The 56,816-nt window shown below is 70.9% G+C and carries 51 protein-coding genes, 3 pseudogenes and 1 riboswitch (2 of these 55 running past the window's edge); of the genes and pseudogenes, 29 read left to right on the plus strand and 25 right to left on the minus strand.

The annotated features are described in order from the left end of the window. Positions 1–138, plus strand: the final stretch of a protein-coding gene (locus LWP59_RS33310) for a metallopeptidase family protein (RefSeq protein WP_373299553.1). 354 nt of this gene lie to the left of the window's left edge; the window shows 138 of its 492 coding nt (coding positions 355–492); its start codon lies beyond the left edge, outside the window; its stop codon occupies positions 136–138. On the opposite strand, the pseudogene LWP59_RS33315 reads toward LWP59_RS33310, so the two are convergent. Continuing rightward, positions 122–2,056 (minus strand): annotated as a pseudogene (locus LWP59_RS33315) (hypothetical protein); the annotation flags it as partial. The gene LWP59_RS33310 and the pseudogene LWP59_RS33315 overlap by 17 nt on opposite strands. A 149-nt stretch (positions 2,057–2,205) precedes the next feature. Further along, positions 2,206–2,460, minus strand: coding sequence for a WhiB family transcriptional regulator (locus tag LWP59_RS33320; protein ID WP_229857696.1), 255 nt, complete (start codon positions 2,458–2,460; stop codon positions 2,206–2,208). Positions 2,461–2,740: 280 nt separating this feature from the next. Between LWP59_RS33320 and LWP59_RS33325 the strand changes: the two genes are divergently transcribed. Beyond that, a complete protein-coding gene (locus LWP59_RS33325; protein ID WP_144644288.1) occupies positions 2,741–3,520 on the plus strand; it encodes a site-2 protease family protein in 780 nt (259 codons plus the stop codon). Here the strand turns inward: LWP59_RS33325 and LWP59_RS33330 are convergent. From LWP59_RS33330 to mshB, 3 genes are read right to left on the minus strand one after another with little or no spacing between them, the layout of a single operon-like run. Further along, positions 3,501–4,196 (minus strand): hypothetical protein, encoded by a 696-nt coding sequence (locus LWP59_RS33330; protein ID WP_144644286.1) that lies wholly within the window; start codon positions 4,194–4,196, stop codon positions 3,501–3,503. The genes LWP59_RS33325 and LWP59_RS33330 overlap by 20 nt on opposite strands. Position 4,197: 1 nt before the next feature. After that, positions 4,198–4,563 carry a hypothetical protein gene (locus LWP59_RS33335; RefSeq protein WP_186383567.1) on the minus strand — a complete coding sequence of 122 codons (366 nt, stop codon included), beginning with the start codon at positions 4,561–4,563 and terminating at the stop codon, positions 4,198–4,200. Further along, on the minus strand, positions 4,560–5,309 hold the full coding sequence (gene mshB, locus LWP59_RS33340) for an N-acetyl-1-D-myo-inositol-2-amino-2-deoxy-alpha-D-glucopyranoside deacetylase (protein WP_144644284.1): 750 nt from the start codon (positions 5,307–5,309) through the stop codon (positions 4,560–4,562). Before mshB ends, LWP59_RS33335 begins: the two co-directional genes overlap by 4 nt. A gap of 165 nt (positions 5,310–5,474) precedes the next feature. Between mshB and LWP59_RS33345 the strand changes: the two genes are divergently transcribed. Next, positions 5,475–7,253, plus strand: a complete 1,779-nt coding sequence (locus tag LWP59_RS33345; protein ID WP_144644282.1) for an ABC transporter ATP-binding protein — start codon at positions 5,475–5,477, stop codon at positions 7,251–7,253. A gap of 561 nt (positions 7,254–7,814) precedes the next feature. Here the strand turns inward: LWP59_RS33345 and LWP59_RS33350 are convergent. The 5 genes from LWP59_RS33350 to typA all read right to left on the minus strand — a co-directional run bounded on the left by LWP59_RS33350 (position 7,815) and on the right by typA (position 15,735). After that, complete coding sequence (locus LWP59_RS33350; RefSeq protein WP_144642388.1) at positions 7,815–8,744, minus strand: ABC transporter permease; 930 nt, start codon at positions 8,742–8,744, stop codon at positions 7,815–7,817. 1 nt (position 8,745) lies between these two features. After that, on the minus strand, positions 8,746–9,762 hold the full coding sequence (locus LWP59_RS33355) for an ABC transporter permease (protein ID WP_144642389.1): 1,017 nt from the start codon (positions 9,760–9,762) through the stop codon (positions 8,746–8,748). A gap of 170 nt (positions 9,763–9,932) precedes the next feature. Beyond that, complete coding sequence (locus LWP59_RS33360) at positions 9,933–11,726, minus strand: ABC transporter family substrate-binding protein (RefSeq protein ID WP_144642390.1); 1,794 nt, start codon at positions 11,724–11,726, stop codon at positions 9,933–9,935. Positions 11,727–11,917: 191 nt separating this feature from the next. After that, positions 11,918–13,642: an ABC transporter family substrate-binding protein gene (locus tag LWP59_RS33365; protein ID WP_186383393.1), complete on the minus strand. Its 1,725-nt coding sequence runs from the start codon at positions 13,640–13,642 to the stop codon at positions 11,918–11,920. 197 nt (positions 13,643–13,839) lie between these two features. Continuing rightward, positions 13,840–15,735 (minus strand): translational GTPase TypA, encoded by a 1,896-nt coding sequence (gene typA, locus LWP59_RS33370; RefSeq protein ID WP_144642391.1) that lies wholly within the window; start codon positions 15,733–15,735, stop codon positions 13,840–13,842. Positions 15,736–15,879: 144 nt separating this feature from the next. On the opposite strand from typA, the gene LWP59_RS33375 reads away from it, so the two are divergent. After that, positions 15,880–16,029 carry a hypothetical protein gene (locus LWP59_RS33375; protein WP_186383394.1) on the plus strand — a complete coding sequence of 50 codons (150 nt, stop codon included), beginning with the start codon at positions 15,880–15,882 and terminating at the stop codon, positions 16,027–16,029. Between the two features lie 230 nt (positions 16,030–16,259). Further along, positions 16,260–17,222 carry a tryptophan--tRNA ligase gene (gene trpS / locus LWP59_RS33380; RefSeq protein WP_144642392.1) on the plus strand — a complete coding sequence of 321 codons (963 nt, stop codon included), beginning with the start codon at positions 16,260–16,262 and terminating at the stop codon, positions 17,220–17,222. Between the two features lies 1 nt (position 17,223). On the opposite strand, the gene LWP59_RS33385 is transcribed toward trpS, so the two are convergent. Genes LWP59_RS33385 through LWP59_RS33395 form a run of 3 tightly spaced genes read right to left on the minus strand, consistent with a single transcriptional unit; the run spans position 17,224 to position 19,633 of the window. Next, positions 17,224–17,619: a (deoxy)nucleoside triphosphate pyrophosphohydrolase gene (locus LWP59_RS33385; protein WP_144642393.1), complete on the minus strand. Its 396-nt coding sequence runs from the start codon at positions 17,617–17,619 to the stop codon at positions 17,224–17,226. Beyond that, positions 17,616–18,914, minus strand: coding sequence for an ATP-binding protein (locus LWP59_RS33390; protein ID WP_144642431.1), 1,299 nt, complete (start codon positions 18,912–18,914; stop codon positions 17,616–17,618). Before LWP59_RS33390 ends, LWP59_RS33385 begins: the two co-directional genes overlap by 4 nt. 14 nt (positions 18,915–18,928) lie before the next feature. After that, on the minus strand, positions 18,929–19,633 hold the full coding sequence (locus LWP59_RS33395) for a response regulator transcription factor (RefSeq protein ID WP_186383395.1): 705 nt from the start codon (positions 19,631–19,633) through the stop codon (positions 18,929–18,931). A gap of 147 nt (positions 19,634–19,780) precedes the next feature. On the opposite strand from LWP59_RS33395, the gene LWP59_RS33400 reads away from it, so the two are divergent. From LWP59_RS33400 to LWP59_RS33410, 3 genes are read left to right on the plus strand one after another with little or no spacing between them, the layout of a single operon-like run. Beyond that, positions 19,781–20,827, plus strand: a complete 1,047-nt coding sequence (locus LWP59_RS33400) for a LolA family protein (protein ID WP_144642394.1) — start codon at positions 19,781–19,783, stop codon at positions 20,825–20,827. Then, positions 20,824–21,834 (plus strand): ABC transporter ATP-binding protein, encoded by a 1,011-nt coding sequence (locus tag LWP59_RS33405; protein WP_144642395.1) that lies wholly within the window; start codon positions 20,824–20,826, stop codon positions 21,832–21,834. Before LWP59_RS33400 ends, LWP59_RS33405 begins: the two co-directional genes overlap by 4 nt. Continuing rightward, complete coding sequence (locus tag LWP59_RS33410) at positions 21,831–22,694, plus strand: ABC transporter permease (protein ID WP_144642396.1); 864 nt, start codon at positions 21,831–21,833, stop codon at positions 22,692–22,694. Before LWP59_RS33405 ends, LWP59_RS33410 begins: the two co-directional genes overlap by 4 nt. Positions 22,695–22,706: 12 nt before the next feature. Here the strand turns inward: LWP59_RS33410 and LWP59_RS33415 are convergent, their stop codons facing one another. From LWP59_RS33415 to LWP59_RS33425, 3 genes are read right to left on the minus strand one after another with little or no spacing between them, the layout of a single operon-like run. Further along, on the minus strand, positions 22,707–23,714 hold the full coding sequence (locus tag LWP59_RS33415; protein ID WP_144642397.1) for an ABC transporter ATP-binding protein: 1,008 nt from the start codon (positions 23,712–23,714) through the stop codon (positions 22,707–22,709). Beyond that, positions 23,714–25,330, minus strand: coding sequence for an ABC transporter permease (locus LWP59_RS33420; protein WP_144642398.1), 1,617 nt, complete (start codon positions 25,328–25,330; stop codon positions 23,714–23,716). The genes LWP59_RS33415 and LWP59_RS33420 overlap by 1 nt, the downstream gene beginning before the upstream one ends. Continuing rightward, positions 25,306–26,355, minus strand: coding sequence for a thiamine ABC transporter substrate-binding protein (locus LWP59_RS33425; protein ID WP_144642399.1), 1,050 nt, complete (start codon positions 26,353–26,355; stop codon positions 25,306–25,308). Before LWP59_RS33425 ends, LWP59_RS33420 begins: the two co-directional genes overlap by 25 nt. Before the next feature lie 23 nt (positions 26,356–26,378). Next, positions 26,379–26,491: riboswitch (TPP riboswitch) on the minus strand. Between the two features lie 24 nt (positions 26,492–26,515). Between LWP59_RS33425 and LWP59_RS33430 the strand changes: the two genes are divergently transcribed. The 3 genes from LWP59_RS33430 to LWP59_RS33440 all read left to right on the plus strand — a co-directional run bounded on the left by LWP59_RS33430 (position 26,516) and on the right by LWP59_RS33440 (position 28,591). Beyond that, positions 26,516–26,806 carry a 4a-hydroxytetrahydrobiopterin dehydratase gene (locus LWP59_RS33430; RefSeq protein ID WP_144642400.1) on the plus strand — a complete coding sequence of 97 codons (291 nt, stop codon included), beginning with the start codon at positions 26,516–26,518 and terminating at the stop codon, positions 26,804–26,806. Between the two features lie 63 nt (positions 26,807–26,869). Further along, positions 26,870–27,178 (plus strand): hypothetical protein, encoded by a 309-nt coding sequence (locus LWP59_RS33435; RefSeq protein ID WP_144642401.1) that lies wholly within the window; start codon positions 26,870–26,872, stop codon positions 27,176–27,178. A gap of 810 nt (positions 27,179–27,988) precedes the next feature. Beyond that, positions 27,989–28,591, plus strand: a complete 603-nt coding sequence (locus tag LWP59_RS33440; protein WP_229857670.1) for a hypothetical protein — start codon at positions 27,989–27,991, stop codon at positions 28,589–28,591. Between the two features lie 142 nt (positions 28,592–28,733). On the opposite strand, the gene LWP59_RS33445 is transcribed toward LWP59_RS33440, so the two are convergent. Further along, positions 28,734–29,195 carry a cupin domain-containing protein gene (locus LWP59_RS33445; RefSeq protein WP_144642403.1) on the minus strand — a complete coding sequence of 154 codons (462 nt, stop codon included), beginning with the start codon at positions 29,193–29,195 and terminating at the stop codon, positions 28,734–28,736. Positions 29,196–29,278: 83 nt separating this feature from the next. Beyond that, a complete protein-coding gene (ychF, locus tag LWP59_RS33450; RefSeq protein ID WP_144642404.1) occupies positions 29,279–30,361 on the minus strand; it encodes a redox-regulated ATPase YchF in 1,083 nt (360 codons plus the stop codon). A 125-nt stretch (positions 30,362–30,486) separates the two neighbouring features. On the opposite strand from ychF, the gene LWP59_RS33455 reads away from it, so the two are divergent. Continuing rightward, positions 30,487–31,959 carry an AlkA N-terminal domain-containing protein gene (locus LWP59_RS33455; RefSeq protein ID WP_144642405.1) on the plus strand — a complete coding sequence of 491 codons (1,473 nt, stop codon included), beginning with the start codon at positions 30,487–30,489 and terminating at the stop codon, positions 31,957–31,959. Between the two features lie 32 nt (positions 31,960–31,991). After that, a complete protein-coding gene (locus tag LWP59_RS33460; protein ID WP_144642406.1) occupies positions 31,992–32,501 on the plus strand; it encodes a methylated-DNA--[protein]-cysteine S-methyltransferase in 510 nt (169 codons plus the stop codon). 2 nt (positions 32,502–32,503) lie between these two features. Here the strand turns inward: LWP59_RS33460 and LWP59_RS33465 are convergent, their stop codons facing one another. Both LWP59_RS33465 and LWP59_RS33470 read right to left on the minus strand, forming a co-directional pair. After that, complete coding sequence (locus tag LWP59_RS33465; protein WP_144642407.1) at positions 32,504–35,464, minus strand: AAA family ATPase; 2,961 nt, start codon at positions 35,462–35,464, stop codon at positions 32,504–32,506. After that, on the minus strand, positions 35,461–36,609 hold the full coding sequence (locus LWP59_RS33470) for an exonuclease SbcCD subunit D (RefSeq protein WP_186383396.1): 1,149 nt from the start codon (positions 36,607–36,609) through the stop codon (positions 35,461–35,463). The genes LWP59_RS33465 and LWP59_RS33470 overlap by 4 nt, the downstream gene beginning before the upstream one ends. 116 nt (positions 36,610–36,725) lie before the next feature. Here LWP59_RS33470 and rmuC point away from each other — a divergent pair, with 116 nt between their 5' ends. Further along, the gene (rmuC, locus tag LWP59_RS33475; protein WP_144642433.1) at positions 36,726–37,682 is read left to right on the plus strand and encodes a DNA recombination protein RmuC; all 957 of its coding nucleotides are present in this window, start codon (positions 36,726–36,728) and stop codon (positions 37,680–37,682) included. A 183-nt stretch (positions 37,683–37,865) separates the two neighbouring features. Further along, on the plus strand, positions 37,866–38,912 hold the full coding sequence (locus tag LWP59_RS33480) for a DUF6542 domain-containing protein (protein WP_144642409.1): 1,047 nt from the start codon (positions 37,866–37,868) through the stop codon (positions 38,910–38,912). 301 nt (positions 38,913–39,213) lie between these two features. Here LWP59_RS33480 and LWP59_RS33485 read toward each other — a convergent pair whose 3' ends face one another. Then, positions 39,214–40,182, minus strand: a complete 969-nt coding sequence (locus tag LWP59_RS33485) for a 4-hydroxy-3-methylbut-2-enyl diphosphate reductase (RefSeq protein WP_144642410.1) — start codon at positions 40,180–40,182, stop codon at positions 39,214–39,216. A gap of 104 nt (positions 40,183–40,286) precedes the next feature. On the opposite strand from LWP59_RS33485, the pseudogene LWP59_RS33490 reads away from it, so the two are divergent. The 7 genes and pseudogenes from LWP59_RS33490 to LWP59_RS33520 form a co-directional block, all read left to right on the plus strand. After that, a pseudogene (locus tag LWP59_RS33490) lies at positions 40,287–40,703 on the plus strand (lipid droplet-associated protein); the annotation flags it as partial. Between the two features lie 510 nt (positions 40,704–41,213). Next, positions 41,214–41,426: pseudogene (locus tag LWP59_RS33495) on the plus strand (lipid droplet-associated protein); the annotation flags it as partial. A gap of 154 nt (positions 41,427–41,580) precedes the next feature. Next, a complete protein-coding gene (gene xseA, locus LWP59_RS33500; protein WP_144642411.1) occupies positions 41,581–42,849 on the plus strand; it encodes an exodeoxyribonuclease VII large subunit in 1,269 nt (422 codons plus the stop codon). A gap of 3 nt (positions 42,850–42,852) precedes the next feature. Then, positions 42,853–43,248 (plus strand): hypothetical protein, encoded by a 396-nt coding sequence (locus LWP59_RS33505; RefSeq protein WP_144642412.1) that lies wholly within the window; start codon positions 42,853–42,855, stop codon positions 43,246–43,248. Further along, complete coding sequence (locus tag LWP59_RS33510; RefSeq protein WP_144642413.1) at positions 43,211–43,441, plus strand: exodeoxyribonuclease VII small subunit; 231 nt, start codon at positions 43,211–43,213, stop codon at positions 43,439–43,441. Before LWP59_RS33505 ends, LWP59_RS33510 begins: the two co-directional genes overlap by 38 nt. An 84-nt stretch (positions 43,442–43,525) precedes the next feature. After that, entirely contained in the window at positions 43,526–44,587 is a 1,062-nt protein-coding gene (gene glpX, locus LWP59_RS33515) for a class II fructose-bisphosphatase (RefSeq protein ID WP_144642414.1), read from the plus strand. Beyond that, complete coding sequence (locus tag LWP59_RS33520; RefSeq protein WP_144642415.1) at positions 44,584–45,396, plus strand: S1 family peptidase; 813 nt, start codon at positions 44,584–44,586, stop codon at positions 45,394–45,396. Before glpX ends, LWP59_RS33520 begins: the two co-directional genes overlap by 4 nt. Positions 45,397–45,400: 4 nt before the next feature. Here LWP59_RS33520 and LWP59_RS33525 read toward each other — a convergent pair whose 3' ends face one another. After that, complete coding sequence (locus LWP59_RS33525) at positions 45,401–46,378, minus strand: NAD(P)/FAD-dependent oxidoreductase (protein WP_373299558.1); 978 nt, start codon at positions 46,376–46,378, stop codon at positions 45,401–45,403. Positions 46,379–46,481: 103 nt separating this feature from the next. Between LWP59_RS33525 and LWP59_RS33530 the strand changes: the two genes are divergently transcribed. Together LWP59_RS33530 and LWP59_RS33535 are read left to right on the plus strand one after the other, a co-directional pair. Then, positions 46,482–47,879 (plus strand): class II fumarate hydratase, encoded by a 1,398-nt coding sequence (locus LWP59_RS33530; RefSeq protein ID WP_144642417.1) that lies wholly within the window; start codon positions 46,482–46,484, stop codon positions 47,877–47,879. Positions 47,880–47,975: 96 nt separating this feature from the next. After that, positions 47,976–48,530 carry a sigma-70 family RNA polymerase sigma factor gene (locus LWP59_RS33535; RefSeq protein ID WP_144642418.1) on the plus strand — a complete coding sequence of 185 codons (555 nt, stop codon included), beginning with the start codon at positions 47,976–47,978 and terminating at the stop codon, positions 48,528–48,530. Between the two features lie 43 nt (positions 48,531–48,573). Here the strand turns inward: LWP59_RS33535 and LWP59_RS33540 are convergent, their stop codons facing one another. Further along, positions 48,574–49,137 (minus strand): TetR/AcrR family transcriptional regulator, encoded by a 564-nt coding sequence (locus tag LWP59_RS33540; protein ID WP_144642419.1) that lies wholly within the window; start codon positions 49,135–49,137, stop codon positions 48,574–48,576. Positions 49,138–49,208: 71 nt separating this feature from the next. On the opposite strand from LWP59_RS33540, the gene LWP59_RS33545 reads away from it, so the two are divergent. Genes LWP59_RS33545 through LWP59_RS33560 form a run of 4 tightly spaced genes read left to right on the plus strand, consistent with a single transcriptional unit; the run spans position 49,209 to position 53,660 of the window. Beyond that, positions 49,209–50,144 (plus strand): DMT family transporter, encoded by a 936-nt coding sequence (locus tag LWP59_RS33545; protein ID WP_144642420.1) that lies wholly within the window; start codon positions 49,209–49,211, stop codon positions 50,142–50,144. After that, positions 50,057–51,574 carry an ATP-dependent DNA ligase gene (locus LWP59_RS33550; RefSeq protein ID WP_144642421.1) on the plus strand — a complete coding sequence of 506 codons (1,518 nt, stop codon included), beginning with the start codon at positions 50,057–50,059 and terminating at the stop codon, positions 51,572–51,574. The genes LWP59_RS33545 and LWP59_RS33550 overlap by 88 nt, the downstream gene beginning before the upstream one ends. Further along, positions 51,571–51,888 (plus strand): hypothetical protein, encoded by a 318-nt coding sequence (locus tag LWP59_RS33555; protein ID WP_144642422.1) that lies wholly within the window; start codon positions 51,571–51,573, stop codon positions 51,886–51,888. The genes LWP59_RS33550 and LWP59_RS33555 overlap by 4 nt, the downstream gene beginning before the upstream one ends. Before the next feature lie 47 nt (positions 51,889–51,935). Then, complete coding sequence (locus tag LWP59_RS33560; protein WP_229857671.1) at positions 51,936–53,660, plus strand: hypothetical protein; 1,725 nt, start codon at positions 51,936–51,938, stop codon at positions 53,658–53,660. Here the strand turns inward: LWP59_RS33560 and LWP59_RS33565 are convergent. Together LWP59_RS33565 and LWP59_RS33570 are read right to left on the minus strand one after the other, a co-directional pair. After that, the gene (locus LWP59_RS33565) at positions 53,636–55,057 is read right to left on the minus strand and encodes a sensor histidine kinase (RefSeq protein WP_229857672.1); all 1,422 of its coding nucleotides are present in this window, start codon (positions 55,055–55,057) and stop codon (positions 53,636–53,638) included. The genes LWP59_RS33560 and LWP59_RS33565 overlap by 25 nt on opposite strands. Continuing rightward, complete coding sequence (locus tag LWP59_RS33570) at positions 55,054–55,731, minus strand: response regulator transcription factor (RefSeq protein WP_144642423.1); 678 nt, start codon at positions 55,729–55,731, stop codon at positions 55,054–55,056. Before LWP59_RS33570 ends, LWP59_RS33565 begins: the two co-directional genes overlap by 4 nt. A 93-nt stretch (positions 55,732–55,824) precedes the next feature. On the opposite strand from LWP59_RS33570, the gene mgrA reads away from it, so the two are divergent. Then, a protein-coding gene (gene mgrA / locus LWP59_RS33575; RefSeq protein ID WP_144642424.1) for an L-glyceraldehyde 3-phosphate reductase crosses the window boundary here: on the plus strand, positions 55,825–56,816 show its 5' portion. Its footprint extends 37 nt past the window's final position; only the first 992 of its 1,029 coding nucleotides appear in the window; the start codon lies at positions 55,825–55,827; its stop codon lies beyond the right edge, outside the window.

Consider the following 56,816-nt stretch of genomic DNA (forward strand, 5'->3'; position numbering starts at 1 on the left):
CGCATCGTGCTGTACCGCCGCCCGCTGGAGGCGCGCGCGAAGGACCCGGGCGAGCTGGCCGAGTTGGTGCACGACGTGCTGGTCGAGCAGGTCGCGGGCTACCTCGGCGTCGAACCGGACGTCATCGAAGGCGAGTAGGCCCGGGGATCGAGGTCATCGCGGCGAACAGCAGCGCGGCGACCTGGACCAGCAGCAGCACGTCCCGCAGCGTCGACGGGTGCTCGATGCTGACCTCGGAGGACGCCGTCGGCACCACCACCGCCACCTGGTGCCCCCACGCGGGCACGATCGGCTGCGCCTTGCCGTCGACGCTCGCCTGCCAGCCCGCCTCCTGCTCGGCCGCGAGCACGAGCAGCCGCCCGGCGATGCCGTCGGAAACCCGCACGTGCACGTCGGGCAGGCCGGCGTCCACCGGGCTCACGCCCGAGAACGTCGACGGCGCCGAGGACTGCACGGCCTGCTTCGCGACGGCCGGCGGGACGAGCATGACCTCACCCGACGGCGCCAGCAGTCGCAGCACCGCCCGGCCGTCGGTGGTCGGCTGGACGGCGACGGCGAGATCCGGCGCCAGCGCGACGATGGGGCCCGCGTCCTGACCGGGAGGCAGCACGACGAACAGCGCACCGGAGGCCGTCGCGCCCGAGAGCGCCGCCCGAGTGGCACCCGACGAAGGCTGCACCAGCGCGCTCTGCCAACCGGTGAGGCGGTCGGGCGTGCTCACGGTCAGCGCCAGCTGGTCGTCCCCGAACAGCGGTAACCGGCCACCGACCTGCCGCGTCGGCGCGTCCCCGGACCCGACGACCAGGACCGACCGGCCCGTGCGCGCGAGCTCGTCCTGCTGGGCCGACGCCAGCTGGCCGCCGCCGCCCGCGTGCAGCGGGCCGCTCCGGCCGGCGAGCACCGCGCCCGTGCCCAGGGCGAGGACCACGAGCACCGCGACGACCGCCGCGAGCTTCGGCAGGACCCCCGTCGAGGTGCCGCGGGCACACGCGTTGAGGACGATCCACAGCAACCCCGCACTGATGACCAGCAGCGGCACGCCCGTGAACCCGACGGACCCCGGGCCGCCCTGCAACGGGCTCACCGGCACGAGCAGCACCACCGCGAGCCCGCACGCGCCGAGCACGAGCACGCCCAGCCCGGCGCTCAGCAGGGCGCGTGGCCGGACGGCGACGGCGAAGATGGCCGCCACGAGCACCCCGACGCCGATCGGCCAGGCCCCGGCCCCGTCCGGGTCGAGACCCACGAGGTCCGCGGCGGCGGGCGCGGCCGCCGGGCCGCTCAGGCCGTGCAGGAACAGGGCGGGCTGGTTCACGAGCACCGTCGGCCACGGCAGGAGCAGCGCCAGCGGCAGCAACACGACGATCGCGACCGACGCGATCCGCTTCAGCAGGCTGTCCCCCGGCGGCAGCACGACGAACCCCGCGACCAGTCCCAGCAGCGCGAGCCCGTGTGCCAGCGGCGAAAACGCCCCGAGGACGGCGACGCCCACCGCGCAGGCCGACGACGCGTGGAGCCAGCCGGTACCCGTGCGGGCGAGCAGCCCGGCGGTGCCGGAGATCACCAGCGGCAACACGATGTGCACCGCGACGACGTCGAGCCGCCCCTGGGCGACCGATGCCGTCGCCGCCGGCAGCAACGCATACGCGGCGGCGATCGCGGCGCGCGTCCAGCGCGACACGGGAAGGCGGCGCGTGGCGGCGTAGGCGGAAAGCCCGGCGAGCGGTGCGTCACCGATCAGCAGCACGGCGACGAGCGCCGGCGGCCCGCCGAGCGGGGCGAAGATCGCACCGAGGGCGCCGAGAACCGCGAGCGAGGTGGGTGCGGCACTCGCCGTGCCGCCGCCGACCTGGTGCCAGCCCGCGAGATAGGTCGACCACAGCTCGCCGAGGGAACCGACGGGCAACAGCCGCCCGCCGGCGAGATCGAGACCGAGCCGGGAGCCGTCGACCACCAGCCCGAGTGCGGTGAGGACCGCGAAAAGGCTTACCGGAGGCGCGAATCGCCGTACGGCGGACTCCCTCGGCGCGGGGTCCTCGATCGAGCCGTCCGCCTCTGCCACCTGATGCACCGCACCAAACTACGCAACGCGACCACCCGTGACGGTCCAGGGGGCTTCCCCCTGGCGGGAGGTTCCGAAGGACACTGAGCAACGAGCACCGGCGAGCGTTTGCCGTGAGCAGACCTCGCCCGGCTCGTTCCCCCTCAGACCGCGCGTTTCTTGAGCTTGCGACGCTCCCGTTCGGACAGTCCGCCCCAGATGCCGAAGCGCTCGTCGTGGGCCAGGGCGTACTCGAGGCACTCGCCCTTCACTTCGCAGCCCTGACAGATCCGCTTGGCCTCGCGGGTCGATCCACCCTTTTCCGGGAAGAACGCCTCCGGGTCGGTCTGCGCGCACAGCGCGCGGTCCTGCCACTCCGGCGGCTCGGCGGGATCGAAGATGTCGGCGAGCTCACCCAGTTCTGCGTCCGGGCCCGCTCCCCAATCCACGACCTGCCCCCATTCCCTTCCATCTGCTTCCAACCGCACTTCCGCCTCCTCTGCTTCCACGCACTCCCCAGGCTGGCGGTGTTGAAGCCGGCACCCGACGTCCCCTTGCCGCGTCGAATGACAGCAATGTGATTACACCCGTGTAATGCGGCCAGGTCAAGCGGAGTAGCGAGTTTGGGGGACCCTGATGCCTGATCGCGCAAGGGGACACGCCGACGGCGAGCCAGGCGGATACGACAGACTGGGGGACGTGCAGCGATCAGCGGTCAGACCAAGCCCTGTCTTCCTCGGCATTCTCGCGCTCACCGTAGTGGGTGGTGTACTCGCCGCATTCGGAGACGCGAACTCGCTCGGTTCCTCGGACGAAGATCCGATGTTGATCGGTGGCATCTTCGTGCTCGTGGTCGCCGGGTGGGCCGCTTCCCTCACCCTGCACGAGTTCGGCCACGCGTTCGTGGCCTTCAAGGGTGGCGACCACTCGGTGGTGGGCAAGGGCTACCTGAACCTGGACGTGCGCCGCTACACCGATCCGGTCCTTTCCCTTGTGCTGCCGTTGATCTTGCTGGCGATCGGCGGCATCCCGCTGCCGGGTGGCGCGGTGTGGATCAACCGGTGGGCGCTGCGCTCACGTGCGATCTCGAGCTGGGTCTCACTGGCGGGACCGCTGAGCAACCTCGTGGTCGGCGTGCTGCTGAGCCTGTCCGTGGCCTACATCCCGATGGCCGAGGGGCTCGCCCTGGGCCTGTCCTACCTGGCGCTGCTGCAGATCCTGGCCTTCGTGCTCAACATCCTGCCCGTGCCCGGGCTCGACGGCTTCGGCGCGATCGAGCCGTATCTCTCGCCGCAGACGCGGGAGTTCGCCGCGAAGGTGCGCCCGTGGGCGCCGCTGGCACTGTTCGCGCTGCTGTTCGCCGTTCCGACGGTCGCGAACGTCTTCTGGGACCTGTCGGGCTTCGTGTTCCGCGCCGTGGGCGGGGACTCCGTCTACGCCAACAACGGCGGCTACGCGTTCATGTTCTGGCGCCACTGAGCCAGACGTCGGCCCGCTTCGCCACGCGCTTGAGACCGGAGCGCTCCGCGAGGTAGTCACCCGCCATACCGACCACCGGCAGCATCCCGATCGCACGCTGGTAGAAGCGGCCCCGCGGCCGCTTCTCCAGCTCGCCGGAAACGGCCAGCAGCGAACGGCCCATCCGCCACAGCGTGGTCGCGACGCCCTTCGGGGTGATCCTGCGTTCGTGCTGCTCGCCGAACTCCCCGGCGAGCTCCGCGGTCTCCGCGTCCTCGGTCTCGCCGTGCTTGCCCGCGGCCAGCGCGGGGTCGATGTCGCGCTGGAACAGCACCCATGCGACGAGCCGCACGCGCTCGCCGACGTCGTCGATGCCGTGCTCGCCCGCGATCGCGCACAGCAGCAGGCCCTGCGCGCTGGCGCCGAGCGCGTCCTGCACGGGCAGCCGGTCGGCGAGCACGCCGCCGATGCCGGGGATCGCGGTCACCAGCGAGGTGAGCCTGCCGACGCGGCTGATCCACCAGTCCACGTGCTGCTGCGCGCTCATCGCGTCCCACGCCGCCGTTCCGGGCAGCTTCACGGTGGCCAGGCCCTCGATCCGGCCGGGCCGGCACATGGCGTGGAGCACCGGGCGCGCCGCGCGCACGAACGGGCGCAGCACCTTCACGAGCTGCCGGTCGGAGATGGCTTCGGCCACGTCATTTCCTTCCCGGAACGGCCAGCGAGCCGCCGAGCGCGAGTGCCGCGGGCAACGCCCCGCCCGCGATCAGCAGCAAAGCCCGCCAGTCCTGGATCAGCACGAGGTCACCGCCCGGACCCGTCAGGCCGAGCACCACCACCGTCAGTACCCACAACGCGAGCGGGGCAAACGCCGCTTTCGGGTGGACCAGCCTGCCTGCCTGCAGGACCAGCAGCGGCGTGGTGAAGATCGCGACGAGGACGGTGAACGGGACCGGCACCGTGCCGTCCACCCGCAGCGGGAGGAAGAACAGTTCGAGCGTGGCCAGCAGGACGGTGTCCACGAGCAACAGCACGAGCAGGCCGCGCCGCAGGACGGGGTTCATGCCAGGCCTCCGAACAGGTCGGTCTCGGCGCCCTCGCGGGGGCCACGCACCAGTGTGAAGTACTCGGCCTCGCCGATCGGCTGGGCCACCCCGTTGGACAACGCGAACTCGGGCGGGTGCACCGCAACCTGCGTCGCGTGGGCGCGCAGCGCGGCGATCTTCGCGTCGAGGCGGGGGCGGATGTCGATGGTCGTGGTGATCTCGTTGACGGGCGCGTCGGGCGGCAGCACGGCACCGCCCCCGGCGGCGATGTGGAACACCCGGGTCGCCGAGTCCGCGACCGCCATCGTGATCTCGTGCGCGCGGACGTGGTCGGGGTGGCCGTAGCCGCCGAAGGAGTTGTACGTGACGAGGACGTCGGGCCGAACTTCGTCGACGAGCACCTGCAGCTGCAGCACCTGGTCCTCGAACGCGCCACCCGCGAAGGCACGCGGATGCTCGGCCGCGGGCGTGCCCGCCATTCCCGAATCGCGCCAACCGCCGATACCGCCCAGATACCGGTGTTCGGTGACACCCAGTTCCCGTAAGGCCGCGGAGAGTTCACCTGAGCGATAGCCGCCCAGCTGGTCCGCCGCCCACGAGCCGAGGCCGGCCAGCTCCGGCGGGATGATCTCGCCTTCCTCGCCCAGCGTGCAGGTCACCAGCACCACCTCGGCGCCCTCGGCGACGTAGCGGGCCATGGTCCCGCCGGTGGTGATGGTCTCGTCGTCGGGATGGGCGTGGACCAGCATTAGTCGGCGGCTCATCGATTGAAGATAAAGTGGCGACGTGAAGCGTTTCGGTTGAGGGTGGCGGTGGGGATACGGGAGGGAATTCACCGTGCCCCCACCATCGTCGGGGGATCCTCGGATATCCTCGCGCGAAGTTGCGCTGAACAGCGTCGAACGTTCTCCCCCACGAAGGGCCACTTGGTGAGCACTGAAGCGACGACGGCGAGGCTGTCCGCCTCGGGTTCCGTCCTGTCCATCGCGGACCTCAAGATCACTTTCCCGACCGAGGACGGCATCGTCGAGGCGGTCAAGGGCATCGGCTTCGACGTCAGCCCCGGTGAGATCGTCGCGGTCGTGGGTGAGTCCGGTTCCGGCAAGTCCGTGACCTCGATGTCGGTGCTCGGCCTGCTGCCCAAGACCACCAAGATCGAGGGCGACCTGCGGCTGGAGGACCACGAGCTGGCGGGCCTCAAGGACAAGGACATGCGGAAGGTCCGCGGCAACGACATCGCGATGATCTTCCAGGAGCCGATGAGCGCGCTGAACCCCGTGTTCACGGTGGGCTGGCAGATCCGGGAGGCGCTGCGCGCGCACCAGGACATCTCCAAGGAGGCCGCCGACAAGCGGGCGATGGAGCTGCTCGACATGGTCGGCATCCCGAACCCCGGCCAGCGGTTCAAGCAGTACCCGCACCAGCTCTCCGGTGGTCTGCGGCAGCGCGTGGTGATCGCGATGGCGATCGCCTGCGATCCGAAGGTGATCATCGCCGACGAGCCGACGACCGCGCTCGACGTGACCGTGCAGGCGGAGATCCTCGGCCTGCTGCGCAAGCTGCGTGACACCCTGAACACCGCGATCGTGCTCATCACGCACGACATGGGCGTGGTCGCCGACCTTGCCGACCGGGTCGTGGTGATGTACCAGGGCGAGATCGTCGAGCAGGCCCCGGTGCACGAGCTGTTCGCCTCCCCGCGCGAGGAGTACACGCGCCGGCTGCTGGCCGCCGTGCCGGTGCTCGGGCAGCGCCCGGCGGGCCGCCGCCTGCTCGACGACGCGCCGCTGGAGATGGACGCCGAGGCGGCGGCGAAGGTCGCGGAGGAGATCCGCATCGCCGACGCCGAGCTGGAGTCCCAGATCAAGACCGACGCGCCGGCGCTGGAGATCAAGGACCTGGTGCTGGAGTACCCGGGCAGGCGCGGCCAGACGAAGAACCGCGCCGTGGACGGGGTTTCGCTGCACATCAACAAGGGCGAGATCCTCGGCCTGGTGGGCGAGTCGGGTTCCGGCAAGTCCACTGTGGGCCGCTGCGCGATCCGGTTGCTGAAGCCCACCGAGGGCGCCGTTTCGGTCGCGGGGCGTGACATCACGAACCTGTCCACGAAGGAGCTGCGGCCGCTGCGCCGGTACTTCTCCATCGTGTTCCAGGACCCGGCGTCCACCCTGGACCCGAAGATGACGATCGGCGAGTCGATCGCCGAGCCGATGGTGCTGCACAAGATGTTCGCGGGCAAGGAGCTCGGCGACCGCGTGGTGTCCCTTTTGGACAAGGTCGAGCTCTCGGGCCACTACCGCAACCGGTACCCGCACGAGCTGTCCGGCGGTCAGCGCCAGCGCGTGTCGATCGCTCGCGCGCTGTCGCTGGACCCGCAGCTGCTGATCGCGGACGAGCCGACCTCGGCGCTGGACGTCTCGGTGCAGGCGCGGGTGCTGGACCTGTTCCTCGGGCTGCAGCAGACCCTCGGGTTCGCATGCCTGTTCATCAGCCACGACCTCGCCGTGGTCGACCTGCTGGCCGACCGCGTCGCGGTGATGCAGCACGGCAAGCTCGTCGAGGTCGGTGAGCGGGACCAGGTGCTGCACAACCCGCAGCAGGACTACACGAGGCGCCTCCTGTCGGCGGCGCCGGTGGCGGACCCGGTGCTGCAGGCGGAGCGCCGCGCGGCCTGGGAAGCCGGGAAGCTCGCGCCCGTCGCGGACTGATCAAGGGCCGGAAATGGGGCTCCTCCGTCAGGAGGGGCTCCATTTTCTTTTGGGACCCCAGGGTTGGGTGGTCATCCCGTCGCCTGAACTCGCGGCATCACTTTGAGGTGGAGCCGCAACCCTTTGCCTGCCGCCGCCCGACGACGCAACCTTGCGGGTCCGGCTCAAAGTGATATGCACAAATCGCAGGCGACGGGATGGCCACCCAGCTCGACCACCTGCATGAGGTGAGATGAGGGGCTTTTCCTGGCTCATCTTTGAGCCTGCCCGTCCGGCGAGGACTCTCTTGATCTTGTCCCGCGCGCAGCGCGGGGAGCACCTCGCGCGGAGCGCGAGGTGGGCCGCCCCACCCCCGATCGCGGATTGTTCAACGGTCGCCACACCGCGTCGACCGCTGAAGGCGCTGGGGATCGGGGTAAGGGGGCGGCCGGGCGCGGCCATTCCTGGCTGCCGTTGCCGGGTTCGCCTTCGCGGGGTGGCGGGGCCCTGTCGGGTGCCCCGAAAGACCGAAGCGCCCTCCCACCGGTGGGTGGAAGGGCGCTTCGCTGGTTCCTCCTGCTTTCAGGCCTTCATCCGGCGCTGCCGGGGGTCGAAGGCGTCCCGCAGGCCGTCGCCGATGAAGTTGATCGACAGCGAGATCAGCACCAGCACGACGAACGGCCCGAAGAACAACCACGGCCGGGTCTGCACCTGGGCGTAGTTCTCCAGGATGATCCGGCCCAGCGAGGTGTCCGGCGGCTGCACACCGAGGCCGATGAAGCTCAGCGCCGCCTCGACGAGCACCGCCTGCGCCACGGCCAGCGTCGCGTTCACCGTGATGCTGCCGACCATGTTGGGCACGAGGTGCCGGAAGATGATCCGGCCCGTCCCGGCGCCCGCGGCCCGCGCCGCCTCGACGAACTCGCGCTGCGAGAGCGCCATCGCCTCGGCACGCGTGATGCGCGCGATCGGCATCCACGCGAACAGGGCCAGCACGATCGCGACCACGAACCAACTACCGTGCCCGAACACCTTCGCCATGATCGCGGCGGCCGCGATCTGCGGGACGATCAGGAACAGGTCCGTCAGCCGGGACAGGGCCGAGTCGGTGAACCCGCGCAGGTACCCGGCGAGCGAGCCGAACACCACGCCGATCACCGTGCCCAGCACCGACACCACGACCGCGATCAGCAGCGAGAACTGGGTGCCGCGCAGGACCTGCGACACCATGTCCTTGCCGACCTGGGTGGTGCCGAGCGGGAAGTCGCCGCTGGGCTTGGCGAACGACGGGAAGCTCGCGTCCTCGTAGGCGTGCGGCCAGAAGATCGGCATGATCACCGCGACCAGCACGACCAGCAGCAGCACCACCGTGGACACCATGGCGAGCTTGTGCCGCAGGAACTTCCGCAGGACCAGCTTGCCCTGGCTCGCCGCCTGGGGAAGCGCCTCAGGGGGCAGGGTGCCTTCGCGTTCGGCGGCCGAGGCCGCCTCGCCGGCAACCAAAGAGTTCATGTCAGCCAACGCGAATCCTCGGGTCCATGATGCCGTACAGCAGGTCGGCGATGAGGTTGGCGAGCACCACCATGACGGCGACGACGACGAGCCAGCCCATCAGCACGCTGGGGTCGTTGTGGTTGACGGCGTCGACGAGCAGGGTGCCCATCCCGTGCCAGTTGAACACGGTCTCGGTGATGATCGCGCCGGTGAGGACCTGGCCGAAGTTCACCGAGAACAGAGTGGCGACCGGGATCAACGCGTTGCGGAACGCGTGCCGGAAGATGACGCGGGAGCCGGAGATGCCCTTGGCCCGCGCCGTGCGCACGTAGTCCTGGTTCAGCGTCTCCAGCATCGAAGCGCGCTGGAACCGGCTGTACGCGGCGAAGCTGATCGCCATGATGGACAGCGTGGGCAGCAGGTAGGCACCCGAGTACCTCGCGAGGAAGTCACCGAACCCCGTGGAGGTCAGGTTCTCCGGGCTCGTCGTTCTGAGCCACGGGTTGCCGAGCCAGTCGCTCAGCCCGATGTCGCGGATCCAGACGTTGAGCTGGATCGCGTAGGTCTTCAGCACCACCGCGACGCAGAAGATCGGCATGGAGAAGAGGAAGAACGCCAGCGTGGTGGCGACGTAGTCGACGATCGAGTACTGCTTGACCGCGGCCAGCACGCCGACCGCGATGCCGATGATCAGCGCGAGGACCTCGGCACCGACGACCAGCTTGATCGTGACGTCGAAGGCGCTCATCACCTTCGGGAACACCGGTTGCATGGCGTTGCCCTGTGCGACCGAGACGCCCCAGTCACCGGTCAGGAAGTGGCCCAGCCAGTGGAAGTAGCGCGGGATCAGCGGCATGTCGAGGCCGAGCTGCCGGGCGGTCTCGGCGATCGCCTCGGGGTTGACGTTCGGCCGGCCCCTGAGCTCGGCGAGCGGATCCCCGGTCGCGGCGACCATGACGAACACCAGGAAGGTCCCGACGAACAGGACGGGGATCGAAATCGCCAGCCGGCGAAGAATGTAGATAACCAGGTTCAACGAGAATGCTCCTCATCCGGGCCTGGCCGGAAGTATGCAGCCGCGCCCGGTGTCCACCGTACTGGGGGTCGCCCAATGGTCGGGAGCTACTTCCGGAGGAAATCCGGGGGCCGGGGTTCGTGGCCCCGAGCCCCCGGATTTCCGCCAGGGTGATCAGTCAGTTCCGCAGGTCACTGCTTCTGCGCCCACTCACCGACGTTCCACAGCGCACCGTTGTACGACTGCATGTAGACCTTGTCGATGCCCTGGAAGGCCCACATCGACGGGGTCGCGAACAGCGGCAGCGAGGCGTAGTCGTTGGCGATCAACGAGTCGGCCTCCTTGTAGTGCTGGTTCGCCGTCGCCTCGTCCGTGGCGGCGACCGCCGCATTGAACGCGGCGTCGACCTTCGGGTCGCTGTACGCCTGGTAGTTCTGCGCACCGCCGGTCGTGTAGATCGGCTGCGACTGCGACTTGAACGGTGCCTGCGACCAGCCGAACAGGGCGATGTCCCAGTTCCCGGTGCTGACCCGGCCACCACTGAGGAACGTGGGGTCGTTGTCGTTCTTGATCTCGATGCCCGCGGCCTTGGCCTGGGACTGGATGATCTCGACCGTCTGGTCACGACGGGCGTTGTTGTTGTGCGAGATCGTCACCGAGAAGCGCTGGCCGTTCTTCTGGTAGATGCCGTCCTGGCCCAGGGTCCAGCCGTCGGCCTCCAGCGTCTTCTTCGCCTCCGCGGCACCGGTGCCGGCCGTCTTGCCGTAGCCGGCGTCCTGGTAGCTGGACTCACCCGGCGTCCAGATCAGGCTGTTGTCCGGGGTGACGTCGGCCTGAACCTCCTTGAGGAGCTTGTCGGTGATCTCGGTGCGGTTCACCGCCTCGAAGAGCGCCTTGCGTGCGGCCTCGTCCTTGAGCACCGGGTTCTTGTAGTTCATGTCCAGGTGCTCGTAGGTCAGCTGCGGTGCCGAGCCGTAGGTCACGCCCTGCGCGGAGAGGCCCTTGAGGGTGTCGGCCGCGGTGGCGTCCGGCTGCGTCGAGGCGACGACCTGGATCTCACCGTTCTGCAACGCCGTGGCCATGGCCTTCGTGTCGGAGAACTTCTTCACGACGACCTGGTCCGGACCGCCCTTGGCGCCGATCCAGTTCGGGTTCTTCTTCAGCGTGACCGCGTCCTGGTTCTGGTCGTAGGCGGTGATCATGTACGGGCCCGAGGCCGGCATGATCGAGGCGTCGAAGCCCTTCCAGCTGTTGGTCCAGAAGTCACCGGCCTTCTTCAGCTGAGCCGGGTCACTGGTCGGGGTCAGCTTCGTGATGTCCGGAATGCCGGTCTTCTGCTCGAGGATGTGCGCCGGCAACAGGGAGGGGCTGTCGAACAGGCCCTTGTAGTCGACATACGGCTGCGAGTACGTGGTGACGAAGGTCTGGTCGTCGACGCACTTCGCGTCGTTGATCAGCTCGTAGCCCGTGGTCGAGACGGCGTTGAAGTCCTTGACCTTACCGCTCTCCGCCAGCCACGCGAGGTAGTAGTCCTTGCAGTTCCACGGTGCGCCGTCGGACCACTTGACACCCGGCTTGATCTTGTAGGTGACCGTGTACGGGCTGGTGGAGGTCACGTCCCAGGAGTCGAGCACGTCATTGTTGAGCAGCACCTTGTTGTTGCCGTCGAGCACGTTCGACCCGGCGAGAACACTGGTGATGATGTAGTTGTTGTACGACGTGTTGGTGTCCGGCGTCTGGTTGTTGTACGCCGAATAGCCGTCGTCGATGCCCACCGTCACCGGTCCGGGCCAGCTCGGGGCGTCGCCCAGCTTGTAGGTGCCGGCATTGACGTTTTCCGCCTTACCGACCGCCATGCTCTTGATGTCAGAGCTCGAACCGTTCTGATCCGTGCTCCCGCTATCGCTGCCGCCACCGCAGGCGCTCAGCACGAGCGCGGCAGCCGCGGCCACGGTAACGGCCGAAGCTGCTTTCCATCTCCTCATTTATGTGTGCCCTCCTAGCACTGGGCTAACGCCCACACCGCTCCTGCGCGTTGGCGGGAGCTTATGTCACACCGAATGCACGCGTCGGCGCACTGCCGGAGAACGCTAGAAACTTGTGCACAAGGAGTCACCACCCCGGGAACGATTGTGACCAAAGGGTGACTTCCAGCTAACGTGAGGACATACGTTGGTTACTTGCCGCCACGTGTCCAGTTCACGGCTGACCCGAACGGCCCAACCATCGCCGGCCCCGGCGTCACGCCCGAAATGCCCGTGCCCAGCGCCATGGTGTCCGCCAGCTGAAACAGCGGGATCACGGTGTGCTGCGCCCACAGCTTCGGCTCGAGCTCGGCGAGCGCGTCCGCGAGGGGCTTCTTGCCGCTGAGCGCGTCGCCGATGGTGGGCTGCAGGTCGGCGTCGCAGATCGCGGCCGGGTTGGCGGGGACGACGGGCGCGGTCGAGGTGGCGCCGGTCTGCCCGGGACGGCAGCCGAACGTCGAGGCGAGCACGGTGGCCGGGTCGCCCGCGACGGGCATCGGCGCCACGGCGATGTCCACCCCGACGCTGCCCGAGCCGTCCGGGACGGTCTGCCCGGCCTTGCTCACCGGCATGGCGAGCAGGTTCGAGAACAGGTCCCGCGGCTCCGGGTTGATGGTGGTGACCTGGACCCCGGCCGCGGTGAGCTGGCGCGCGAGCTCCTTCGCGATGTCCGCGTACGGCTCCAGCTGCCCCGGCGAGGCGATGACCAGCGACAGCGGCTTGCCGTCCTTGCGCCAGGTGCCGGCTTCCCTGGTGTAACCGGCGCTCTGCAACAACGAGTCGGCGGTCGCCGGATCGGGTGCTGACACGTTCGCGGGAATCGTCGGGGCGTACCCCTGGACGGAGGGCGCGAGCACGGCGGCGTCCGCCCGCAGCCCGGCCGACGGGCCGCCGGCGGCGCCCTCGTCGATGAGCTTGTTGCGGTCGACGAGCGCGGCGACCGCAGCGCGGACGTTGTCGTTGACCAGCGCGCCGTTCGCCGGGCGGAGCAGCACGTCGGCCACCCGCGGGCTCGGCACGGTGTGCAGCTGCACGCTGCTGCCGATGCCCTGCAGCAGCTGCAGGCCGGTGGCGTCGGTCCGCGACATCACGAACTGCTCGTTCCCGCTGCGCAACGCGCCCGCGAGCCCGGCTTCGTCGGAGCGGCGCAGCACGATCTGGTCCACCGCGGCCGGCTTGTCCCAGTAACGCTCGTTGCGCTCGAGGATGATCTCCCCCCGTGCCGTGTCGAGCTGCTTGATGGAGAACGGCCCGCCGTAGGCCGGGAAACTGCCCTGCAATGCCCCCTGCCAGCCTCCTGGAGCGTCTTTCAGCAGGTGCTGGGGCAGGAGGTCGGAGAACAGGGTGCGCCAGCCTGGATAGGGCTGGGAGAAGGTGACCTGGACGCCCTTGCCGCCCTCGCTCGGCTGGATGTTGGAGATGAGCCGGTAACCGGCGGGCTCGACGACGCCGGGCTGGTTGCGCATGGCGTCGGCGAGGTAGACGAAGTCCTCAACCGCGATCGGGGCGCCGTCGGACCACGAGGCGTCCTGGCGGATCTCGTAGGTCACCGTGAAGGGCTCTTGCGAGGTCACCGTCGCCGACCGCATGAGCGTGGTGTCGAGCTCGTACTGCCCGTCGTCGGCCTGGCGGAACACCGAGGGCAGCAGCAGCTGCGAGAGCGCGGTGGTGATCGTCGACTGGTCGGCGAGGTTGTGCGGGTTGTACCCGCCCACGATGTCGTCCACGCCGACCACGATCTGTGAGGGGCCGGGTACCGCGGAAGGGGTGGTCTGTGCGGCCGGCGAGGTGACCAGCGGCGGCGGCGGGTTCGCCGTGCACGCGGCCAGCGCGGCAACGAGCACCAGGATCAGTGCCGCCGCTCTGCTTGTCCGCACGCTGCCTCCCCAGGCGCTGAAGCCCACGATGGTGCCATAAGGCCTTACCCCGCGGTACCGGGTTTCCGGAAACCCGCGGGCCGTCCGGCACCGTATCGGGTACCGCCATCAGGTGGACGTTCGCCACCCGTCCGGAGTTCCTCCCCGGGCGCCAGAAAAGCCGGCCTCCCGGGACGGGAGACCGGCTTTTCCTTGCGTCACTTGAGGTTCTTGGCCCGCGAGCGCTCCTTGGCACGCTGGCTGATGTCGAGCGTCACCTTGCGGATCCGGACGACCTCCGGCGCGACCTCGACGCACTCGTCGACGGCGCAGAACTCCAGCGCCTCCTCCAGGCCCATCTTGCGCGGGCGGGCCAGCGTCTCCATCACGTCGGCGGAGGACTGACGCATGTTGGTCAGCTTCTTCTCCTTGGTGATGTTGATGTCGAGGTCCTCGGCCCGCGGGTTCTCGCCGACGACCATGCCCTCGTACACGTCCGCGCCCGGCTCGACGAAGAACGTGCCACGGTCGGCGAGCTGGATCATCGCGTACGCGGTGACCGGGCCGGTGCGGTCCGCGACCAGCGAACCGCTGTGCCGGGTGCGGATCTCGCCCGCCCACGGGAAGTAGCCCTCGAACACGTGGTTGGCGATGCCCGTGCCGCGGGTCTCGGTGAGGAAGTCGGTGCGGAACCCGATCAGGCCCCGCGCGGGCAGCACGTACTCCAGCCGGATCCGGCCGGTGCCGTTGCCGCCCATGTGCTCCATCCTGCCCTTGCGCGCAGCCATCAGCTGCGTGATCGAGCCCAGGTGCTCCTCGGGCGAGTCGATCGTCAGCCGCTCGAACGGCTCGTGCAGCTTGCCGTCGATGGTGCGGGTGACCACCTGCGGCTTGCCGACCGTCAGCTCGAAGCCCTCACGGCGCATCTGCTCGACGAGGATGGCCAGCGCCAGCTCGCCACGGCCCTGCACCTCCCAGGTGTCCGGCCGCTCGGTGGGCAGCACCTTGATGCTCACGTTGCCGACCAGCTCCTGGTCCAGCCGGGCCTTGACCAGGCGCGCGGTGACCTTGTCGCCGCCGTTGCGGCCCGCCAGCGGCGAGGTGTTCACGCCGATGGTCATCGAGATCGCGGGCTCGTCGACCGTGATGCGCGGCAGCGCCTCGGGGTTCTCCACGTCGGCGAGGGTGTCGCCGATGGTGATCTCCGGGATGCCGGCGATGGCGACGAGTTCGCCGGCCGAGGCCTCCTGCGCGGGCACGCGCTCGAGCGCCTCGGTGACGAGCAGCTCCGAGATGCGCACGTTCTGCGTCGAGCCGTCCGCGCGCAGCCACGCGACGGTCTGGCCCTTGCGCAGCTTGCCCGAGTGGATGCGGATGAGCGCGATCCGGCCGAGGAAGTTGGACGCGTCGAGGTTGGTCACCAGTGCGCGCAGCGGGCCGTCGACGTCGGCGGCGGGCGGCGGCACGTGCCGCAGCAGGGTCTCGAACAGCGGGTCGAGGTTCTCGCTGGCCGGCTGCGCACCGTCGGCGGGACGCTCGGTGCTCGCGCGGCCGGCGCGGGCCGAGGCGTAGACGACCGGCAGGTCGAGCACCGCGTCGAGGTCGGCGTCCTCGATGTCGCCCGCGAGGTCGAGCAGCAGGTCGTGGGTCTCCTCGACGACCTCGGCGATCCGGGCGTCGGGGCGGTCCACCTTGTTGACCACGAGCACGACCGGCAGGCCGGCCTCGAGCGTCTTGCGCAGCACGAAGCGGGTCTGCGGCAGCGGGCCCTCGCTGGCGTCGACCAGGAGCACGACGCCGTCGACCATCGCCAGGCCCCGCTCGACCTCGCCACCGAAGTCGGCGTGGCCGGGGGTGTCGATCACGTTGATCGTGACCGGGCCGTCCGGGGTCTGCCGGTGGATGGCCGTGTTCTTGGCGAGGATGGTGATGCCTTTTTCGCGCTCGAGCTCACCGGAGTCCATCACCCGGTCCACCAGCTCCGCGCGTTCGGTGAACGCCCCCGACTGACGGAGCATGGCGTCGACCAGGGTTGTCTTGCCGTGGTCGACGTGTGCCACGATGGCGACGTTGCGCAGGTCCGTGCGGACCTTCTCGGCAGTTGCTGCGGGCACGCGAAGGCTCCTGAGTACTAAGAGGTCTGAGGGAGAACACCCGAGCCGGCTCTGGCCCACGGGCAGTCTCCCCCAGGATACCCTTTACCTCTTTGTGACCAGCAACACGTCACCTCAGCACTTAGCTTCGCCTAACCTAACCCCATGGGCAAGGACAGCTCGGACCCCCGGGCAGTGGTGCGAAAGCTCATGAAGGCCGGCAAGGTGAAGAAGAAGTGCTGCCGGTCCAAGAGCCGCTGCAAGAAGTGCCCGGTGCTCGCACTGAAGAAGGCGAAGGCCAAGGCAGCCGCCTGAGCGTTTCCCGGCGGTCCGCAAGTCGTCGGTCACCTCAGGTCGTGCACGGATGACGAGTTGCGCCATGGGTTAAAGTCAGTTCATGCGCACCTTCTCCGGACTGTGGTGGCCGCCCTCGGGCGGCTGACCGCTGTGCGCTGACACAGATACCAGGGCCGCCCCGCGTGGGCGGCCTTCCTTGTGTCCCAAGGTCGTTTCCCGCGGGCGGCACGACGACCAGGGAGACACGGATGAGACTGTCGGGCATCACCCCGTCGGGTCACACACAGCTCGGGAACCACCTCGGCGCGGTCGCGCGCTGGGCGGCCGACGGGGGCGCCGAGGACCTGTATTTCATCGCCGACCTGCACGCGATGACGACCACGCACAATCCGGCCGGGCTACGTGGCCGGACGAGCGAGATGCTCGCGATCCTGATCGCCGCCGGAATCGCGCCGGAACGGGTTTTCGTCCAGTCCGATCTCGCGCGGGAACTCGGCGCGCTGACCTGGGTGCTGGAATGCACGTGCAGTTACGGCGAGGCCGCGCGGATGATCCAGTTCAAGGAGAAGGCGGCCGGGCAGTCCGGCGTGCGGCTGAGCCTGCTGACCTATCCCGTGCTGATGGCCGCGGACATCCTGTTGCAGGGTGCGGCGGAGGTGCCGGTCGGCGAGGACCAGAGCCAGCACGTCGAGCTGGCCAGGGTGCTCGCACGGCGGTTCAACTCGACCTACGGCGAGGTGTTCACCGTGCCGCGCGCGGTGCTGCCGCTCACCGGGGCGAGGGTGCGCGACCTGGCGGACCCGACGCGGAAGATGTCGAAGTCCAACCGCGACTCCGCGGGGGTGGTGTTCGTGCTCGACGAGCCCGACCTGATCCGGCGGAAGATCCGCCGCGCGGTGACCGACGCCCACTCCGCCCCCGCGTACGAGCCCGACGAGCGGCCCGGGGTGTCGAACCTGCTGGAGATCCTCGGCGCCTGCACCGGGACCACCCCGCAGGAGGCGGCCGCGGCCCACACGTCCTACGGCGCGCTGAAGGAGGCCGTGGCCAACGCGGTGATCGAGACGCTCCGGCCGATCCGCGAGCGCACCCTGGCCCTGCTGGCGGACCCGGCGGAGCTGGAGCGGGTGCGCAAGGCAGGCGGCACCCGCGCCGCCGAGCGTGGCGAGCACCGGCTCAGCTCGGCGCTGCGGCTGATCGGCGCGGGCTGAGTCAGCGGCCGAGGAGCTCGTGGAGGGCGGGCAGCAGCTCCAGGTCGGCGGGCAGCCACCGCAGGTCGTCGAGGGCGCGGCCGGTGATCCAGCGAAGATCCTTGTGTTCCAAGGCCTTCGGGCGGGCGGCGGGGTCGGCGAGCGCCGCGGCGTAGACCTTCAGCACGAGGTTCGCGCGCAGCGGCACGTCGGCCCCGACGCGGTCGCCGACGGTGACCTCGACGCCCAGCTCCTCCACGCACTCCCGGCGCAGCGCCTCGGGTTCGGTCTCGCCGGGTTCGACGCGCCCGCCCGGCAGCTCCCACCGCCCGGCCACCTCGGGCGGGTAGGCCCGCTGCTGGGCGAGCAGGGCGTCGCCCCGCACTATGGCCGCTCCGACGATCACTCGCGCGCTCACGAAGCGGAGACGTTACCGGCCCGCCGCCAGGTCACCTGGAAGCGGGCACCGCCCTCCGGCGACTCGCCCACGGTGACCCGGCCGCCCCGCCGCCGCACCGCCTCCGCGACCATGGCGAGCCCCAGTCCGCTGCCGCCGGACGAGCGCGAGCGGTCGTCGGCGACCCGGTAGAACCGGTCGAAGACGCGGTCGCGGTGCTCCGGCGGCACCCCGGGCCCGTCGTCGTCGACGACCACCCGCACGGTCGAGTGCCCGGCCAGCACCGAGACCACGATCTGCGAGCGGGCGTACCGGCACGCGTTGCGCAGCAGGTTGTTCAGCACGAGCTCGACCTCCGCGTACGCCGTGTAGGCCCAGGCCGTGCCGACGACACCGTTGACTCGTGCGGCCGGCGAACCCGGCGGAAGCCGTTTCACCGCGGCCCGCGCTTCGGTGACGAGCTCGACCGGTTCCGCCGGTGGCAGCTCGCCCGCGTCCGACCGGGCGAGGGCGAGCAGCTGGTCCAGCAGCGCCGAAAGCCGTTCGGCCTCGGCGAGGATGTCGGCGAGTGTCTCCTGCGCCAGCTCGGGGTCGGGGTTCGCGACGGCGACCTCCGCCTGTACCCGGATGGACGCGACGGGTGAGCGCAGCTCGTGGGCGGCGTCCCCGGTGAACCGCCGCAGGCGCCGGCTCACTTCCTCTTGCCGCACAAGCAAAGCGTTGAAATCGGCGGCGAGCGAGCGTAGTTCGTCATGTGCCTCGGGGACGGGCAGCCGCTCGCCCGGCGGCAGCGCCCGCAGCGACCGGCGCATCCGCCCGACCGGGCGCAAGGCCATCCGCACGATCAGCCAGGTGGCCGCGGCCGCGAGCACCGCGCCGATCGACGCGGCCCACAGCAGCCAGTGCGAACCCGTGCGCACCGCGGTGTTCAGCCCGACCAGACCGGTGCCGGCGACGACCAGCCGCAACGAGCCGTCCGGCGTCGTGACCACGGACCCGCGCCAGTACATCGTTCCCTTGTGGACGGACGTGCCGGCCTTGAGCGCCCGGACCTCGCCCTGCCCGAGGTCCGGGACCGGCGTCCCGCCGTCCGCCGGGGCGCCCGCCGTGTCCAGCACCCGCAGGATCACCCCGTCCACCGGCGCGGGCGGACGGCCCGCCGCGACCGAGGTGCTCGCGGTGCCGAGTGCCTCGCCGAGCTCGTGATCGACCGAGCCGACCCACAGCGGGCCCAGCCCCCGGCCGGCGATCACCGCGAGCCCGAGCAGGACGGCCAGCGTGACGACCGCCGCCGGCACGGTGATCCGGAGCCACATCGGCCAGCGTGCGATCACCCCGGGAGGACCTCGTCCAGCTGGGCGTCGGACGCGAGGTAGCCGTGCCCGCGCACGGTCCGCAGCAGGGACCCGGCGCCCACCGCGTCGAGCTTGCGCCGGACGTACCCGACGTAGACCTCCACGACGTTACGGGTGGCCGCCTGCTCGTCACCCCACACCGCGCGCAGCAGCTCGTCCTTCGTCACGACCGTGCCCGCCCGGCCGACGAGGACCTCCAGCAGCCCGAACTCGCGGGGGCTGAGCGCGACCGGGTCCTCGTGCCAGCGCACCTCGCGGGTCGCCCGGTCCACGAGCAGCCCGCCGATGCGCAGCGGCCCGCGCACGGAGTCGCTCCGCGCCCGCCGCAGCACCGCCCGCACCTGGGCGACCAGCACCACGAACGAGAACGGCTTCACGAGATACCCGTCGGCGCCGAGGTCCAGCCCGTCGGCCTGGTCCACCTCGCCGTCCTTGGCCGAGATCATCAGCACCGGCGTCCGGATCCCCTGCGCGCGCAGCTGCTGCAGCACGCGGTAGCCCGACAGGCCGGGCAGCATGATGTCGAGCAGCAGCACGTCGAAGGACCCGGTCTGCGCCAGCCGCAGGCCGGCGGGCCCGTCGCCGGCGGTGACCACGTCCATGCCCTCCGCGCGCAGGCCGCGGTGCAGCGCCTTGCGCACACCAGGCTCGTCGTCGACCACCAGCACCCGAGGCTTCACGTGCCTAGAATGCACGGTTTTCGCTGGCCGCGCGCCCGTTCTCAGCGGTCTCTCAGCGTCTCAGGGCGGTCTCAGGCACGAAGCGGGAGCGTTCTCGGCGGGGAACGAGCACACTGGTGGTGCTCGCCAGGAGCAGGGAGAGATTCGATGCAACCGAAGACGAAAGCCATCACGGCAGCGGTCACGGGTTCGGCGCTCGGGGTCGCCGGACTGGCCTGGCTGGCGATGCCCGCCAGCGCGGGCGAGGCGCCGCAACTGCCCTCGATCAGCGCCGAGGAGCTGGTGCAGTCGGTGCTGAGCACCCAGACTCCCGCGCTCGACGGCACCGTTCAGGTGGACAACAACCTCGGGCTGCCGGTGTCGACGCTGCCCGGGGGCGTGAACGTGAACGTGGACGCCGCGCACGTCTACAACGACGGCAACGGCAGCAGCAAGCTGTCGATCGAGCAGGGCGCGAGCGACACGACCGTGGTGCACAACGGCAACACGGTGTGGACATACAACTCCAAGAACAACACGGCGACCAAGTCGACGCTGCCTGCCGGCGCGCCCGCGCCGCCGCAGCTCCCGAGCGACCCGGCGGCCTCCGCCACGCAGCTGTTGGCGAAGGTCCGCGAAAGCAGCACCGTGAGCGTCGAAGGCACCGCCCGCGTCGCGGGCCGCGCGGCCTACGAGCTGGTCCTGACGCCGAAGCCGACCGAGCACACCGTGCTGCGCGAAGTGCGCGTCGCGGTCGACGCCGAGAAGCGGGTGCCGCTGCGGCTCGCGGTGATGACCTACGGCACGGCGGACGCGGCGCTGCAGGTCGCCTTCAGCGACATCGAGTTCACCCCGCAGCCCGCGAGCGAGTTCCAGTTCACCCCGCCGCAGGGCGCGAAGGTGACCGAGCAGCAGGCCCAGGTGCCCGAGCGCGCCAAGGCGGCCGATGCGCTCACCGTCGTCGGCGACGGCTGGGACACCGTGGTCACCGGCACCTTCCCGGCGGACGCGCTGAGCCCGCAGCAGGGCAAAGGCGGCCGGAACGTGGACCCGAAGGCCATGCTGAGCCAGTTCGGCAAGCAGGTGAGCGGCCCGTTCGGCACCGGCTACGTGATCACCACGAAGGTCGGCAGTGCGCTCATCACCAGCGACGGCCGGTTCGCCGCCGGCGCGGTCACCGAGCAGGCGCTGGTCGACGCGCTGGGCGCGAAGTGACCACCTCGTTCGAGACCGAGCAGGGGGCGGGCGTCACGGCGCCCGCCCCGGCTCCGGGGCTCGCGGCGCGGACCAGAGGGCTGCGCAAGGTGTACCGGAGCGCGGTCGCGGTGGACCAGGTCGATCTGGACGTGCCGGAAGGCGCGGTGCTGGGCATGCTGGGCCCGAACGGCTCCGGCAAGACCACCACGATCCGGATGCTGCTCGGCCTGGTCCGCCCGACCGAGGGCGAGGTCGAGCTGCTGGGCAGGCGGATGCCCGAGGGCGCCCGGCACGCGCTGCCGGACGTCGGCGCGCTGGTCGAAGGGCCGGGCTTCCACCCGTTCCTGTCCGGCCGGGAGAACCTGCGGCGGCTGGCCGCCGCCGAGCCCCGACTGCCCAGTTCGGACATTCCGCGCGCGGTGGAGGACGCACTGGAGCGCGTCGGCCTCGGCGCGGCCGCGCACCGCCGGTACAAGGCCTATTCGCTGGGCATGAAGCAGCGGCTGGGCCTCGCCGGGGCACTGCTCGTGCCGCGGCGGATGGTGGTGCTCGACGAGCCGACCAACGGGCTGGACCCCGCCGGCACCCGGGAGATCCGCCGGATCATCGGTGAGCTGCACGCGGACGGGGTGACCGTGCTGGTGTCCTCGCACCTGCTCGCCGAGGTCGAGGCGACCTGCACGCACGTGGCCGTGCTGCACGCCGGGACGGTGGTGGCCCAGGGCGAGCTGGACGAGCTGCTGGAGTCCGGCAGCCCCGGCCTGCTGGTGTCCACACCGGACGGTGACAAGGCGCTGGAAACATTGCGGGACAACCGGATCCCGGGGAAGCTGACGCCGGACGGCGTCCGCGCGGACCTCACCACAGCGACCGCGCCGCAGGTCGTCGAGACGCTCGTGCGCGGCGGGGTCGCGATACACGAGGTGAAGCGCGAGCGCACCGGGCTCGAGGACCTGTTCGCCCGGCTGACCCAGCACGAGACGGAGCACGAAGGCCTGCCCGAGGTCGAGGAGGTGCGGGCATGACCGCGACCATGACCGCGGACGCGGCACCGGCCCGCCTCAGCGTCCCGCTGCCGCGCCTCTACCTGGCGGAGCTGCGCTGGATCTTCCGCCGCCCGCGCACGCTGGTCGTGCTCGGGCTGCTCGCGCTGATCCCGATCGTCGTCGCGATCGGGCTCGCGCTCGGCCGGTCGACCGACAACGGCCCCGGCAACGGCGGTGACGCGCTGTTCACCACCGCGGCGGGCAACGCGCTGGTGCTGCCGATCGCCACGCTCGTGGTGACGCTGAACCTGCTGCTGCCGCTGACCACCGCGATGTCCGCCGGGGACGCGCTGGCCGGCGAGCTGTCGCACGGCACGCTGCGCGGCTGGCTGCTCGCGCCCGTCAGCCGCGGCCGCCTGCTGGCGGTGAAGGCGCTGGGCGTGGCCACGTTCACCCTCGCGGCGGTCGTGCTGATGTCGGTGGTCGGCGTGCTCGCCGGGCTCGCGATCAACGGCACCGGCTCGCTGTTCACGCTGTCCGGCACGACGCTGTCCTTCGGCGCCGCGCTCGGCAAGATCGCCATCGCGGCCGGGTGGGTGACCCTGCAGCTGTGGGCGATCGGCGCGGTCGCGCTGGCGGTCTCGGCGTGCACCGAGCATCCGATGCTGGTCGTGGTGTCGGTGCTCGCCGGCACGATCGTCTCGGCGGTGCTGCTCCTGCTGTCCGCGGTGGCCTGGCTGCACCCGTTCCTGTTGCCGCAGTCGTGGGACTCGCTCGTCGACGTGCTGCGGGATCCCATGCCGGGGGCCGGGCTGGCGGAGGGCGCCGTCCGGGCCGTCTGCTACGTCGTGATCGGGCTGTCGCTGGCCTACGCCCGGATCACGACGAAGGACGGTTGATCTCCTCGCTGATCAGGTTGCCCGGGTGACGACGCCTTGGTCGTCCAGCGCCAGGCGGACTTCGTCACCCGGAGCGAGGTCGGCGTCGACGGGCGCGACGGCGTCGACGACGCCCTCGGCGGTGCGCACGCGCAGACGGACGTGGTCACGCCGGTGCACCTTGGCGAGGATCTCCCCAGGCACGCCCGCGGCGCCGGGGTGCAGCGCGGGTGGCCGCAGGCCGACCCGCACCCGGCCGTCGGGCTCGTCGCGGACCAGCTCGCCGAGCGGGAACCGGACCACGCCGTCGGTCGCCTCGCCGTCGAAGAAGGTTGTCACACCGAGGAAAGCGGCCGTCTCGTCGTCCGCGGGCCGCCGCCAGACCTCGCGCACGGCGCCGACCTGGCGGACCTCACCGCCCCGCAGCACGGCGACCCGGTCGGCGAGGGTGAACGCCTCCTCCTGGTCGTGCGTGACGAGCAGCGTGGTGATCTTCGCGCTGCGCAGGACCTCGGCGAGCTCGACCGCGAGCTGCTCCCGCAGCCCGGCGTCCAAACCGGACAGTGGCTCGTCCAGCAGCAGCAACCGCGGCTCTGGCGCGAGCGCCCGCGCCAGCGCGACGCGCTGCGCCTCCCCACCCGACAGCTCGGTCACCCGGCGCCGCTCGTAGCCGGTCAGGCCGACCAGGTCGAGCAGTCTCGTCACGCGCTGCGCGCGCTCGCTCACGGGCATCTTCCGCATCCGCAGCCCGAAAGCGATGTTGCCCGCCACGTCGCGGTGCGGGAACAGCTGCCCGTCCTGGAACACGAGCCCGAACCCGCGCTGGTGCACCGGCACGTCCGCCAGGTCTGCACCGTCCCAGCGCACGGTGCCGGCGGCGAGCGGCTCCAGCCCGGTGATCGCGCGCAGGAGCGTGGACTTGCCGGAGCCGGACGGGCCGAGCAGCGCGAGGACCTCGCCGTCGGCGATGTCCAGCTCCGCGTCGCGGACGGCGGTGAACGACCCGTAGCGGACGGTCAGGCCTTGCACGGACAGCGACATCAGAACTCCCCCACCCGGCCGGAGCCGAACCGGTCGATCACGACCACGGCGGCCGCCGTCACCAGCATGAGCAGCGCGCAGGCGGCATAGGCCATCTGGTTGTTCAGCTGTCCGGGGCGCCCGATCAGGGACGCGATGGCCACCGGCAGCGTCGGCGTCTGCGGCCGCGCCAGGAAGCTCGTCGCACCGAACTCGCCGAGCGCCACGACGTAGCCGAAGCCGGCCGCGGCCACGACGGACCGGATCGCGAGCGGCACGTCGATCTCCCGCCACACCCGCAGCGGCCCGGAGCCCAGCGTCGCGGCGGCTTGGCGCAGGCGGTCGTCGATGGAACGCAGCACGGGTAGCACCATCCGCACGATGAGCGGGATGATCACCAGCGCCTGCGCGAGCGGCACCAGCAGCGGGGACGTCCGCAGGTCACCGGGCAGCGCGTCGAGGGTGACCAGGTAGCCGAAGCCGACGGTCACCGCGGAGACACCGAGCGGCAGCATCAGCGCGGCATCCATGGTCTCGGCGAGCCCGTGCGGTACGCGGCCGGGTGCGCGGCGGAGCGTGACCACGAGAACCGCGGCAGACACCCCGATCACCAGGGCGAGCACGGTGGCGTCGGTCGCCGTGATCAACGAGTTCACCGCCGATCCCCACCCCGAGATCTGGAGGGTGCCGGCGTTGCCGGTGCTGGACAGCGCGCGATACCCGGCGAGGCTCCAACCGTCCTCAGTGGACACCGAGCGGATCAGCAGCGCGACGATCGGCGTCAGCAGCAGCCCGACCACCGCGATGGCGGCCGCGACGACCCACCACTCGCCCTTCACCGGTTTCCGCGCGGTCTCCCCGCGGGCGCGGAGTTTGAGCGCGATCTCCCGTCGCCGCCGGGCGGCGGCCCCCAGGAGCAACGCGGCGAGCACCGCGGCGATCTGCACCAGCGAGAGCGCCGCCGCGCCGGTCAGGTCCAGCAGGTTCTCGGTGCGCAGGTAGATCTCGGTCTCCAGGGTGCGCAACCGCGCGCCGCCGAGCACCAGCACGACACCGAAACTGGTGGCGCAGAACAGGAACACGACCGCGGCGGCCGAGGTGATCGCCGGCAGCAACGCGGGCAGCGTGACCGAGCGGAACGCCCGCCAGCGCGATGCGCCGAGCGCACGGGCGGCGTCCTCCGCGCGGGAGTCGAGGTGCGACCACAGTCCCGCGACCGTCCGGGCGACCACGGCGACGTTGAAGAAGGCGTTGGCGAGCACGATCGACAGGACCCCGCCGTCCGGCCACAACGCGCGGAACGCGAGCCCCACCACGACGGTCGGCAGCACGAACGGCACCAGCACGAGCGTGCGCATCAGGCCGACGCCCGGCAGCCGGACCCTCGCGAGCACGAAGGCCAGCGGCATCCCGCCGACCACGGCGATGGCCGTCGAGCCGGCGGCCTGCGCGACGGTGAACCACGCCAGCCGCCAGGTCTCGCCCTGCGCGAGCGCGGTCAGCACCCCGTTGCCGACGAAGCCCCGCTTGAGGATCGCCAGCACCGGCCACGCGAAGAAGACGACCAGGAACCCCAGTGGCACGAGGGCCAGCAGGCCCAGGCCGGCGCGGCTTACTGGCCGAGCAACGAGCGCCATTGGCCGATCCACCGCTCACGCCCGGCCTGCACCTGGTCGCCCGGCAGGCTCGCCGAGCTCTGCGGGAGCGGCGCGGCCTCGGCCCAGCCCTTCGGCAGGTCGACGCCCTGGCGGGCCGGGTAGACGTACATGTTGTCCGCGACCGTCGCCTGGAACTGTTGCGACAGCAGGAAGTCGATCACCTTGTGCGCCTTGTCCGGCTGCTTGGTGCCCGCCAGCACCCCGGCGTACTCGACCTGCCGGTAGCAGGTGTCGAGCAGCGCCTTCGTCCGCGGCTTGCCGTCGGCGCCGATCTCGGCGGCGGGCGAGGACGCGTAGGACACCACGATGGGCCGCGGGCCGTTGCCCGACGAGCCGGAGAAGTCCTGGCTGTAGGCCTCTTCCCAGCCGCTGTCGGACTTCACGCCGTTGTCCTTGAGCTTCTGCCAGTACCCCTGCCAGCCCTGCTCGCCGTACTTCGCGATGGTGCCGAGCAGGAACGCGAGACCGGGCGAGGAGGTCGCGGGGTTCTCCACGACGAGCAGGTCCTTGTACTGCGGGTCGGTGAGATCGTCGTAGCCGGTGGGCGCGGGGATTCCCTTCTGCGCGAACCAGTTCGTGTCGACGTTGAGGCACACGTCGCCGAGGTCGACGGCCGAGAGCCGGTGCTCGCTGTCGACGGCGTAGCGCTGCGGGCCGCGATCGGCCTCCGGACTCGTGTAGGAGTCGAAGACGCCTTCGCCGAGCGCGCGCGAGGCGAACGTCGAGTCGACGCCGTAGGCCACGTCGCCGATGGGGTTGGCCTTGGTCAGCACGAGCGAGTTCGTCAGCGCGCCCGCGTCGCCCTTCTTGATCACGTCGATCTTGATGCCGGTCTGCTGCTGGAAGGCGTCGAGCACCTGCTGCGGCGCGGCCCAGGAGTCGTGGGTGACCAGGGTGACCGTGGACGCGGCGCTGTCGTCCGAGCCCCCGCCGACGAGTGTGCAGCCCGTGGTCAGTGCGGCGGTCAGGCCGAGCACGACGGCCGCGCTCCACTTGCCTCTCATGGCCCCTCCTTGCGTTCACCGGCAGGAGGGGATGTGGGCCTCCCTGCGCCGGCATGATCCGGATCAGGTGCGAACGGTCGCGGGGGTGGACCCGCCTCTCAGCCCGGCCTGGTGCCGGACTCCCGTGGCAACCCAGCAGCGTACCCGTCACGATGGAGGGATGGCGAAGCTACTGAGCGAGGACGAGATCATGGAGGCGCTGACGAGGCTGCCGCACTGGAAGCGCGAAGGGGACGCGCTCGAGCGCACGGCCGAGCTGGGCAGCTTCCCGCAGGCGATCCAGGTGGTGAACCGGGTCGCGGAGGTCGCGGAGGGCGCGGACCATCATCCCGACATCGACATCCGCTGGCGGACCCTGGTGTTCCGGCTGAGCACGCACTCGGCCGGCGGGCTGACCGAGAAGGACGTCTCCCTGGCGGGCGAGATCGACGGGATAGTCGACGACCTGTGATCTCGGCTACCGCGGCAACATCCCGCGGGGTGTCCTGCGTTGCCCTGGTGGAGGGAACGCACGATGTCGAAGATCTTGTTCTTGTCGAAGGCCGCTGGGGTCGCGGTGGTGTCGGCGGTGCTGTTGTTCGGGCTGTTGCCGAGCGCCGTCGCTGAGGCGGTGGCCTTGCCCGGCGGCGTCGCTACGGGCGTTGTCGCGGACGCACCCCAGGACACGACGCCCAGGGCAGTCACTCCCCGAGGCGGCGCCGCGGTGCAGCCCACGAGCGAAACCCGCGCGATCGTCGTCGGCGGGCTGTCGTTCGTGCTGATGATCGCTGCCGCAGGGGCGGTTCTCTGGCACACGGCACGAAGTCGGCACCCCGGAGAGTGATTTCCGACACAGGGCAGTAACGGGCGCCTTGATCAAGGCGGTTTCACCGGCGGAAAAGCCCGCTGCAACCCAGGGAACGCCATGAACAGCACCGCCCCCGTCCTGTCCGCGACCCAGCGCGCGTGGATCGCCGTCACCGCCACCACGATCACCCTGCTGGCCGTCATCCTGCTCGGCTTCGCCGCCTGAGCCTCTGAGGTTCGCCGGGAGCCCTTCTCGGGCTCCCGACACCACTTTCCGCATCGGCATCTCGCTCCCCGGCGCGTCACACCTTCGCGGCCACGCCGCGCGCGATCGACCGCCGTGCCCCCGCGTCACTCGACGCACCTCGGGGGGTCGGCTGAACCTCGAGCCGACCCGCGTCCGTACTCCGGTTTCGACACCCGCGCCGTCGCCCACTTTTCTCTACGCGACCGCGCCGCTTGCCAAGCGCCACCTCCGCAGGCCACCCGCCGCGCCGCCCGTGCCGCACCACCTCCGCCACTGCGTGCCCCGCCACGCCACCTCTGCCGCGCCACCGGCCAAGCGGGACGTCCGGCGCCACTGGCCAAGCGCCACCTCCGCGCCACTCCGGCACCGCCTCCGCCACCGCAGCCCAAGCGCCACCTCCGCCACCAGCGCCTCTCGATGCGCCTGTTGATCTGTGCCGCTTCTCACGGACTAGTGACTTCGTGTTGTCCGATTCGTAATGTGGCGTCGGTTCAGCCAATAACGAGCTGGTAACAAACCAATTACCAGCAGTATCGGAAATGGTGCTCGACAATGGTGGGTCGACATAGGTCAAGATCACGGGCGCGCATTCTGCCGACCGTGGTCGCACTGGCGGCGGCTTTTCTCCTGGGGTTCACGATCTGGATCGCGGGAGGACCACGGCACGATGACACCCCGAGCCTGGCGGCCGCCGAGATGAAGGCCCCGGCCCCAGTCTCGACGTCCGCCACGACCACGACGCCGCCCCCGACGACGGTCCCACCACCGTCAACGACCACCCCTCGGCCGTCCACCACAACACCGAAGACCAGCACGAAGCCGACGACGATGGCGGCCGTCGGTCACGCGTGTTCATCCGTCCTGGCCGGTGCCCAGCCCCAGGTCGCGCAGGCGGGCAACTACCTCAAGGCGATGTTCGGCGTCGACACGGTTCTCGGCCGCGCCGCCCGTGGCGGCGAAAGCGACCATCCCGACGGCCTGGCCCTGGATTTCATGGTCGACACCGCGACGGGAAACAAGCTGGCCGATTACGTCCTGTCGAACCAGTCGCGCCTCGGTGTGAAATACGTGATCTGGCGCCAGCGCTATAACGACGGAAACGGCTGGTCGGCAATGGAAGATCGCGGCAGCACCACCGCCAACCATTACGACCATGTGCACGTGTCGTTCAAGTCCAGCGCCAAAGCTTCGGTCACCTGCTGACCGCCCCGTCGACAGTCGGGCACGACCAGAGCAAATTCGAGCCCGCCGCAGGAATCAGAGGTTGAAGCGGAGTAGATCGCGACCTGCGGAAGCGCTGACGATCAACGAAACGGTGTCGATCTCGGCTTGGCTCGGGCGTTACTCAACTCCCCCTGCCAAGCACGATCTTGTCGCCCTGAATGAACGGAGCTTGGACCACGAAGTGCAGGTAGTCGTCCGAGCTGTCGATGAACGTGTGGCTCTCGCCTGGTTCGACCACCAGCATGTCCCCGGCCCGCAGGCGCACCTCCCGCCCATCGACGACGGCGACGCTGTCGCCCCGGGCGACGAGATATGCCTCGTTCATGTGGTCGTGCCGGTGAGGGTCGTTCACGCCCTGGTCGGCCCAGCCGATCACGACCGGAACCAGCGAGTTCCACGGGCCCACGAACCAGCCTTTACCGCCTGCCGACTTGCTCGCGTGATTCAGGATCGTCGGCCTATGGTGCCCTGCCCCCGCTGCGGTCGGCAGCGTCCGTTCCGGCAGGTCGATCGTGGCATTGACGGGCTGGTGGAGTTCGGGAATCAGCCCAAGATCGAAGGCGACTCCAGCGACCGTGGACACGACGCTCTTGGTCGGTCACTCTGCCGAACAACTGACGAATCCAGAAGCCGCCTAGGACTCTGACCAGGGCAAACGGCCCCGACTCAGACGTTGAAGCGGAACTCCACCACATCACCGTCGGCCATAACGTAGTCCTTGCCCTCCATCCGGACCTTGCCGGCGGCGCGGGCGGCGGCCATCGAGCCCGCTTCGATGAGGTCGTCGTAGGAGACCACCTCGGCCTTGATGAACCCACGCTCGAAGTCGGTGTGAATGACCCCGGCGGCCTGCGGCGCGGTCGCCCCCTTGGGGATCGTCCACGCGCGCGACTCCTTCGGGCCCGCGGTGAGGTAGGTCTGCAGGCCGAGGGTGTGGAACCCGGCCCTGGCGAGCGCGTGCAGGCCCGGCTCGGGCTGGCCGACCGACTCCAGCAGCTCGCGGACCGACTCCTCGTCGTCCAGCTCCAGCAGCTCGGACTCGATCTTGGCATCGAGGAACACCGCGTCCGCGGGCGCGACGAGCTTGGCGAGCTCCTCCCGCTTGGCGTCGTCGGTGAGCACTCCCTCGTCGGCATTGAAGACGTACAGGAAGGGCTTGGTGGTCAGCAGGCTCAGCTCCCGAAGCAGGCCGGTCTCGACCTCCTTCTGCGCGGAGAACAGTGTGCGCCCGCTGTCGAGGATGTCCTTGGCCTGCTGCGCAGCCTCCAGCGCGGGCCGGTTCTCCTTCTTGGTGCGCGCCTCCTTCTCCAGGCGCGGCAGGGCCTTCTCCAGCGTCTGCAGGTCCGCCAGGATCAGCTCGGTGTTGATCGTCTCGATATCGGACGACGGGTCGATCCGGCCGTCGACGTGCACCACGTCGGGGTCGTCAAAAACTCGGATGACCTGGCAGATCGCGTTCGCCTCGCGAATGTTCGCGAGGAACTTGTTGCCGAGGCCGGCCCCCTCGGACGCACCCTTCACGATGCCCGCGATGTCCACAAAGGACACCACCGCGGGCACGATCTTCTCGGAGTGGAACAGCTCGGCGAGCTTGTCCAGCCGCCCGTCGGGCAGCGGCACGACCCCGACGTTGGGCTCGATCGTCGCGAACGGATAGTTCGCGGCGAGCACGTCGTTGCGGGTCAGTGCGTTGAACAGGGTGGACTTGCCGACGTTGGGCAGTCCGACGATGCCGAGGGTGAGGCTCACGGACGAACAGTCTAGTTGCGCCACGCGGGCACCCCGGCCGCCGGTGCGCCCGCCGCTTTCCGCTGGTCATCGCTCTGTCGGATTTCCGCCAGTCAAGCGCCTGACCTGCTGGCAGTATCGGACACATGACAGCCGTAGCCATCCCCGCCGGACAGGCGCTCTGGCGTGACGCCGAGCGTTGCTACCGGGCGGTCGCGTCCCGTGATGCTCGCTTCGACGGGCAGTTCATCGTGGCCGTCAAGACCACGGGCATCTACTGCCGGCCGTCCTGCCCCGCACTCACCCCCAAGGCCGCCAACGTGCGGTTCTACCCGACCTCCGCCGCCGCGCAGGCGGGCGGCTTCCGCGCCTGCCGGCGCTGCCTCCCCGACGCGGTCCCGGGATCGCCCGAGTGGAACCTCCGAGCCGACCTCGTCGCCCGCGCCATGCGCCTGATCGCAGACGGTGTCGTCGAGCGCGAAGGCGTGCCTGGCCTGGCGCACCGGCTCGGCTACTCCGAGCGTCAGCTCGGCCGTGTGCTCACGGCGGAGCTTGGCGCGGGCCCGCTGGCGCTGGCCCGTGCCCACCGCGCCCATTCGGCCCGGCTGCTCATCGAGTTGTCCGAGCTGCCGCTGGCCGACGTCGCGTTCGCGGCCGGATTCGCCAGCATCCGCCAGTTCAACGACACCATCCGCGAGGTCTTCGCGCGCACTCCGTCGCAGCTGCGCGCGTCGGCCACCGCGTCGCGGGGACGTCCGGATCGCGCGCACGCCGACGAGACGACCGGCACCAGGCTGAGCCTGCGCCTGCCGTATCGCCGGCCGTACGACGCCACCGGCATCTTCGGCTTCCTCTCGGCCCGGGCGGTATCGGGCGTCGAGTGGGCCGAAGACGGCGGCTACGGCCGCACCCTGCGCCTGTCGCACGGGTCGGCGAGCATCTCGCTCACCCCGCAGGACGGGCACATCCGGTGCGAGCTGCAGCTGGCGGACGTCCGCGACCTGGGCAGCGCCGTCGCGCGCACCCGCCGCCTCCTCGACCTCGACGCCGACCCCGAGGCCGTGCTGCGCGTGCTCAGCGCGGACCCAGCTCTCGCACCGGCCGTGGCGGCGGCGCCCGGTATGCGGGTGCCCGGCTCGGTCGACGGCCCGGAACTCCTGCTCCGAGCCATGCTCGGGCAACAGGTGTCCGTCGCCGCCGCGCGAACGGCAGCGGGCCGCCTCGCGGAAGCCCTCGGCGAGCAGCTTCCCTGGGGCACTCTGTTCCCGGCACCCGAGGCCGTCGCCGAGCGCGGACGCGAGGTCCTGCGCGGACCGAAACGCCGGGTCGAGGCGATCTGCGCGGCTGCCGAGGCCATGGCGTCGGGCGCCGTCGACGTGCACGTCGGCCGCGACGCCGACGAGCTCCGCGCGGAGCTACTCGCCCTGCCCGGCGTCGGCCCGTGGACCGCCGACTACGTACTCATGCGCGTGCTCGGCGCCCCGGACCTGCTGCTCGCCGACGACCTGGTGGTCCGCAAGGGCGCGGCCGCACTGGGCATCACCGACCTCACCCAGCACTCCCAGGGCTGGCGCCCCTGGCGTTCCTACGCCGGCATGTACCTCTGGCGCAGCGCCTGAACCAGTCCGAGACTCACCTGAAGGAGAAATCCATGAGCATCGCCCACTGGTCCACCACGGACACACCCATCGGTCCCTTCACGGCCGTCGTCGCGTCCGACGGTGCCGTCCTGGCGTCCGGCTGGACCGCCGACCTCGACAAGCTGACCCCGCAGATCTCCCGTTCGCTCGTTCCGGGCGAGCTACGCGAGAAGCGTGACCTGGGCGCGGTCAGCGCCGCGGTCCGGCGCTACCACGGGGGCGAGCTGGACGCGATCGACGACATTCCGGTCCGCCAGCGTTCCGGCGAGTTCCTGCAGCACGCTTGGGACGTGCTGCGGACGGTTCCGGCGGGCAAGCCGGTGACCTACAGCGAGTACGCCGAGCTGGCCGGTCGGCCCGCGGCCATCCGGGCGGCCGCGTCCGCCTGCGCCCGCAACTCGGCGGCGCTGTTCGTGCCCTGTCACAGGGTGCTGCGCATCGGTGGCGCGTTGGGCGGCTTCCGCTGGGGTGTCGAGGCCAAGCGCTGGCTGCTCGACCACGAGTCACCCGAGCTGCGCTGAGCTCACATCTGCACCTCCAGGGTCGATCCGGTCCGCGCCTTGCGCACCCGCAACCGGGTGGGGATGCGCTGACGCAGCTCCTCGACGTGCGAGACCAGGCCGACGACCCTGCCTCCCGCGCGAAGCTCGTCGAGGATGTCCATCACGACGTCGAGGGTTTCGGCGTCCAGCGTGCCGAAACCCTCGTCGACGAACAGGGTGTCCAGCAGGGCTCCCCCGGTCTCGGCGGCGACCACGTCCGCAAGGCCGAGCGCGAGCGCGAGCGAGGCCAGGAACGACTCCCCGCCGGACAGTGTCTTGGCGGGCCGGACCGTGCCGGAGTAGTCGTCCAGCACGTCCAGCGCGAGGCCGCCCTTGGTGCCGTGCGCGCCGGCCCGGTCGGAGTGCATGAACGAGTAGCGCCCCTGGCTCATCGCCTGCAACCGCGCGGTCGCGGCCAGCCCGATCTCCTCGAGCCGGGCCGCGAGGACGTAGGAACGCAACGACATCCGACGTGCGTTCTGGCCCTTGCCGTTGATCACCTCGGTCAGCGCGTCGAGCTCGGCGAACTCCTCCTCCAGCGGCCTGATCGCCTCGGTCGCCGCCGATAGCCGCCCAGCCAGAGTCTCCAGCTCGTCCGCACGGGTGGCGGATGCGCGCAGGCCGGCTACCGCTGCTTCGGCATCATCCCGCGCCGCTTTCGCAGCCGTGGCCGCCGATTCGACGTCTACCTGGTCGTCTGGAGACACCCCGACGAGCTCGGGCTCCGCGAGGACCGCGCGCGCCGCAGCCTCCTCAGCCGCCGCCTGTGCGAGCCGTTTGTCCAGCACGGCCACCGTCTCGTCCGGCCGAGCCGCCGCCCGCATCTCCTCGATCGTGGTGAACTCCGCCTTGACCAGGCAGTCGCGCAGCTCTTCCCGGCGCTGCTCGAGCTGTTGTTCGGCGGTCACCCGCGTCAGGCGCGCTTCGGTGAGCGCGTCGAGAGCGCGCACTACCCCGTTGAGATACGCCCGGCGTGCCGCGACGTCCGGGTGCTCTCCGCGCGCCTTGTCCAGACGCCGAGCGCGTTCTTCCACCCTGTCCAGCAGTGTCCGCCGCCGAGTCTCCGCGGCGGTGGCGGCCTGCTCGGCGAACCGCAGCTTGTCGGTCAGCGACCTGGCCTCCGCCTCGGCGGACCGTGCTTCGCCGGCCAACCGCGCCCGCTGCTGGGCCTGGCTTTCGAGATCTGCCACCTGGCGCCGGAGCTGCCGCAGTTCGGCGTTCAGCTCCTCCTCATTGCGGCCACGCAAACGTTCGCGCAGCGCGGCAAGCGTGGTCTCGGCGTCGTGCTTCGCCGCCTCCGCCGCAGTACGCGCACGCTCGGCGCGGCTTTCCGCCGCCTCCGCCTCGGCTTCCTGCGTGCGGTCCACCGAACCCTCCGCAGGACGAGCAGGAGTCGGGTGGTCCGCCGCACCACAGACGGGACACGCCGCGCCGTCGACGAGTCCGGCCGCGAGTTCGGCCGCCATGCCCTCGAGCCGCAGCTCACGCAGCTTCAGCCGGTGCTCCCGCGCATCCTGGTGCTTGTCCGTCGCGGCACGTACGCGCTCCGCCGCCTCCTCGATCGCCTCCATCGCACGCGGCAACCCCGCCGCGTCCTGCAGCGCAGCGGCGAGTTCTGCCTGACGAGGACGTAGTCCGTCGAGCTGCACGGCTGCGGCGTTCGCGGCATCGAGCTGCTGCCGGAGTTCTTCGACGCGTTGCGGGATGCCATCCAGCTTCTCGGTGAGCACCAGGACGCTTGACCGCGCCTCTTCGGCCTTGTCGACGAGGTCGTCGATCTCCCGCCGGTCGCGTGCCTGCTGCTCGGCCTCGGCGACCAAGCCGGCGAGTGCACCGGCCTCTTCGCGCAGTTTCCCCGCGTGGCGCCGGAGCTCGACCGCGTCCGCATGGATTTCGGCGTAACCCGTGCCGGCGAGTTCGGACACACGGAGCTGTTCGGTGGTCCGGGCTTTCTCCAGCTCACTCGCGCATCGGTCCGCCTGCGCCGCCGCACCCACCACCGTCGCCGCGCGCCTGGCGGCTTCGAGCTCTGTCGTCCACCTGTCACGCTCGGGCTTCTGGTCGTCCAAAAGCGACAGTCGTCGGTGCGCGGAGCGCAACCGGTGTACCCGCTCAGCGGCCGTCCGTCGCTCCAGAAGCTGTTTCTCCGCTGCGTCCAAGGCAGACCGCGCCTGTTGCTCGGCTGTCCTGGCCGCAAGGACGGCTTGGGCAGCGCTCTCGCGCACTCCTGCGACCCACTCGGCGAGGTTCTCCTCCGGCGAGTCCTCCCGCGCGACCTGCGCGAAGCGCGCCACCCACTCACGCACGTTCTGCCGGCGCTGATCCAGCTCACGCCGTTTCTCGACACGCAGGTCACGGAACCAGGCCTCGATCTCGGCAAACCGCTTGGTGCCGAACAACCTCTCGAGCAGTTTCTCCCGCTCGTCCGTCTCGGCACGCAGGAAACGCGCGAACTCCCCTTGCGGCAACAGGACGACCTGGAAGAACTGCTCCGAACTCATCCCGAGCAGGCCCTGAACGGTCCGGCTCACCTCGTCGATCCGTGCCAGGCCTTCGGCAGGATGGCCGTCAGGCACGCCGTCCAGCCAGGTGAGCGAGGCCTTGGCCTGCTGTGTGGTGGTGCCCTCGCCGCGGCGTTTCGGCCGCTGGTACTCCGGGCTGCGCACGAGCCGCATCCGCTGCCGCTGCACCGTCAGTTCGAGCACGACCTCGGTCGCTTCGTCCGGCTCCGCGAAGTCACACCGCAGCCGCTTCACCTGCCCACGAGCACCCGGTACGACACCGAACAACGCGAACGCGACGGCGTCGAGCAGCGTTGTCTTGCCCGCACCGGTGTCCCCGTGCAGGAGGAACAGCCCGTCGGAACCGAGCGCGTCGAAATCGACGATCTCCCGTTTCCGGTACGGCCCGAACGCCACCACCTCCAGGCGATGCAGCCTCATGACTCACCCCTGCCCGCGGTTTCCAAGGCCCTGCGCAACAGTTTCTCCTCGCGCTCGGTGGGCGGCGTGCCCCGGCAGTCGTCGAGGAAGTTCCGCGCGATCTCGGTGTCCGACCGGCCGCGCACCGCTTCCGCGTACCGCAGCGCCGCAGTCGTCTTTCCGTTCTCCGGCAGCCATTCCAGATGCACGGCGTACGGGAAACGCTCGCGCAGGCGGCGCATCGCATCGACCGGCCGCACGGAGTCCGTGAGCGTGACGGACAGATAACAGTCGGTCAGCTCGGCGTGCTCGTCGGCGCTGAGCAGCCAGTCGATGCCTCCGGCGAGCTTCGCGAGCTTGCGCGGCACCGGCAATTCGTGCCGGCGCACCTCGGCGAGCCCACCGGCGTCGAAGTCCACCAGCCACACCGACTTCCGTTGCCGTGCCTCGGAAAACGAGTAGGCCAGCGGGCTTCCCGAGTAGCGTAGGTGCTCGGCCAGGGTCTGCGGCCCGTGCAGGTGCCCGAGTGCGACGTAGTCCACGCCGTCGAAGACCTCACCGCCGACCTGCTCCACGCCGCCGACCGCGATCGTGCGCTCGGACTCCGTTCCCTGCCCACCCGTGACGAAGGCGTGGGCGAGCACGACAGACCGGGTGCCGGGCTCTCGACCGGCCAGATCAGTTCGAATCCGGCGCATCGCCTCGGTGAGAACTCCGTTGTGCCCCTTGGCATCCGGCACGCCGAGCGCATGCCGTGCCGGTTCCGGTTCGAGGTATGGGATGCCGTAGATCGCGACCGGTCCGTGCTCGTCCTCCAGCAGCACGGGATCGGCGATGCGGTCGACCGCGGTGCGCAGGTGCAGCCCGCCGGCTGCGGCGAAGTCCCCGAAGGCGCCCAGCCGTGGCGCGGAATCGTGGTTCCCGGACGTGATCACCAACTGCGCGCCGGACTCGCGGAGCCTTGCCAGGGCACGGTTCGCGACCTGAACAGCTTCCGCGGACGGCACCGCACGGTCGTAGATGTCCCCGGACACCAGCACGACGTCGACCGCCTCGGCGGCGACGAGGTCCGCGAGGTGACCGAGCACGGCGGCCTGCTCGGCGAGCAGATCAGCGCCGTGGAACGTGCGTCCGACGTGCCAGTCGGAGGTGTGCAGGAATCTCACGTGGCCCAAGTTAAGGCCGAGCTCCGACAAAACCCCGGAGACATGCCGCAGTGGTTCACTCGAACGTGTGTTCGCCGGTCCAGGGGCTCCGGTTTTTGTCGGTGGGGTCCGCCATGATGCGGGCAAGCACCGAGATCGGAGAAAGGAGGGCGAACGTGGCATCCACCGTGATCAGCACGGCGGCCGTCGTCATCGCCTTGGCGTTACTGGTGGCGATCGTCCTGCTGTGGCGGCTCTACACGGACAGCATGCGCCGTGCGGACGCCGCCGCGCGGCAGGTCGAGGCCGAGCGCTCACGCGTGGATCAGCAGCAGGCGGCCCTGCGCAGGTACGAGGTGGCGTTCGCCTCGATCAGCGGCAGGGGCGAGCTGGGGGAACAGGTTCTGGTGGAGACGGCGCGGGCGCTCGGTCTGCGGGAAGGGCTGCACTTCACCCTGCAGACCGACCTGGCGGGCGGCGGTGCCGCGAAGCCGGACATGGTGCTCCGGGTCGGTGGCGATCGCACCGTCCCGGTGGACGCGAAGGCGAGCATGGCGTGCTGGGCCGAGGCGGTCGAGACGGACAACGCCGACGAACGGCTCGACGCGCTCCGGGTACACGTCCGCAACCTGCGTTCGCGGGCCGCGGAACTGGCGGGCAAGGGTTATCAGCGCTGGGCGGACGGTATCTACGGCACTGTCATGTTCGTTCCCTCGGACGCGGCGGTCGTCGCCGCGCTCGACACCGACCCCGAGCTGCTGCGGTGGATGCTGGACCGGCGGGTCTTCCTGTGTGGCCCGACGGGTTTCGCGGTCGTGGCTTCGGCCGCGTTGTTCGCGGCGAGCGACCGGGCGGTCGTCGACGACATCGAACGGGTCCGGGCCGGAGCCGGAGCCGCGCACCGGGCGGCGGGAAACGCTGTGGAGGCGCTCAATCTGTCCAGCACGCATCTGCAGCGTTTCCTGTCCGCCCGCCGGCGTGAGCTGGACGCGCTGGAGGGGTTCCGGGCTTCGGTCACGCCGTTGACCGAAGCATCCGGAAGCCCCACGGAGGTACCAGCTATCCGAAAGGGGGACGAACTGGCCGCGAGCTGAGCGCGCACCCTGGGTCCAGACCAATAACCGGAGCGTGTGCGCAACAAGCAGATTGCCAACAAGGTTGGCATCGGTAAAACCCCTGGTCAGCGTAGGTCGAACGGTCCATTGCCAGCGGGTCTGAGGGACAACTCCGCGGAGGGGCGGGCGCTTTGCGTCCAGTACGAGTTACGGTGTTGCCCTGTGACCGCAATTCGCGATCGGCCGAGCGATCCTGACGCCGACGAGGTAGCCGTTCCCTGGGACGAGCGTCCCGTCGTCGGCGAGAGACGCGGTCTGCCCTGGTGGGGGGCCGTGCTGCTGGCGTTCGGTCTCGCCCTGGTGGGTGCGATCGCCGACATGCAGTTGCAGAACACGCTGGGCTGGGTGTTCCGGATCTGCTACTTCGTGGGTGCGGTCGCGGCGATCTGCGCGGTCCAAAGGCGCAGCATTTTCGGCCCGATGGTGCAGCCGCCGCTGGTACTGGCGGTCACCGTGCCGCTCGTCGTACTGCTGGTGTCCGGCCTGCCGGCGAACAGCGACACCCTGGCGAAGGCACTGGCCGTGGGCACGCCGCTGATCAACGGGTTCCCGATGATGGCCATCACGACCGGTTTCACGCTGGCGATCGGCATCGTCCGGCTCTACCGGGAGCGGAACCCGATCGCGCCCGCGAAGGGCTCGAAGGCGGCTGCGTCGGATCAGAAGCGGACATCAGGGCCGCGTACCCGCGACGGGGCTGCGCCCCGGACGGGCAAGCCTGCGCGTGAGGGTGCCGGGCGTGAGGCTCGTGAGGGCACGGCTGGACGTGAAGGCGGGGCTACGCGGGTCCGCCGGCCCGCGGAGGGTCGCTCGTCGCAGCGGCCGGGTGGCGGCGAGCAGCACCCGTCGCTGCCGATGACGCCTCGGCGGCGCCCGGAGGATCCGCCGCGACGCGGTGAGGCTGGTGCGCGCGGCGGCGAGGCGCGGGGTGACCGCAGGGAACGCGGCGATGAGCCCGGCGCGCGCGGGGGCAAGACCCCGCCGCCTGTTGCCCGCCGTGGACGCCCACGCGGTGCGACGCCGGACGACGAGCGTCGCCGCGGCAGCGGCGAGGGCCGGGACGTCCCGGAGGATCGACCGCGCCGGTTGCCGCCGCGCCCGGGATCACGGGAGCCGCGAGGCGGTTCGGGTGAGCCACCTCGCCGTGCCCCCGGTCGGCGCAATGGGCCGCCTCCGCGCGGGCCTCGTCCCTGGGACAACGAGGACTGACGCGCCGCGGTTCGGGCTACTGGCTTGCCGCGCGCCGACGACGGCGTTGGTGCGCGCGAGGCTGAACGAGGGCGCCGACGACGGGTGCCAGCAAAGGTCATGCCGCACCACCAAGCGCGGGTGCGACTAGGCCAGCACGGTCACTCCCCGCCATAGCGAGGTCGCGGGAGCCCAGCAAACCACTCCGTGGCGTAGCTGGGGTGTGCCAGCACCCCGAATGCCGATCAGCCGCGTAGCGAGGCCTGAACCTGTTCGACGACCTTGACGAAGCCGCCCTCCGGCGACCCCACGGCGTGTCCCGTTACTTCGCGGCCTGGCGGAGTTCCCGCGGCAGGGCGAAGGCGATCTTCTCGTTCGCCGTGGTGACCTCGTCGACCTTGCCCCAGCCGCGCTCAGCGAGCCAGGCGAGCAGGTCCATCACCAACACGTCCGGCACGGACGCACCGCTCGTGACGCCGACCGTCGTCACACCCTCGAGCCAGGACTCGTCGACCTCGTGGGCGAAGTCGACCAAGTGCGCATCTCGCGCGCCGGCCTGCAGGGCGACCTCGACAAGACGCTTGGAGTTCGAAGAGTTGCGCGAACCCACCACGAGCACGAGGTCGCACTCACCGGCCATCGCCTTGACCGCGATCTGCCGGTTCGACGTCGCGTAACAGATGTCGTCGCTGGGCGGGTCGGCCAAGCCGGGGAACCGCTCGCGCAGCTGGTCGACGCGCTCCATGGTCTCGTCGACGCTCAACGTGGTCTGCGACAGCCACACGACCTTCGACGGGTCGCGCACCTGCGCGCGGGCCGCATCGTCGGCCGTGTCGATCAGCTGGACGTGATCGGGCGCCTCGCCCGAGGTCCCCTCGACCTCTTCATGCCCTTCGTGACCGATGAGCAGGATGTCGTAGTCGTCCTTGGCGAAGCGGTTGACCTCCTTGTGCACCTTCGTCACCAGCGGGCAGGTGGCGTCGATGGTGCGCAGGTTCCGCTCCGCGGCCTCGGTGTGCACGGCCGGGGAAACCCCGTGCGCGGAGAAGACGACCAGCTCGCCCTCCGGCACCTCGGAGGTCTCGTCGACGAAAATCACACCGCGCTCGCGCAGCGTCTCCACGACGTGCCGGTTGTGCACGATCTCCTTGCGCACGTAGACCGGCGGACCATAGAGTTCCAGGGCCTTCTCGACCGCGATCACGGCTCTGTCCACACCGGCGCAGTATCCGCGCGGTTTGGCCAGCAGCACTCGCTTGGCGGGCTCGGTGGCAGGGCTCGCTGCACTCATGACTCCCAGGGTACGGCCCACGCTGATGTGCGGCCGATCACGTCGGATGGGCCGTTGGACTTGATCGGTTGGGCAGGATGGCGCGTGTACGGCACGCTGTACGCATGAAGCCGCTCCCGCTCCCCCTCCGCATCGCCGCGGGCCTGGCCGTGACGGCCGCCGAGCGCGCCCGCGAGCTGCCGAAGAACCTGGTCGGCCTGCCGGTCACCGTCGTGTCGCAGGTGCTGCAGTTCTCCATGCGCCTGCAACAGCAGGTCACCGAGCTGGCGATCAAGGGCGATGAGGTGCTGTCAGCGCTCCATCCCGTCGAGGACACCCCCAGCTGGGCCACCTTCGACGAGGACCTTCCCCCGGTCGACGAGGCCCCCACCGGCAACAACGGCCACCGGTCGACGGCCGTGTTGCGCGACGTGAGCGACAACGCCCGCGACCCGTGGGAGCAGGAAGAGCGCGCGCTCGCCGAGGACCACACCGAAGGTGAGTTCGACAGCGAGAGCGGACCCGAAGGCGGCCCGACCGGCGGCAACGGCGGCGGCAACGGCGCGGGCTCGACGACGCGACGAAACGGCCGGCCCGATCTCAGGAGCGTCGGCGGCACCGACTCCGGTGACGACGCGGAGGCGGTGCCCGGTTCCTACGGCGATATCGAGGCAGCAGCAGCGGGGTCCGGCGGTGACGTCGAGGCAGGTGGCGCTGAATCCGGCGGAAACGTGGCGGTCGGTGGCACGGAATCGGGTGGAGATGTCGAGGCGGGTGGCGCGGAGTCGGGCCGAGCCGTCGAGACCGGTGGCGACACTGCGCCCGGCGCGAGCGTCGGTGACGCGACGAACACCTCCAACGACGCGCCGCCCACCCTCGACGACGCGACGGCAACTACCGAGAGCCCGACACCCACCTCCGGCAACGCGACGCCCACTATCGGCGCTGCGGCACCCACCTTCGGCGGTGTGCCGTCCCTCGGCGGTGCGGAGGCCGACGATCTCGGCGCTTCCGGGCCCGATGCCATTGGCATCGAGCCTGAGGGGATCATCGGCTCAGCGGGGCTCGCCAACTACGACGAGCTCACCCTGCCCCAGCTGCGCGCCCGCCTACGCCGGTTCACGCTCGAGCAGCTCGAGGAACTTCTCGCCTATGAGCGGACGCATGAGAACCGGCCGTCGTTCGTCGGGATGTTGACGCGGCGGATCGGGAACGTCCAGCGACTGTCCGAAGGCGACAGCGGCACGGGTACGCCCGGCCGGTGAACGGACAAGGACAACCACGGCAGGCGAACGAAACCCGCCCCACAGCCGGACAAGAGCCACCGCGGCCCACAACCGGACAAGGACAAACCCGCCCCGCCACCGGACAAGAGCCACCCCGGCCCACAACCGGACAAGGACAAGGACAACCAGGCCGGTGAGCACCGAGCAGAACCAGGCGCAGAACCAGGCCAAGGACCAGACCACCGCCGAGAACCCCTGGCCCGTACGCACCGTCGCGCGCAAGATCGGCGACTGGATCCACCGCCTCGGCGCCGTCTGGGTCGAGGGCCAGGTCACCCAGATCTCCGCCCGCCCCGGCACGCAGACCGCCTTCCTCACGCTCCGCGACCCCTCCGCCGACGTCTCCATGACCGTCACCGCCCCGATGCGGCTCGTGCGCGCCATCGAGCCGCCGCTGCGCGAGGGCGCCAGCGTGGTCGTCTTCGCCAAGCCCACCTTCTTCCTCGGGCGCGGCACGATCAGCCTGCGCGCCAGCGAGATCCGCTCCATCGGCATCGGCGAACTGCTCGCGCGCATCGAACGCCTGCGTCGCCTCCTCGAGGCCGAAGGCCTCTTCGCGCCCGAGCGCAAGCGCCGCCTTCCCTTCCTGCCCAAGGGAATCGGCCTCATCACCGGCCGCGCCTCGGCCGCCGAGCACGACGTGCTCGTCAACGCGCACAACCGCTGGCCCGCGGCTCCCATCCAGGTCATCAACACCGCCGTGCAGGGCCCGACCGCGGTGCCGCAGATCCGCAAGGCACTGTCCATTCTGGACGCCGACCCCGGCGTCGACGTCATCGTCATCGCCCGCGGCGGCGGCAGCGTCGAGGACCTGCTGCCCTTCTCCGACGAGGCCCTCTGCCGGGCCGTCTCGGCCGCGCGCACCCCCGTGGTCAGCGCGATCGGGCACGAACCGGACACCCCGCTGCTCGACCACGTCGCCGACCTGCGCTGCTCCACGCCGACCGACGCGGGCAAACGCGTCGTGCCCGACGTCAAGGAGGAGACCGCCCGCGTCCACCAGATGCGCGACCGCGCCCGCCGCGCGCTGCACGGCTGGGTCGACACCCAGTGCCGCCTGCTCGACCAGCTGCGCAGCCGCCCGGTGCTGGCCGACCCGCTCGGCCCGATCGGCCGCCGCAGGGACGACGTGGAGCTGCACCGCGAGCGCGGCCGTCGCGCGATGCTCAACACGCTGTCCCACGAACAGGCCGCCGTCGCCTCGGCGCGGGCGCGGCTGACGGCCCTCGGACCTGCCGCGACGATGGCCCGCGGCTACACCGTCGTGCAATATCCGGACGCGGCAGGCAACCTTCAGGTACTGCGATCCATCTCTGAAGTGGCGGACGGAACTCCGCTGCGCGTGCGGGTCGTCGACGGCGCCGTGCACGCGGTCGCCCAGACCGTCGAGCCGGGAGAGTAGGAAGTGCGCCGCCCCACGTTCCTGCCGCTCACCACCGACGCCGCCGTGCACGCCGGCGCGCACGCGGTGCTCCACCGCGCCACCGAGGCCGACCGCGCCGCCGACGCCTGCTGGGCCACCTTGCTGGCCGGTTCCGAGGCGAGCCGATGCGGACTCGACGCGCGGTTGCGCAAACTCTCGGAGGCCACCTCGGTCTACGTCGGCACAAAATGGTGGTTCAACGAGGGCTCGGCGTACCGGCGGCGCGTCGCCCGGGCGCAGATCTGCATCGAGGACGCGATCACCGAGGGTGACGGGAGCGAGTTCGCGCAGGCGTTCATGGGCTACGACCACGCGATGGCGAGCGCGCTAGTCTGCACCGATGAGCGAGGCCGCGGAAAACACAGAGCTCGGCTATGAGCAGGCCCGTGACCAGCTCGTCGAGGTGGTCCGGGAGCTCGAGGCCGGCGGCTTGTCCCTGGAGCAGTCGCTGGCGCTGTGGGAGAAGGGCGAGCACCTGGCGAAGGTCTGTGAGCGCCATCTCGACGGGGCGCGGGAGCGCATCGAAGCGGCCCTGAAGTCGGTCGAGGAGGAAACCGGCGACTCGGAGTGAGCTTCACCATGCCCGTGATGCCCTGCGGTACTGGCGCAGTCTGAGAGAATCAGTGTCCGCCCTGCACCGAACCGGGAGGCACCAATGTCGAGCGGCACCCCGTCCCCCAGCACCGCCAGGCGAAAAGAAGCGCCTGACCGCAACCTGGCCATGGAGCTGGTGCGCGTCACGGAAGCGGCGGCGATGGCAGCGGGCCGGTGGGTCGGCAAGGGCGACAAGAACGGTGGTGACGGCGCCGCGGTGGACGCGATGCGCCAGCTCATCTCCACGGTCTCCATGCGCGGCGTGGTCGTCATCGGCGAGGGCGAGAAGGACGAGGCCCCCATGCTGTTCAACGGCGAGGAGGTCGGCAACGGCGACGGCCCGGCCTGCGACGTCGCGGTCGACCCGATCGACGGCACCACGCTGATGGCCAAGGGCATGCCGAACGCGCTGGCGGTGCTCGCGGTCGCCGAGCGCGGCGCGATGTTCGACCCCTCGGCGGTGTTCTACATGGAGAAGCTGGCCGTCGGGCCGGAGGCCGCGGGCGTGGTCGACATCTCCGCACCGGTCGCGGAGAACATCCGCCGGGTCGCGAAGGCCAAGCACAGCAGCGTCTCGGACGTCACGGTCTGCATCCTCGACCGGCCCCGGCACGAGCAGCTGGTCAAGGAGGTCCGCGAGGCAGGCGCCCGGATCCGGTTCATCTCCGACGGGGACGTGGCCGGCGCGATCGCCGCGGCCCGCCCGACCACGGGTGTCGACCTGCTGCTGGGCATCGGCGGCACGCCGGAGGGCATCATCGCCGCCTGCGCGATGAAGTGCCTCGGCGGCGAGCTGCAGGGCAAGCTGTGGCCGAAGGACGACGCCGAACGCCAGAAGGCGCTCGACGCGGGCCACGACCTCGACCGGGTGCTGAACACCGATGACCTGGTGCGCGGCGACAACGTGTTCTTCTGCGCCACCGGGGTCACCGACGGCGACCTGCTGCGCGGCACCCACTACCGGGCAGGCGGCGCGACCACCCAGTCGATCGTCATGCGCTCGAAGTCGGGCACGGTCCGCCTCATCGACGGCTACCACCGGCTGACGAAGCTGCGCGCCTACTCGTCGATCGACTTCGACGGGCAGCCCGGTGACGAAGACGTCGTGCCGCCGCTGCCGTGAGGCGCGTGCTCATCGCCGCCGCCTGCTCTCTGCTGGCGGTGCTCTTCCTGGTCCAGCCGGGCTCGGCCGCCGAGCCCCGGCTCGTCGGCGGCACCGCGGCCGATCAGCCGTACCCGTTCGCGGCCTCGCTGCAGACCACCGGCGGCGAGTTCTTCTGCGGCGGCTCGCTGATCCAGGCGTCCTGGGTGGTCACGGCCGCGCACTGCCTGCAGGGCCGTGACGCGGCGTCGTTCACCGTCCGGGTCGGCAGCAACGACCGGACCCAGGGCGGCGAGGTCGGCAAGCCCGACCGGTTCGTCGCCGACCCGGACTACAACCCCGCCGGTGCGGGCGGCGACATCGCCGTGGTGCACCTGTCCGCGCCGGTGGCCGCCGCGCCGATAGCCCTCGGCACTGCCACCGCGGTGGGCACGACGGTGCGGCTGCTCGGCTGGGGCCAGACCTGTGCGACGCCCGGCTGCGGGGACGGGCCGGCGATGCTGCAGCAGCTCGACGCGCACCTGGTCGACCCGGCCAAGTGCACCGCGACGATCAACGCGAGCGTCGAGCTGTGCACGGACAACCCCGACGGCAAGTCCGGGGCGTGTTACGGCGACTCCGGCGGACCCGAGGTCGCGCAGGTGGACGGGCACTGGGTGCTGCTCGGCGTGACCAGCCGCCCGGGCAACAACTCGGCGACCTGCGCGACAGCGCCGTCGATCTACACCTCGGCAGTCGCCTACGCGGGCTGGATCGGCCAGCAGCTCGCCCCGCCGCCGCCACCGCCGTCGACCCCGACGCCCGCACCGAGCCCGACGCCGACGCCGTAACCCGTCATTCCGCGTTGCTGGAGTGCCCGGGGAACAGGTGGGCGTCCGGGTCGAGCGCGACGGCGATGTTGTTCACGGCCGTGGCCGCCTCGCCGAAGCCGGTCGCGATCAGCTTCACCTTGCCCGGATACGCCGCCACGTCGCCGGCCGCGTAGACGCGCGAGCGGGCCGTCGCCATCGTCGAGTCGACGCTGATCGCGCGGTGGTCGATCTCCAGCCCCCAGTTCTCGATGGGGCCGAGGTCGGCGGTGAAGCCGAGCGCCGCCACGACGGCCTGCGCGGGCAGCACCAGCGGCGAGGCGCCCTTCGCGGTCACGACCACCTCGCACAGCGCGCCGGCCGAGTCGGCGCGCATCTCGGCGACCTCCGCGTCGGTGACGATGCGGACCCCCAGCTGTTGTGCCTCACGCACGATCGACTCGGCGGCCCGGAACTTCGCGCGGCGGTGCACGAGCGTCACGCTCGCCGCGACGGGATGCAGCGCGAGCACCCAGTCGAACGCCGAGTCCCCGCCGCCGACCACGACCACGTCCTGCCCGGCATGCGCGTCCAGCGACGGCACGAAGTGCACCATCCCGCGACCGAGCCACCCATCGCCCGCGGGCAGCGGGCGCGGGGTGAACTCGCCGATGCCCGCCGTGATCAGCACGGCGCCGGCGTGCACCACGTCGCCGCCGTCGAGCAGCACGTCGAGGCCGGACTCCGTCTCGCGCAGCCCTTCCGCCTTGCGCCCCAGCAGGTACTTCGGCTCCCACGGCGCGGCCTGCTCGACCAGTCCCTTGACCAGGTCGCGGCCGCGCACCGCGGGGAACCCGCCGACGTCGTAGATCATCTTCTCCGGGTACATCGCGGTCACCTGGCCGCCCGCCTCGGGCAGGGAGTCGACCACCGCCATCGACAGCCCGCGGAACCCGGCGTAGTAGGCGGCGAACAGCCCGGTCGGTCCCGCACCGACGATGAGCAGATCGATCGAGAGCTCCACCGGGTACCGCCCTTCAGCAGTGATCGCCGCCACCTCGATCGTAGACACATCGCGTGCGGAAGCACACGGAGCGAACGACGCCGCGCTGCGCGAAACTGGCGTCATGGCTGAACAGGAATACCGGATCGAACACGACACGATGGGCGAGGTGAAGGTGCCCGTCGACGCGCTGTACCGGGCCCAGACCCAGCGTGCCGTCGAGAACTTCCCGATCTCCGGCCGCGGTCTCGAACGCGCCCAGATCCGCGCGCTCGGTCTGCTCAAGGCCGCGGCGGCCCGGGTCAACGCCCGGCTCGGCGTGCTCGAACCGGAGTTCGCCGAGGCGATCGCCGAAGCCGCCGACGAGGTGGCCGAGGGCAAGCACGACGAGCACTTCCCCATCGACGTGTTCCAGACCGGGTCCGGCACCTCGTCGAACATGAACGCCAACGAGGTGATCGCGACGCTGGCCAGCCGCAAGCTGGGCACCGACGTGCACCCGAACGACCACGTCAACGCCTCGCAGTCGTCGAACGACACGTTCCCGACGACGATCCACGTCGCGGCGACCGAAGCGGTGCTCACCGACGTGATCCCGGCGCTGGGGCACCTGGCCGCGACGATCGAGCAGCGGGCCGCGGAGTGGCAGGACGTGGTGAAGTCCGGCCGCACCCACCTGATGGACGCCGTGCCGATCACCCTCGGCCAGGAGGCCGGCGCGTGGGCAGCGCAGGTCCGCTATGGCATCGAGCGGCTGCAGTCGGGGCTGGAACGGCTGGGCGAGCTGCCGATCGGCGGTACCGCCGTGGGCTCGGGGCTGAACGCGCCCGACGGCTTCGGCTCGTCGGTGGCCGACGAGCTCGCCCGCGTCACCGGCCTGCCGCTGACCGAGGCCCGCAACCACTTCGAGGCGCAGGCCAGCCAGGACGGCGTCGTCGAGACGTCGGGGAACCTGCGGACGGTCGCGGTGTCGCTGTACAAGATCGCGAACGACCTGCGCTGGCTCGGCTCCGGCCCGCGCACCGGTCTCGCCGAGCTGGCCCTGCCCGACCTGCAGCCCGGTTCGTCGATCATGCCCGGCAAGGTGAACCCGGTGATCCCGGAGGCGACGCTGCAGGTGGTGGCCCAGGTGATCGGCAACGACGCGGCGGTCGCCTTCGCGGGTTCGCAGGGCAACTTCCAGCTCAACGTGAACCTGCCGGTGATCGCGCGCAACGTGCTCGAGTCGGCCCGGCTGCTCGCGGCCGTGTCGCGGCTGCTGGCGGACAAGGTGTTCGCCGGGATCACCGTCAACACCGAGCGCACCAAGGCCTACGCCGAGGGCTCCCCGTCGATCGTCACGCCGCTGAACAAGTACATCGGCTACGAAGAGGCGGCGGCCGTCGCTAAGCAGGCGCTCAAGGAGCTGAAGACCATCCGCGAGGTGGTCATCGAGCGGGGCTACATCTCGCAGGGCAAGCTCACCGAGGCCCAGCTGGACGAAGCCCTCGACGTGCTGCGGATGGCCCGCGGCGGCAAGTGACCGCATCCTGAACCGCATCGTCCACTTCCGGGCTGAACCGGTCTCGCGCGGGGGCCGTGTGGGTCTGCGACGCCGGCCCGCAGGAAGGACGCCGCAGTGGACGACGACGAGATCACCCGCGCCGCCTTCGCGGCCGCCAAGGGCGACGCAGCGGCCGCGAGGCGGTTCGTCGCGGGCACGCAGCGGCAGCTGCACCGGCTGCTGAGCTACCTGTCCAGCCCCGGGGTGGCCGACGACCTGACACAGGAGACCTACCTGCGCGCGTTCGCGGCGCTGAGCGGGTTCGAGGGGCGTTCTCCGGCGCGCATGTGGCTGCTGGCGATCGCGAAACGGGTGGCCGCCGATCACCTGCGCACCATCCGGCGGCGTCCTGTCCCGGCGCAGACGGAGGACTGGGTGGCCACGGCCGAGCAGAACGGCGCGTACACCCCGGATCCCGGCCGCGTGGTGGCGCTGCGACGGCTGATCACGGAGCTGGACGCCGAGCGGCGGGACGCGTTCGTGCTGACGCAGGTGATCGGGCTGTCCTATGCCGAGGCGGCCGAGGTGTGCGACTGCGCGCTCGGCACGATCCGGTCGCGGGTGTTCCGGGCACGCGAGGAGCTGACCGCAGCGGTCCGCGCCTCGGAGCGGCTCGCGCCGAGCGGCTGAGGTGGCTGCGGGCCACCATCCCGCGGGCAGCGGCCGGCGAGCCTCAGGCCGCGCCCTCCAGGAGTTGTTTCGCCAGCCGCTTCGCGGTCGCCACCGCGCTCGGGGTCACCTGCAGCGACTCCACCACCGTCGCGCCCTCCAGCAGGATGAGCAGTGACTCCGCCAGCCGGGCCGGGTTGCGCAGGTCCGCGACCAGCTCCCGGAAGTACCCCAGCAGCCACTCCTTCTGCGCCTGGATCGCCCGCCGCCCGGGGTGGTCGCTGTCGGGCAGTTCGGCGTGCGCGTTCACGAACCCGCACCCGCGCGAGTTCTCCTTCGCCATCCACTCCTCCAGCGCGTCGAACACCAGCAACGGCCGCCGGAGCGCACCGGCCCGCGGGCTGCGCGCCACCACCGCTCGCACGTGCGCTCGCCAGCGCTCGTCCCGCTCGGTGAGGTACTCGGCGACCAGCGCGTCCTTCGACCCGAACCGGTCGTAGAGCGTCTTCTTGGTCACCCCGGCCGCGGCCGCGATCGTGTCGACCCCGACGGCGTGGATCCCGTTGGCGTAGAACAGTTCTCCGGCGACGTCGAGCACCCGTCGCGCCGCCGGCGTCAGCGTCTTCACGCTTTGACAGTATACCGATCTGTGTAGTTACACTAGCCCAGGTAAACAGGTCTGTATACCTGGAGGGTCCGATGTGGACGATGTTGCTGGGCACCGGGTTCGTGGTGCTGTGGAGCTCCGGGTTCGTGGGTGCCACGCTGGGCGCGACCTCAGCCACGGCGATCACGCTGCTCGCGTGGCGGTTCCTCGTCGCGGCCGGGCTCCTGCTCGCCTGGCACCGGCCGAAGCGCGGCAGCCTGGCGCTGCACGCCGGCTTGGGCCTGCTCTCCCAGGGCGGCTACCTGTTCGGGGTGTACGAGGCGACCGAGCTGGGCGTCGCGGCCGGAACGTCGGCACTGATCGCCGCGCTCCAGCCCATCGTGTCCGCGGTGCTGGCAGAGCGCGTCACCCCACGACAGTGGACCGGGCTCGGCGCGGGCCTGGCCGGGGTGGCGGTCGTGGTCGCCGGGGACCTGTCCGGCCACCCCGGAACCCCGTGGTGGGCCTACCTGCTCCCGTTCGGCGGGATGCTGGCGCTCGTCGCCGCGAGCATGATCGAGCGCCGGACCCGGCCCGACCTCGCCGACTCCCTCGTCGTCCAGTGCGCCACCAGCGCCGTGCTGTTCACCGGCCTCGCCGCCGTCACCGGCACGCTCACCCCGCCGGCGAGCGGCACGTTCTGGCTCGCGATCGCCTGCGTCGTGGTGCTCTCGACGTTCGGCGGCTACGGCTGCTACTGGCTGCTCCTGCGGCGCACCTCGCTGACCACCGTGTCCAGCCTGCTCTACCTCACCCCGCCCACCACGATGCTGCTCGCCTGGCTCCTCTTCGGCCAGGACATCACCGTCCGCGCCCTGCTCGGCCTGGGAATCTGCGTCGTCGGCGTCGCACTGGTGCTCGTGCCCGGGAAAATGTCGGTACCCCGGGGCATGATGACGACATGTTCCTCGCCGACGTCGTCACCGCCTCCGCGCAGCTCGCCGCCACGCGCTCGCGCAAGGCGAAAATCGCGACGCTCGCCGAGCTGATCAACCGCGCCGGGGAGGACGAGCTGCCCGCCGTCGTCGCGTTCCTCACCGGTCAGCCCACCCAGGGCCGCATCGGCACCGGCTGGCGCACGCTGGCCGAGCTCGGCGCGCCCGCGGCCCCGGCACCGACGCTCACGGTGGCGGCGGTCGATGCCGCGCTGGGCGAGGTCGCGGGCACGTCGGGCAGCGGGTCGGCGAAGCGCCGGGCGGACACGCTGCACGCGCTGTTCGCCCGCGCGACGGCGGACGAGCAGCAGTTCCTGTTCCGCCTGCTCACCGGCGAACTGCGGCAGGGCGCACTGGAGGGCGTGATGGTCGACGCCATCGCGGCCGCCGCGCAGGTGCCCGGCGAAGCCGTGCGCCGGGCCTTCATGCTGTCCGGGCAGCTGCCGGTCACCGCGCTGGCGGCGGTCACGGGCGGCGAACAGGCCCTCGGCGAGTTCCGGTTGCGGCTGGGCCGGCCGCTGCGGCCGATGCTCGCGTCGCCGGCGGAGTCACTCGACGAGGCGTTGCGGGAGCATGCCTCGCCGATCGTCGAGTACAAAATGGACGGTGCGCGGATCCAGGTGCACCGCGAGGGCGACGAGGTGCACGTCTACACCCGGACGCTGCGGGAGATCACCAAGAACGTCGACGAGCTGGTGCGGCTGGTGCGCGCGCTGCCGTGCGAGTCCGTCGTGCTGGACGGCGAAACGCTCGCGCTCACCGACGACGGCAGGCCCCGCCCGTTCCAGGAGACGATGAGCCGCTTCGGCAGCACCCGCGAGGAGCAGGTGCGCGAACTGCTGCTGCGGCCGTACTTCTTCGACTGCCTGCACCTCGACGGCCGGGACCTGCTCGACGCGCCGCTGCGCGAGCGCAACGCCGCCCTGCGGTCGGTGGTCGGCGAGCACCTGATCCCGGGCGAGGCCGACCCCGCGGACCCGGCCGCGATCCTCGACGCCGCACTGGACGCGGGGCACGAGGGCGTCATGGTCAAGTCGCCGGACTCGGTGTACGCGGCCGGGCGGCGCGGGCGGGCCTGGCTCAAGGTCAAGCCGGTGCACACGCTGGACCTGATCGTGCTCGCCGCCGAATGGGGCCACGGGCGGCGCACCGGGTACCTGTCCAACCTGCACCTCGGCGCGCGTGACCCGGACGGCGGACCGCCGATCATGGTGGGCAAGACGTTCAAGGGCCTCACCGACGAGCTGCTCGCGTGGCAGACCAAGACCTTCCAGGAGATCGAGACCCACCGCGACGACTGGACCGTGCACGTCCGCCCGGAACTGGTCGTCGAGATCGAGCTCGACGGCGCGCAGGTCAGCTCCCGATATCCCGGCGGTGTCGCGCTGCGCTTCGCCCGGGTGGTCCGGTACCGGCCGGACAAGGAGCCCGCCGACGCCGACACGATCGACGCCGTCCGCGCCACGTTGAAGGGCAGGGCATGACGCCGGAGGAACGGTTCGAAGAGCTGGTGGACCGGCTGGCCGGGCTGCCCGACGTGACGCCGCCGGGCGCCACCCAGGGGTTCGGGCGATCCGCGCTGCGCGTGCGGGGCCGGATCTTCACGATGTGTGTCCGCGGGCAGCTGGTGCTCAAGCTGCCCAAGGCCCGGGTGGACGAGCTGGTGGCCGCCGGCGAGGGCGTGCGCTTCGACGCCGACAAGGGAACTCCGATGAAGGAGTGGCTCAGCCTCGCGCCAGGGTCCACAATGGCTTGGCTGCCACTGGCCCGCGAGGCACACGATTTCGTGCGGAAATGAAGATCAGCTGTCACGGAATCCGCACATTTCACCCGTAGCTTGCGGGCATGGTGATCGCTCCACCCGTCCAGCCCGCGCTCCGTGCCGACCCGGGCAAGCCGCTGCGCGGGCCGAGCAGGCTCCCGGCCGTCGCCGCCGTCCTCGCCGGCACGGCGATGATCGGCTGGCGCGCGGCCCAGTACGGGAACTGGATCGTGGACGACGCCGCGATCACCTTCGCCTACGCCCGCAACCTCGCCGAGGGACTCGGGCCGGTGGCCCAGCCCGGCGTCCCCGCCGTGGAAGGCTTCTCGAACCCGACCTGGACGGCGCTGCTGGCCATCGGCCGCCTGCTGGGCCTGTTCGACCGGGGCACGTTGTTCGGCATCCCGGACTACGTGCTGTTCCCCAAGGCGCTCGCGCTGCTGTGCTGTGCCGGCGTCCTCGTCGCGTGCCACGTGGCCGCGAGCCTGGTCACGCGACGGCCCTGGCTCACCACGCTGGCGGCCGGAGCCGCGCTGACCGCCGTGCCGTCGTTCGTGGTCTGGTGCTTCTCCGGGCTGGAGAACTCGCTGTTCGCGCTGGTCGTGACCTGCCTGGCCGTGGTCGCGTTCCGCGCCGTGCTGCTGGGCCGGCTGCTGTCGCCGAAGGTCGCGGTCGCCGCCGGGCTGCTCGCCGCGGCGGCCGCGCTGACCCGCCCGGACGGCGCGATCTACGCCTTCGCGTACCCGTTGATCGTGCTCGTCACCCTGCGCCGGGCCACGATCACGCGTGGCATCCGGCACCTCCTGCTGTCGTCGGCCGCCTTCGCCGTGCCGTTCGGCGGTTACGTCCTCTGGCGCTACCTCGAGTTCGGCAGGCTGGTGGCCAACACCGCGGTCGCCAAGGACCAGGGCGTGCCGGAGGTCCAGCAGCTCACGCGTGCCGGTGAGCTCGTGCAGTACGCCGGGGCGCCGGCGGTGCTGGTGCTGATGGTCACGGTCGGGCTGGCGATGTCCCGGTCCTCGTGGTGGCGCGACGGGATGATCGCCCTGCTGGTCGTGCTCGGCCTGGCCCTGCTCGCGTACGCGGTGATCAACCCGGACTGGATGGGGCAGTACCGGTTCGCCACGCCGGTCTGGGCGCTGGCCGCGGTGACCGGGTCGCTGGCCGCGACCGAGGCGCTGCGCGGGACGGGCGCCCGGGGCCGGGTCGTGCTGTCGATCGCGCTGGTGGTGGCGCTGCTGCCCTCGGGCGTGGCGTTCGCGGCCGCGGGCGGGAAGTTCCGCGACACCCCGACCCTGCCGATGTGTTTCATCGCCGACCGGTTCGGACGCGTGTTCAACCAGTACGCGGACATCCTGGGCGTGCGGCAGGGCTCGATCCTCGAACCCGACCTCGGCGGCAGCTCGCTGACGAGCAGGCTGCCGATCGTCGACCTGGCCGGGCTGGTGGACGGGAAGATCGCGGACATGTACCACGACCACGACATGGCGGCACTGCGCGAGCACGTCTTCGAGGACGTGCGGCCGACCTTCATCCACTTCCGGATGTACTGGGGGCCGGCCACGGGCCTGTCCACCGACCCGCGGCTGTTCGCCGACTACGAGCCGATCTACACCTATCCCGCGCCCGCGGACTTCGGCGGCGACTTCGTGCGCAAGGACGCGGTGCACAGCCCCGAACAGCTGGCGGCACTGCGCGCCTACGCCGCCGAGACCGTGCCGGTCGTCGAAACCCACATCTACACCTGGCCGCGCCGGACCTGCGGGGACACCCTGGAGCCGGGTCAGACCACCGTCGCGCTGCCCTGACCGGCGCGCGGCAGGGTGAGGGTGAAGACCGCCCCGCTCGCGTTGGCCGCGACGAGCAGCCCGCCGTGCAGGCGGGCGTTCTCCTGCGCGATGGCCAGGCCCAGCCCGCTGCCCTGGGTCGCCGTCCGGGCGCGGTCGCCGCGCACGAACCGGTCGAACACCAGCCGCAGCAGGTCGTCCGGCACGCCCGGCCCGTGATCGGCGACCCGGACGGTGACCTCCTCCGGCCGGGACCCGTCGAGGTCCACGGTGACAGGCGGCGCGCCGTGGGTGAGCGCGTTGGTCAGCAGGTTGCGGGCGATCGTGTGCAGCCGCCGGGGGTCGCCGTTCACCGTCACGTCGCCGGTGGAGCGCAGCCCGATGTCGGCCCCGACCAGTTCGCTCGCGTCGGCCCACAGGTCGGCCAGGTCCACCGGCTCGGTCTCCAGGTGCACCGCACCCGCGTCGAACCGGGACATCTCCAGCAGGTCCTCGACCAGGCGGGCCAGCCGCCGGGCCTGCGCGCCCAGCAACCGGGTGGAGCGCTCCCGGGTCGCCGCGTGGTCCAGCCCGTCCACGGCCGCGACCATCGCCGCGACCGGGGTGCGCAGGTCGTGCGCGACGTCGGCGACGAAACGCCGTTGCTGCCGGTCCTTCGCATGCAGCTCGGCGATGGAGTCACCCACCTGCTGTGCCATGGAGTTGAACGAACGGGCCAGCTCGGCCACCTCGTCCCGCCCGCGCACCGGTACCCGGGTGTCGAGCCTGCCTTCGCCGAGCTGCCGCGCCGCGTTCCCGACCGCCTGCACCGGGCGCTGGATCCGTTTCGCGGCCACGATCGCCCCGGCGACGCCCAGGGCCGCGACCACGAGCGCGATCAGCTCGAGGTTGCGCCGCAGCTTCGTCAGCTCGTCCTGCAACCCCCGCAAGCTGTGGAACTCGACCAGCACCACGTACGGCGTGGTCGCCCCGGCGAAGATCGCGTACGGCGCGCCGGGCTCCGTCGTGTTGACCGCCGGACCGCCGGCCGCCAGCGCCGCGTCGACGAGTGAGGCGGGTACGTCCACCGGCGGCGGGCCGCCGCGGGCGGCCGGTCCGGCGACGAGGTAGTGCGCGCCCGCCTTCATCGGTGGCGGCGAGCCGGGCAGGAGGTCGAACAGGCACCAGGTCGTGCCGTGCTCACGCGACATGTAGCCCTCGACCAGGTCGGCGGGCGATCCGCCGGACACGTACTGCGCGACGAAGCGCGCCTGCGCCGTGTCGGACGCGAAGCTCGCGCGGGCGGTGGCGATGAACCTGTCCCTGATGTCGGTCGATTGCAGCTGATACGCCGCGTACGCCATCGCGGCCGTCGCGACCACGGTCACCAGCACGACCGCCGCGGCGATCCGCGCCCGCAGACCGAAGTGCGGGGTCACGGCTTCGTCAGCCGGTACCCGAGGCCCCGTACCGTGCGCAGCAGCACCGGGTTCGCCGGATCCCGCTCGACCTTCGCCCGCAACCGCGCGACCGCCGCGTCCACGATCCGCGAGTCCCCGACGTAGCCGTAGTCCCACACCCGTTTCAGCAGCGACTGGCGGCTGAGCACCTGACCGGCGTGCTGGGCGAACTCCAGCAGCAGCTTGAGCTCGGTCGCGGTCAGGTGCAGCTCCTGCCCGCCGGAGGTCACAGTCAGCGCCGCGGTGTCGATGACGAGGTGGCCCGCCTGGATGAGGCGGCTGGACCGCTCGGGCGCGGACCGGCGCAGGACCGCCTTCATCCGCGCGTCGACGACCCGCGGCTCGACGGGCTTGACCACGTAGTCGTCGGCACCGCATTCGAGGCCGACGACCACGTCCACCGGGTCGGCGCGGGCGGTCAGCAGGATCACCGGTACGAGACTGTCCGCCCGGATCCGCCGGCAGGCCTCGAACCCGTCGATCCCCGGCAGCATCACGTCCAGCAGGACCACGTCGAACGCGCCGTCCCGCACCGTCTCCAGCGCCTGCTCACCGGAGCCCGCCAGCGTCACGTCGTGGCCGAGGCCGCCGAGCGCGAGCGAGAACGCCTCGGCGACCCCCTCGTCGTCCTCGACCAGCAGCACGGAAGACACCGGACCCGAAACCCCCCACAGCACGGCAATCCGGCCACGATACCCCGCTGTCGGTCGGCTACCGCCCGGCCGGGGACGACTAGTCTCGTCGCCGTGACCCCTTACGCTGCCGCCGCAGGCCGCTACGACGAGATGTCCTACCGCCGCACGGGCCGCAGCGGCCTGAAGCTGCCCGCCATCTCGCTGGGCCTGTGGCACAACTTCGGCGACGATCGTCCGCTCGAGAGCCAGCGCGCGATCCTGCGCCGGGCGTTCGACCTCGGCGTCACCCATTTCGACCTGGCGAACAACTACGGCCCGCCCTACGGCTCGGCCGAGGCGAACTTCGGCAAGCTGATGGCCCAGGACTTCCGGCCGTACCGGGACGAACTGGTCGTCTCCACCAAGGCCGGGTACGACATGTGGCCGGGCCCGTACGGCGAATGGGGCTCCCGCAAGTACCTGCTCGCGAGCCTCGACCAGTCGCTGACCCGGATGGGCCTGGACTACGTCGACATCTTCTACTCGCACCGCTTCGACCCGGAGACCCCGCTCGAAGAGACGATGGGCGCGCTCGCTTCCGCCGTGCAGCAAGGAAAAGCGCTGTACGTCGGGATCTCCTCGTACAACGCCCACCGCACCCGTGAGGCCGCGGCGCTGTTGCGCCAGCACGGCGTGCCGCTGCTGATCCACCAGCCGTCCTACTCGATGCTGAACCGCTGGATCGAGGAGGACGGCCTGCTCGACGTGCTCGCCGAAGAGGGCGTCGGCTGCATCGGGTTCGCGCCGCTCGCGCAGGGCCTGCTGACCGACCGGTACCTCAACGGCATTCCGGAGGGTTCCCGTGCCACCCAAGGCAAGTCGCTCGACCCGGACGCGATCGAGCAGAACGTGGACAAGCTGCGCGCGCTGAACGACGTCGCGCAGCGTCGCGGCCAGTCGCTCGCGCAGCTCGCGCTCAGCTGGCTGCTGCGGGACCCGCGGATCACCTCGGCGCTCATCGGCGCGTCCTCGGTCAAGCAGCTGGAGCAGAACGTGGCCGCGCTGCGCGGACCCGCGCTGACCGACCAGGAGCTGGCCGAGATCGACAAGCACGCCACCGACTC

Source organism: Amycolatopsis acidiphila (assembly GCF_021391495.1).
Classification (GTDB): Bacteria; Actinomycetota; Actinomycetes; order Mycobacteriales; family Pseudonocardiaceae; genus Amycolatopsis_E; species Amycolatopsis_E acidiphila.

Coding starts and splice junctions, on each gene's coding strand:
- LWP59_RS33550 (WP_144642421.1), top strand. CDS start 50,057: ATGTTCCTCGCCGACGTCGTCACCGCCTCCGCGCAGCTCGCCGCCACG.
- LWP59_RS33530 (WP_144642417.1), top strand. CDS start 46,482: ATGGCTGAACAGGAATACCGGATCGAACACGACACGATGGGCGAGGTG.
- LWP59_RS33555 (WP_144642422.1), top strand. CDS start 51,571: ATGACGCCGGAGGAACGGTTCGAAGAGCTGGTGGACCGGCTGGCCGGG.
- trpS (WP_144642392.1), top strand. CDS start 16,260: ATGAGACTGTCGGGCATCACCCCGTCGGGTCACACACAGCTCGGGAAC.
- LWP59_RS33425 (WP_144642399.1), bottom strand. CDS start 26,355: ATGAGAGGCAAGTGGAGCGCGGCCGTCGTGCTCGGCCTGACCGCCGCA.
- LWP59_RS33390 (WP_144642431.1), bottom strand. CDS start 18,914: ATGTGGCTCCGGATCACCGTGCCGGCGGCGGTCGTCACGCTGGCCGTC.
- LWP59_RS33420 (WP_144642398.1), bottom strand. CDS start 25,330: ATGGCGCTCGTTGCTCGGCCAGTAAGCCGCGCCGGCCTGGGCCTGCTG.
- LWP59_RS33415 (WP_144642397.1), bottom strand. CDS start 23,714: ATGTCGCTGTCCGTGCAAGGCCTGACCGTCCGCTACGGGTCGTTCACC.
- LWP59_RS33455 (WP_144642405.1), top strand. CDS start 30,487: ATGACAGCCGTAGCCATCCCCGCCGGACAGGCGCTCTGGCGTGACGCC.
- LWP59_RS33435 (WP_144642401.1), top strand. CDS start 26,870: ATGTCGAAGATCTTGTTCTTGTCGAAGGCCGCTGGGGTCGCGGTGGTG.
- LWP59_RS33375 (WP_186383394.1), top strand. CDS start 15,880: ATGGGCAAGGACAGCTCGGACCCCCGGGCAGTGGTGCGAAAGCTCATG.
- LWP59_RS33510 (WP_144642413.1), top strand. CDS start 43,211: ATGAGCGAGGCCGCGGAAAACACAGAGCTCGGCTATGAGCAGGCCCGT.
- LWP59_RS33465 (WP_144642407.1), bottom strand. CDS start 35,464: ATGAGGCTGCATCGCCTGGAGGTGGTGGCGTTCGGGCCGTACCGGAAA.
- LWP59_RS33485 (WP_144642410.1), bottom strand. CDS start 40,182: ATGAGTGCAGCGAGCCCTGCCACCGAGCCCGCCAAGCGAGTGCTGCTG.
- LWP59_RS33560 (WP_229857671.1), top strand. CDS start 51,936: ATGGTGATCGCTCCACCCGTCCAGCCCGCGCTCCGTGCCGACCCGGGC.
- mshB (WP_144644284.1), bottom strand. CDS start 5,309: ATGAGCCGCCGACTAATGCTGGTCCACGCCCATCCCGACGACGAGACC.
- rmuC (WP_144642433.1), top strand. CDS start 36,726: ATGCGGGCAAGCACCGAGATCGGAGAAAGGAGGGCGAACGTGGCATCC.
- LWP59_RS33410 (WP_144642396.1), top strand. CDS start 21,831: ATGACCGCGACCATGACCGCGGACGCGGCACCGGCCCGCCTCAGCGTC.
- glpX (WP_144642414.1), top strand. CDS start 43,526: ATGTCGAGCGGCACCCCGTCCCCCAGCACCGCCAGGCGAAAAGAAGCG.
- LWP59_RS33545 (WP_144642420.1), top strand. CDS start 49,209: ATGTGGACGATGTTGCTGGGCACCGGGTTCGTGGTGCTGTGGAGCTCC.
- LWP59_RS33400 (WP_144642394.1), top strand. CDS start 19,781: ATGCAACCGAAGACGAAAGCCATCACGGCAGCGGTCACGGGTTCGGCG.
- LWP59_RS33335 (WP_186383567.1), bottom strand. CDS start 4,563: ATGAACCCCGTCCTGCGGCGCGGCCTGCTCGTGCTGTTGCTCGTGGAC.
- LWP59_RS33460 (WP_144642406.1), top strand. CDS start 31,992: ATGAGCATCGCCCACTGGTCCACCACGGACACACCCATCGGTCCCTTC.
- LWP59_RS33350 (WP_144642388.1), bottom strand. CDS start 8,744: ATGAACTCTTTGGTTGCCGGCGAGGCGGCCTCGGCCGCCGAACGCGAA.
- LWP59_RS33430 (WP_144642400.1), top strand. CDS start 26,516: ATGGCGAAGCTACTGAGCGAGGACGAGATCATGGAGGCGCTGACGAGG.
- LWP59_RS33360 (WP_144642390.1), bottom strand. CDS start 11,726: ATGAGGAGATGGAAAGCAGCTTCGGCCGTTACCGTGGCCGCGGCTGCC.